Genomic DNA, 57,671 nt, shown 5'->3' on the forward strand with positions numbered 1-57,671 from the left:
TTCCCGCATTGTATAAATCTAGTTATCAGATAAATACGGCAAAAAGTGATTATGACATGATTCGTTTGCACTTACACGCTTGAATAGCATATTTTAGCTCAAACGAAGCTCGAATTTCTGTTTTGATAAGTAATCACAAGGTTTTGCAGGTGATTCTGATTCGATCCCTCGTTTTTACTAAACCTTGTACTTGAATGAGGTAAACCTTGTACATGGTTGGGGTAACTCTAGTACTAGGTTGGGGTCAAGTTAGTACTAGGTTTGGGTAACTCTAGTACTAGGTTCAGGCTACTTGAGTACTAGATTATTAATACCCAAGCGATAGGCTATTAACACATCAACCCTAGTCTATTAATATCTGAAAGCTTAACTAAAAACAAGCCAACTTCCTGATTCTATAAGACCAAGGAAACGAAAAAAAGAGCCTGATGTTTTTAAAAAAGATCAGGCTCTTTCAACCAAAAGATCAGGTTCTTTTTTGAAAAGATCTAGATCTTTTTTAGAAAGGAATTCGTATTACTTCATCTTATAAACCAACGTTCCTCCTGCTATAATATCTTCATGAGCAATCGTCTTCTTTGTATAAGGCACGCCATTGAGCGTAATGCTTTCTACATACTTATGCTCTTTGGACAGATTTTCAGCGATAACAGTGAATGTTTTTCCGTCCGCCAGATGCAAGACCATTTTCGGCAACTGAGGAGCACCGAATACATAGTCACCACTCACAGGATCTACAGGATAGAATCCCATGGCGCTAAGCATATACCACGCGGACATCTGTCCACAATCGTCATTTCCACAAAGCCCGTCCGGTTTGTTTTTATATTGAGTCTCAAATATCTCCCGAATCAACTCCTGCGTGCGTTCCGGACGCCCGGCCATTGCATACAGGTAGGCAACATGATGACTGGGCTCATTGCCATGGGCATATTGCCCGATCAGGCCCGTCACATCAGACAAAGCTTCTCCTTCGAGTTTGATGGTGAACAGAGAATCCAACTTCTGCAAGAAAGGCTTCTCCCCTCCCATCATCTGAATCAAACCCGGAATATCATGCTGCACATGCCATGTATATTGCCAGGCATTTCCTTCGGTATAATCTCCTCCGATACTTTCCGAATGGCCTAACACACTTGGGTTGAACGGAGTTTCCATGTTCCGTCAGCTTTACGCGGACGCATAAACTTGGTGCTGGGATCAAAAAGGTTCTTGTAGAAGTCGGCACGTTTTGCAAAGTAAGCCGCGTCTTCTGTCTTACCCATTCGGCGAGCCATGTCGGCAGCGGCGTAATCATCATAGACCGATTCCAGGGTGGAAGATACTGATTCGGCTTTTATCAAATCGGTAGGGAAATAACCATATTTCATATACGTTTCCCAGTCAGACTTCAAAGGATGGGAAACGGTCTGGGTACGCTTGATTATGTTGAAAGCGCGCTCGGCATCGAAGCCACGGAATCCTTTTCGGTAGGCCTCAGCAACAACCGACACTCCATGATTGCCAACCATGCAATAGTTGTCTTTTCCCCATAAAGCCCAAATGGGCAGAAATCCCTGTACCTCTCCTTGCTCTATCAAGGAGTTGACAAATCCGTCCACTCGTTCGGGAGTGATCAGGGTGTAGAATGGATGGGCCGCCCGATAGGTGTCCCACAAAGAGAATGTGGAATAGAACACTCCACTGCCGGCTTTCACAACTGAATCGGCTGCATTGCGATACATACCATCGACATCGGAAATCTGATTGGGCTGAATCAGCGCATGATAAAAGCAAGTATAGAAATTGGCCTTTTCATCATCGGTCCCTTCTATTTCAATACGGCTCAGGTAACTATTCCACTCTTGATAAGCGGCTTTTCTCACGCCTTCAAAATCCCACGCAGCAATCTCGGCTTCGAGGTTTTTCTTCGCACCGGCTATACCGGTAGTAGAAAGGGCGACTTTCATCATCAGTTCATCACCCGGCTTTAGGTCGAAACTTACTAGGATGCGTTTTCCTTTCTCGGTTTCGGCCATAGGCAGGTAGAGTGAGTCGACAACCGGACGGTTGAATTTCATCACAAAGAAATAGTCTTGGTCCACCCACACGGTGTTACTCACGTGGCCGGTCAAGGTTTGTGCATCTTCCCAATGTACTTCACAGCTAGTGACGTGCGAATGGTATTGTTCCTCTCTCCAAGCCGGACCATGCTGCAAATCGATCAGCAAAGATGCCGAATCAGCTTTATGGAATGTATAGCGATGTAGAGCGGCATGAATAGAAGCTGTCAGTTCGGCCTTTACCTGCGGCTCAGCGAGTTCGACGGTATAGTAGCCGGGGGTAGCCGCTTCCTGTTCTTTGGAGAAATGGCTCCGGTAAGCATCCCAGGAGCGAACACGTGTTCCGGTAACAGGCATCACTAAGATGTCGCCTAGGTCCATGCAACCGGTTCCATTTAAGTGGGTCTGAGAGAATCCCCAAATCAAGGAGTCTTGATAGGTGTATTCCGAACAGTATCGCCAACCCACCGCACCTGTTACCGGACTTGTTTGTATCATCCCAAAGGGATAACAAGCGCCGGGAAAGGTGTGCCCGTTGTCAGCGGCACCGATAAAAGTATTAACATATTTCGCGTAATCTTTCGGCTCCGCTTTATCTGTTAAAGTACAGGAAGCACATAGAAGCAGACTCGCCAAAATGGCGGTCATTAGAGGGGTCTTTTTTTTCATGATGGTACGATGTGTTAAGTTAATGCCTATTAGGGCGGTGACAAAGATAAACAGGTTTTTCTGGATAATCAACTAACAAATAGTCATTTTATATGTGATAAAACAAAAATTCATACGACTTATTGAATAAATATCAACTCAATTATTTATCTTTGTTAGCTTAATAGTAAGTTAGCCACAAAAAAAAGAAGTATAATGAAGGATTTCTTAAAATTTACGTTCGCTACAGTAACTGGCATTATCATATCCAGTGTCATTTTGTTTGTTCTCAGTATCGTAACATTATTCGGTATCTTATCGACCTCAGATACAGAAACTGTGGTGAAAAAGAATTCAGTGATGGTACTCGATTTAAACGGTACACTCGTGGAACGTACGCAGGAAGATGCTCTAGGTATATTATCTCAACTAGTCAACGATGACTCCAATACATACGGACTGGATGATATACTCTCTTCGATTAAAAAGGCGAAAGAGAATGAAGACATCAAAGGTATTTATCTGCAAGCAAGTTCACTGAGCTGCTCGTACGCCTCTTTACAGGAAATACGCAATGCATTGCTCGACTTTAAAGAAAGCGGCAAATTTATAATTGCCTATGGCGATGGATACACTCAGGGACTTTACTATCTATCCAGCGTAGCGGATAAGATTATGCTCAATCCGCAAGGTATGATCGAATGGCGTGGACTTGCTTCTTCGCCCATCTTCTATAAAGACTTACTCCAAAAACTTGGCGTAGAGATGCAGATCTTCAAAGTGGGGACTTACAAATCGGCCGTAGAACCGTTCACCTCAACCGAAATGAGTCCTGCCAACCGCGAACAGGTAACTGCTTTCATTCAGTCGATCTGGGGACAGATTACAACCGGAGTTTCGGCATCCCGTAACCTTACGGTAGACTCGCTCAATGCCTACGCCGATCGTATGCTGATGTTCTATCCGGCTGAAGCAAGTGTCAAAACCGGGCTGGCGGATACGTTGGTTTATCGCAATGATGTGCGCAACTACCTTAAAAAGTTAGTCAAGATAGGTGAAGACGACAAGCTTTCGATGTTGAGCTTGAACGATATGATCAACGTGAAAAAGAATACGCCGAAGGATAAAAGCGGTAATATCGTCGCTGTATATTATGCATCCGGAGAAATAACCGATCATCCGAGTTCGGCAGCTTCGGAAGACGGTATTGTGGGCACCAAAGTTATTCAAGACTTGCGTAAGCTGAAGGATGACGACGACATCAAGGCGGTTGTACTCCGTGTCAACTCTCCCGGAGGAAGTGCTTTTGCTTCCGAACAGATATGGCACGCCGTAAAAGAACTCAAAAGCAAGAAACCGGTAATTGTGTCCATGGGTGATTACGCCGCATCGGGTGGTTACTATATTTCTTGTATTGCCGATACGATTGTTGCCGAGCCAACAACACTAACGGGGTCTATCGGGATTTTCGGTATGGTTCCGAATCTTAAGGGGCTGACCGATAAAATAGGCCTAACCTACGATGTGGTAAAAACAAATAAGTTTGCCGACTTCGGAACGCTCATGCGTCCTTTCAACAATGATGAGAAAGTATTGTTGCAAATGATGATCGCCCAAGGGTACGACACGTTTGTCAGCCGTTGTGCCGAAGGTAGAGGTATGACCAAAGAGGGCATTGAGAAAATAGCCGAAGGACGTGTATGGACCGGAGAGGCTGCCAAAGAACTTGGCTTGGTGGATGTACTGGGCGGAATTGATAAAGCGCTGGAAATTGCCGTTGGAAAAGCGGGGATTGATAGTTACACGGTTATCCCTTATCCGCAAAAGAAAGATTTCTTATCTTCTTTGCTCGACACTCAACCCACAAATTATGTAGAATCTCAATTAATAAAAAGTAATCTGGCGAATATTATCAACAATTCGGCCTACTAAAAAATATAAAAGAACAATCAATGATTCAGGCACGTATACCGTTTGATCTGAACATGAAGTAAATAACGACACATGGACGAACACTTCTTTAAGGTAAATAAGTGGCTCTATCCTGTTTCATGGCTCTATGGAACAGGAGTCGCGATCAGAAACAAGCTCTTTGACTGGGGAATTCTCCGGTCGAAGAGTTTTGACGTTCCCGTCATCTGCATCGGTAACCTCGCTGTAGGGGGTACCGGAAAAACGCCGCACACTGAATATCTGATAGAGTTATTAAACAACAAATATCACGTAGCTGTATTGAGCCGAGGCTATAAAAGACGAACGAAAGGTTATGTGCTGGCTACTCCGGAAAGTACCGTGCAAACAATTGGCGACGAGCCTTACCAAATGCATACGAAGTTTCCTGCTATCACGTTGGCGGTAGACGAGAATCGTTGCCATGGTATAGGTAAGCTCCTCGCTATAAAAGAACCGGCAATAGACGTCGTTCTACTGGATGACGCTTTTCAACACCGATACGTGAAACCGGGACTGAGCATTCTGCTGACAGATTATCATCGCTTGTTTTGTGATGATGCGCTACTACCGGCGGGGCAGCTTCGGGAATGCATCGGTGGCAAGAACCGGGCGCAAATCGTTATTGTAACCAAATGTCCGGCGGATATTAAGCCTATCGACTTCAATATCATCGGCAAACGGTTGGATCTTTATCCGTATCAACAGCTATTCTTTTCATCGTTTCAATATGGAAATTTACAACCGCTTTTCCCGGAAACGTCTTCTGATCCTCAGGCCGTGGAGTCGGAGAAGCCTTTGTCTTTCCTGGAAGGGACAAGCATCTTGCTCATCACCGGAATAGCATCGCCTGCACCTATGGTTGAGAAGATTAAAGAATATAGCCAGCATATCGATCAGCTTTCATTCGATGATCATCACCAGTTCACGAACCGGAATATGCAGCTTATCAAAGAGCGTTTCAATAAATTGGAGGGTGAACATCGCTTGATTGTCACGACTGAGAAAGATGCCACTCGCATAGCCGGACATCCGCATCTGGATAATGATTTGAAACCTTTTATCTATACGCTCCCTATCGAAATTGAGATATTGCAAAATCAACAAAACAAATTTAACCAACATATTATTGACTATGTTAGAGAAGATACAAGAAACAGCAGCTTACCTAAGAGGAAAGATGCATACCAGTCCTGAAACAGCTATCATTCTAGGTACCGGACTTGGCAGTTTAGTTAATGAAATAACCGAGAAATATGAAATAAAGTATTCGGAGATCCCAAACTTTCCGGTATCAACAGTCGAAGGACATAGTGGCAAACTAATTTTCGGCAAATTGGGCAATAAAGATATCATGGCCATGCAGGGCCGCTTTCATTACTACGAAGGTTATTCAATGAAAGAGGTAACTTTCCCGGTACGTGTCATGCGCGAACTCGGCATCAAGACGCTGTTTGTGTCCAACGCCAGCGGAGCTACCAATGCCAGCTTCGAAATCGGAGATTTGATGATTATTACCGATCACATCAATTACTTCCCCGAACATCCGCTTCGTGGAAAGAATATTCCTTATGGCCCACGTTTCCCGGACATGAGCGAAGCATACGATAAGACACTTATTCGCAAAGCTGACGAAATAGCTCAAGAGAAAGGTATTAGCGTACAACATGGTATCTATATCGGTACGCAAGGCCCAACATTTGAAACTCCGGCCGAGTATAAGTTATTCCATATATTGGGTGCTGATGCGGTAGGTATGTCGACAGTTCCCGAAGTCATTGTAGCCAATCACTGCGGAATCAAGGTGTTCGGCATCTCTGTCATTACGGACTTAGGAGTCGAAGGTAAGATCGTAGAAGTTACTCATGAAGAAGTTCAGAAAGCTGCTGACGCTGCTCAACCGAAGATGACTACAATCATGCGTGAGCTTATCAACCGCGCTTAACATTAAAACCCTTTTATGAGAACAGAAATAGCATCTCTGGGTGAGTTTGGTCTGATAGATCGTCTCACCGAGAGTATCAAACTAACAAACGAATCCAGTACATACGGTGTAGGCGACGATGCTGCCGTCCTCTCCTATTCTTCAGAGAAACAGGTGTTGGTAACCACCGATCTGCTAATGGAAGGTGTACATTTCGACTTGACTTATGTACCTTTCAAGCATTTGGGCTACAAGGCTGCCATCGTCAACTTCTCTGATATTTATGCCATGAATGGCACACCGCGTCAGATAACAGTATCACTAGCTCTCTCAAAACGTTTCAGTGTTGAAGATGTAGATGCTCTTTATGACGGCATACGCCTGGCTTGCCAACAATATAATGTCGACATAGTCGGTGGGGACACCTCTTCGTCATTAACCGGACTTGCTATCAGCATTACCTGCATAGGAGATACCGAAAAGGCTGTCTACCGGCATGGAGCTAAAGATACGGACCTCATCTGCGTCAGCGGTGATTTGGGAGCCGCCTATATGGGACTGCAACTTTTGGAACGCGAGAAAAGCGTATTAAAAGATGAGAAAGACCTTCAACCGGACTTTTCCGGCAAAGAGTATCTATTGGAACGGCAACTGAAACCCGAAGCGCGTAAAGACATCATTGAGAAGCTTGCTGCGGCCAACATCGTTCCAACCTCGATGATCGATATTTCCGACGGACTCTCTTCTGAACTGTTACACATCTGCAAGCAAAGCAAGGCCGGCTGTCGGGTTTACGAGGAGCATATCCCGATTGATTACCAGACGGCTGTTATGGCGGAAGAGTTCAACATGAACCTTACGACCTGCGCATTGAACGGTGGCGAAGACTACGAGCTTCTTTTCACTGTTCCCATTGCTGACCACGAGAAAGTATCACAGATGGAAGGTATTCGCCTAATTGGCCATATCACCAAGTCCGAACTAGGATGTGCTTTGATCACCCGCGACGGTCAAGAGTTTGAACTCAAAGCCCAAGGTTGGAATCCATTAAAAGAAGAAAAATAATTTTCATACAATAGAACACTGATAATAAGAGCTATACCTTTTTATCAGTGTTTTTTATTTCCAAAACACTTGTGAGATTAAAAAGTTTCACTACCTTTGCAACCGCAAACAAGAAAGGTGCCATAGCTCAGTTGGTAGAGCAAAGGACTGAAAATCCTTGTGTCCCCGGTTCGATTCCTGGTGGCACCACTTTTAGAAATATCGATTCAGTGAAACCCGTTGAAATACAGTCATTTCAACGGGTTTTCTTTTATACCCGCCATGCCGGTTTACGCAGATTTGAGCATTTGGACATTTTCCATCCGGTGGTTTTTCCAAAGTCCCTCAAAAAAGCCACCAAAATCATCCTATTTCACTTATTTACAATTATTTGCGCTGTTCATTTTCAGGGACAAGAATATACTTTTGCCTACCTGCTTGAATGTCGAACGAAAGGATTTGAAAAACTGTAATGTGAACAAAAGAAGTTCTATTCCCTCCCTATTTGTCAGGGAATAGAACCGGAGACACAAAAAGGACTCTCCGGTGGTTTTTATGATTTGAAGTAGAAAAAAACCACCGAAATTCACAATTCTTCAAGAATTCCACCGACATCACTAGTTGACGAAATTAACCAGAATGTACAACATCTAAAAAAGAAAGTCATGAAACAAGGAACAATGAACATTCTATTTTTCGTTCTGAAAACGAAATTGTTGAAAAACGGTGAAGCACCGATTCTTATGCGCATAACCATCGACGGACAGTTTGATGAGATAAGAATTCAGCGAAGCACTCCCCTGAAATATTGGAATGCGGCCAAAGGATGCAGCAAAGGAAAGGACAGGGCATCCGCCGAATTGAACAGCTTTATAATGGCCCTGAATGTACGCGCCCTTGAAAAGCATAAGGAGTTAATGCTGGAACAGGCATTGATTACTCCCAGGCTGTTACTGAAACGGATATTCGGCAAAGATACGGAAATGCGTACTTTACTCGGGACCATGCGGCAGGAAATAGAAGATATGGAAAAAGTGGTGAATATCAACTACTCCCCCATTACCATCAACCGCTATAAGAACGTACTGAAGAAACTCGAAAACGCCATACCAGCCTTTTATGACAAGCAGGACATCACTTTCTACGAACTTACACCGGAATTTATCAAGGCGTTCGACCTGCACCTGAAAACAAAAGCCGGACTGTGCCGCAATACGATTGTCCGCTACATGAAATGCTTCAAGAAGATCACAAACATGGCTCTTGCCAAGGAATGGATGCGGAAAGATCCTTTCTATGGTTATAAGATGAAACAGGACGAAACAGATCCGGTATTCCTTACTTATGACGAGTTGCAAGCTATCATGAAGAAAGAATTCACCATCCCGCGCCTGGCTCTGGTGCGGGACATTTTTATCTTCGCTTCGTTCACCGGCCTGGCTTTCGCAGACGTATCCACGCTCCGCAAGGAAAATCTCATGCAGGACAACAGTGGCGACTGGTGGATAAGGAAAGGGAGGGTCAAGTTGGAGCACCACCGCAAGGCATCCTCCGTCAGCAACATTCCACTGCTGCCCGTGCCGCTTGCCATACTGCAAAAATACAAAGATGATCCTGTATGCATGAAAAAAGGATATTGTCTTCCCGTACCAAGCAACCAGAAGATGAACAGTTATCTGAAGGAAATCGCCGATTGCTGCGGGATTAAAAAGAACCTGAGCACCCACGCGGCCCGCCACACGTTTGGAACCACCATTACGCTCGCCAATAACGTACCGCTGCAAGATGTTTCAGCGATGCTCGGACATGCCTCCACGCGCATGACACAGCATTATGCACGCGTTATGAACACCAATCTGAAGGAGGCAATGAATCAAGTAAAAGAACGGCTGGCACAAAAATAACATTAAAAACCATTCATAAGAAGAAAAAGAGGATATGCGTTGATATCCTCTTTTCGTTATTCCCCCAAATTCTTCTTTCAGTCATTGAATTTGTGCGTTGATTTCATTTCTGAACTTCGTCGGGTCGGCAATAAACCTGAATGTGTTCGTTGCCCCGCCGGTAGTTACCACGATCGACCCAAAGCCGAATATACGTCCCAAAACAGGCTGGCTAATCCGTAATCCCTCACATTTATTCAGAACCAGTTCAAGAGCGTCACGGCTAAGAACCCCCGATTTCAGAACAACCCTTTTATTGGTGACGACATATTCAGTCCCTATTTTTAAAAGAATCCTCTTGACCAGCTGAAGCAGTCCTGCCAGTAACAGAATTAAACCGATATAGTATAAAAAGCCCGCCTGTGCCGAAGAAAAAAAGGCACCCAATAATAACAATACTGCCGGATATACGAAAATATACCAATGGATATCCGCCTTGTACCTGACCTCTTCACCTGCCTGCAGGTTATTCTGAATATAGCTCATACTTCTTGACTATTAACAGATTACTTATTTTTTCATCAAGGGACAAAAATACATATAATCAAGACATCACAAAATAAATCGAGGGGTTTTCTTTCAGTCCGATATTTGTAACCCTGAAACATTAAACAAACCGGATAGACAAGAGCCCGTTTTATCCCGTTTTGACCCGTTAATTTCTTAATACCATCAACAACAGTCATATTTCAACTTCTTACCTGCAAATATAGTCCCGTGCCTTTGGATTGAGCAAGGCAGCCCTACGGGCCGGTTGGCCAGGGAAAAATCATCCTCACTTCGTTGCGGTATTTTTCCCTGCCAAGCCTTGCACAATCCCGGCACGGAACAGTCCGGCAAGTAAGAAATCGAAATACCGGCTCCACGGGGCCGGACATGTCTAATTCTAAAAGTAAAAAAATGACTGAAATGACAACAATGAAGGTTCACGAAGAAAAAGTAAGGGACTTTACTGGCAATGCAGGAGAACAGACAGCTACTCCTCTGACGAAGGCAAACGCGCATCGCGCCAGTCTTATCCGGAGAAAAGGGACGGATGATGAAGCGATTCCTTTCCACTTCCGTAAGAAATGCACAGGAATGAATGTGTATGTCCATACTTATGGAAAGGATGAAGCGGAGCTCCGTCCGTCGGACTTCAAGGATTGGGATGTGGCGGAGTTCAAGCATCCCGGATATCTGGAAGATATGGAAGGTGCCGCATCTGACGCCTACCGTTGGAATTCATTTGAACCGGATGAACGGGGAAAAAGCGACATCATGCACTACGAGGCACAACTCCATGAGGATTTACAGCAGATACCGGCAGAAAAACAGGAGGATTATATCAGAACCTACAGATCCGGATTCACTGCGCTGACTGGATGCTTGTCCCGATGCGCAAGTCCAATGGTTACAGGACCGGCAGGATTCAATTGCCGCAGGAATGAGAAAGCCAATAACGCCTATCGGAATAAATACAATGCATTCCAGGAATGGCGCAACCGGATTCTGCTAACCGCCCGGCGGGCAGCAGAAAAGGCAAGGCCGGAAAAGGAAAGACAGGAAGAAGCATGGCTGGGACTCAAACGCCAGATCGTAAGCAGTGCAAACACTATCCGTGAAATTGATACCGGAAAAGCCAAAGGTTACGACCGGTCGTTGTTCGTAAGCAGTATCCTGAATAAGGTCGGCACTTTCGCCAGCCATGGCAATGTGGAAATCGTACAAAGAGCCGTGGATCTCATTATCGAATATAATTCCGGAGTGAAGAAACCTGTCATCACCGCACGTAGCAGATTCTTCCGGCTCCCCGAAGCGGCACAGCGCATGAAAGAGAAACTGCAAGCCGCAAGGCAACAGGATAACAAAATAATAGAATTTGAAGACGGGAAGCTTGTTTGGAACTACGAAGAAGAACGTTTGCAGATATGCTTCAACGATATACCCGGGGAAAACAAGCGCAAGGAATTGAAATCGTACGGTTTCCGCTGGTCTCCAAGGTTTAAGGCCTGGCAACGTCAACTGACCGGCAATGCCGTATATGCAGCGGGGAAAGTGCTGAACCTTCAAAATATGTGATCATGAATACTGAACAACTCCTGAAAATAAAATTTATGTGTACCGGTAATAAACTGTACTGGAAATCGGACCTCTACCCGGAAGGAAAGGTGGAGGTACGGGTTACATTGGCCACTTATGCCGACAACGACAATCTTTATGTTGGACTAAACCGTCCATGTACAAAGGAGGAAGGTCGTTGGGAACCCTTCACCGACCTGACCGTCAACCAACATTCCCTGCCCCCATTCCATGCGTACGTGGATAACCGGGATTATAACCGGGGGGCGTATGAGTTCCTGACTGGTTATGGAATCGCCCAACCGGTTGCGCTTCCCAGGCATAACGGATTCCGCCTGTTCAGATTCAATGCGGACAGGCTGAAGGAACTTGCACCGGAACATTACCCCATGATAGCCCGGAAACTGCCTCCCGGAAAGACGGCCATCGGGATGCAGGAGTACAACGGCTACAACTATCCAATCAGAACAATAAAGAATGTCTATGGATTGTATATGCTATCGACATTGGAATTTGAAAAAATCCTTCGTGAAGGGGAACAACAGGGCAATGCCGAAGCAGCCGAAATACTTGAAAGCATCTGTCATTTCTGTACGAAGGAAGACCTGAACGGATTGACTGATGAAGAAATGGTGGAAGATATAACCCGTGGAGCGATATGAAAACCGAAATCCCAACAAAATCATGGAAGAGCTACATTCCGAAATCGGTCAGCCTGTACTATGTGGACTATAATGAGAACCTGAATGGGCAGGAAGCGCTGCAGGAAGCATGTATCCGGCAGAACAGTCTCATACCCTTATATGAAAAAGTACAGGAATGGTATATGGAACAGGAAACAGACAATCTGGATGAAATACTTGGCCATATTAAGGAAAGTATGACAAAAGACCGCAGATTACGTACATACAGGAAACACGAAAATGAAATACGGGATATGTTGTACGAACGGAACGATACCGATCCGTCGGACGGGTTAATCCGCAATTCCTCCATTACCAACATGTTCTACTCCCTCGGAGTGGAAACAGACGGTTGCGATACATACGGCAATACGCGTACAGAGTCGGAAACAATGACCTGCCATAGAATCAGACGTGCACTGAGATTGAAAAAAGGACAGTATGACGACCGGATTCTTGAACTGACAGGAAACGCTTCGTATGGGGGTGAACTCCGGATCTATTTTAACGCCATGTTCAACAAACTGTTGACGGGCGATCCCGGAAATGATTTCAAGTCCATCCGTTTTCACGGTGATGTCGTAGTTGCCTTGGCAGACAGCCGCAACGGTTCCGGTTACGACATCACGTTGCCGATAGACGTCACGCTTCCATTCCGAAGGGACAACCTCTTTGTGGATTCACAGGTACATTATTCGTATGCAGATGAGGTTTGCGGAATGTGTAGCGACTGGTGCGGTTCCACCAAGTGGGAAACGGGCATGAAACCATTAAAAGGATCCATCCGTGCAAGCAGGATGGCCGGGCATCTGCAACAGGAAGCCGGATATGAAAAGACCTTCCGCGAAGGGAAATGCACATCCGGTGACATGAATTACAAACGCCATCGGGACACATTCTATATCAACAGTTTCCCCTGCGGCAACAGATGCCCCCATTGCGGAACATTCTGGATAGACTGAAAACTCAACGCTTATATTACTCATCAATTTAAAAATATCAGTATGAAAATCATGTGCGATCAAAAGTATTACGATAAAGTAATGCAGTATGCAACATCCATTCACGACATGTCCCTTCAGAATTGCCTGAACCGTCTCAAAGAGTGGGAAAAGAATCCCAACTACCCGTGTGAAATAGAACTTTACCATGACAGGGCTCCCTATTGTTTCGGATTCGTTCAAAGGTATCCCGACGATAAACAAGGCATCGCCGGCGGCCTGCTTTATCACGGTTCACCCGACGAATCGTTTGCCGTACAGCTTACTCCTTTCAAAGGATGGCAAATACATACTTAAAAAACGGGAACAAATGGAAGACTGGATGAAATATGCCAGGGATATGGCAAAAGCGGAAAAGGAGCTGGATATTGAAATGTGGGTCATCATATCCTTTTACCGCAGGACGGTGGAGAAGGAAAATATCCTGATTTTCCGCTATGATTTGCCGAAAAGGCTGGCAGACAAATACTGCTGGGTGATTGGTTGGAGAAAAGCCCGGCTTATCTGCCGATACCCCAGAGGGAACGTTTATCATACCTATTCCCTATACGACAAACATAGCGGAGAAGACTACTCGTTCGGTTCTGACCTGTCCAGACTGGCTGCTGCCAAAGCGCAGGTCACTAAAATGCAACGTTCCATACAAGACTATGTCAAGGTACAGAAGCAGGGCAACCTCTTTTTTGATGAAGACAAGGACGAAATGTTGCTAAAGGCCCGGAACAAACTAAAAATAAAGGAAAAGAATGTACAACAGGCAGAGAACAGATTACATGAGAAAGTTGAAAGCCACAGATGCGGATTTCGGGAATAAGCCGGAATCCGCATTCTCATTTCTTGCTGCAAAGATAGCCGTTTGCCCGATGATTGCGCAAGGCGGTCCTTCGGACTGGTTGGCGGAGAAAAATCATCCTCGCAAGCTGCGGTATTTTTTCTCGCCAAGCCTTGCCGCCAATCCCGGACAAACAGACAGCACATCCAACAAGAAATAAAAACGCCTATCCTACAAGGCGGATTGTCTAACTAAAAAACAATAACAGGTATGGAAACATTGGATTACAGAAATATGCTGCTTATCTCCCTGTGGCAGTACAACCATCACGAGCGTGAAGGATTAACCCCGCAACTCTTCCGGGAGACATTCGGAGAAATAGGCGGGAACCATTATTACGACAAATGGATACATTATTTCAATCATAACCTCTGGGACATGATTGCCTATTTAGGAAACGAAACTGAAAACGGACAGAAATTCTGTGACATGCTTGTTAGACAAGTCCGGTTGTACCGGCAAAACCGAAAGCCTTATGGAATTCAGTAACTTTTATACCGTCAAAACATTGCAACTGTTCAATGATACCACCGGATACGCCCATAAAACGGATGGCAGCGATACGGACAAGGTAAACCGGCTTATCGCGCTCATCCGGAAGGAAAGGGACATCCATGAAGCCCGATAGCCGGTGATATGATCGAATATACCTCCCGTAGCGGTGAGTATTACGGAAAAGCGCATCTACAGCGCATATATGACGACCATATGGAAATCTGCCTGAATCCCCATGTGCCGTTCTGCTACGAAATGGATAAATCCCCTTGTTACGACACCAGTGGAGGATCGTGGTTATGTCCCGAAAAAGTAGTGTTGGAGCCTGCCGGAACCGGAAGCAGAGAATTCAAGACATGGGGACATGCCGGAAGATGCGCCCATGGAGCCGTCCACTTCTGTACATCCGTCAGGAAGTGGAGATATACCGAACCCGCCCCGTTTTACGGAAAATATACGGGTAAAGACTGGGCAAGATATTTTATCAGCAAAAGGCCGGAACCGGAGAGACCGGGAGAATTCACCTACAAATGCGACGAGTTCACCCTCTATTCGGAGACGGAATTTAACCGACTGGTAAAATCCTGCACGGAGAAGTCTTTGACGGTTTCTACCGGGACTCACTCGTCCTTTGGGGATACCGTATGGACTGGCAATTCCTCACGGAAGAAGAATGGAAAAGGACAAAAGCCGATGTACATCTGTCCTTTCTGGGTATTTCTCCCGTAAAAATCAAAACCTACGACGATACGCACACAATAATCATCTACAAAAAGAGATAAACGATGCCAACATTCGATACACCTTACGCAATCCGTCCGCTGGAGAAACTGATAATGGATTTCTCGTATGCGAACGGATATGACCCGCTCAATGTCTTCAGGGATTTCCTGGCCTATATCATCCATGGCTTTTCTCCGGACGCACCTTCGCTGCACAACTGGAAATACAAACGCCAGCAAAATGTCATATTCATGAATATGGTTATTGAATGGACACAGCTCATGCAGCGTGAAATACAGGATGATACGGACTGGTACGATCCGTTCGGGGATTTGTATATGGCTCTCGCTTCCCGTGGCACGCAACAGTCGCAGGGGCAGTTCTTCACTCCGGTACACATCTGCGACCTGATGGTGATGTGTTCCGATACGGGAGAGAAAAAAACGGGCAGAGAATAGGCGACCCGACGTGCGGAAGCGGAAGGCTGCTGCTGGCCTACCATGTGCGGCACTTGGGAAACTACCTGGTAGCGGAAGACATCAACCAGACCTGCTGCCTGATGACCGTATGCAACATGCTCATACACGGATGTGTGGGGGAAGTAATCTGGCATGACAGCCTTGATCCCAGGAACTTCATGGAGGATGGAAGGTCAATCCGGTTCTTACTGCAACAGGTATCCCCACGGTCAGAAAAATGGGGATGGAAGAATATCAGGCAAGCCGGAACCTGCCTATATCCCCTTACCTGATACACAAGCCGTCACACGGCAGTAACGGCAGCCGTAAGCCACATAGTCCTTTGCCGTTATAAACAACTTTCAATATACAATCATAACTTTTAAAACACATATGTATGGAAAATCCGATTATCAAAAGAATCTGCAACTCATGCAGTTGCGATGAATGCGAAGCACAGGAATATCTGGACGATGAAATCAGAAACTTACGGGAATTAAAGGAGTTGAATGATCTCAGGTACAGCGACCTGGAACTGGCATGTACCAATCTTGGATTGGAAAATGATTATGTTCAATATTTCATCAACAGACTGTCAGTATAACATTTAATATCAACTTAAAAAAACAAAAATCATGGAAGTAACAGTAATGCCAAACGCTGCACCGGTACAATCAATGCAGCAGGGACTGAATCAGGTGGTCATCAACCGGGTGCAGCGAATGATTGAAGACAGGCAACAGGGCGTCATGGAGACCATCGCCCGTCTGCTCGAAGAAGGAAAAATAGCGCAGGATTTCATCGCGCCCATCGGAGTGAACCTGCGCAGCAAAGACCGCCAGCCGGTCATCTCGTTCCAGGCACAGGAGCGGGTGCAGATGAACATGCCGGAAGGTAACTTCAGCCTGCACGGAAATGCCATCAGCCAAATTTCCGAAAAAATGAACATTCCGGCAAAGTATCTCCGTGAACTCTCCGCCGGAGATGCATGGCAGAAACAGCTGTGCGCCACCATCCTCAACGAACATTCCGGCTGGACGGGGCGCACACGCGTACTTGTCCGTGCCGTAGGCATGGAAGTCAGGGGCGTATTGTCCGATTCATACCGCCGGCTCAACTCCGTGGATATACTGACCGCATTCATCCGGGAAGCAGGAAACCGCGGGGCGGTCGTATCGGACGCCTACATGAACGACACGAAAGTATGGTGCGAAACAATACTGCCTACTCCGGTCGAGATACCGACGCGCAAAAACGGCACGGTCATCATCTTCGCCGGAGCACGGTTCTCTACTTCCGACTATGGAAACGGTTCGGTGGACATGCGCTCCTTCCTGCTTAACGGAGCGTGCCTGAACGGAATGGTACGCGAATCCGTCATGCGGCAGGTACACCTGGGGGGACGCCTGCCGGATTCGCTTTCTCTCTCTCAACGAACCTATGAACTGGATACGAAGACGACCGTATCAGCAGTAACGGACCTGACACGGGGACTGTACAGCCGTGACACCATCATGCAGAAAGCCATCGAAATTCAGGGCGCATCGGAGATAGACGTGGACTTCGACAAGGAACTTAAAACCTTGGTACAGCACGGTTCATTACTGAAAAATGAAGGGCGCGAAGTGGAAAAACTATTGATGAACAACAATCCGGATGATGGGGTGACCGGTGGAGCGACGCTATGGAAACTGGCGCAAGGGATTACGGCTTTTGCACGGGTGCAGGAACCGGAACGTAGCCGCGAGCTGCACGAAATATCCGGGCAACTGATGAACCGGGTGAAAGCCAACTGACCTGTGAGATACTATATTTTATAATTGCAATAGCTTGAATGATCTTATATCGCTCACGGAATGTGGCAACGAAGGGAAAAGGAGAACCGTAAACGGAGTTTTAAATAATCCGTTTACGGTTCCTTTGATAGTTCAGGGAATATGCAGAAGCACAAATTCATGTTTTCTCCTTCTTTCAATGCTATGAACCACCTTCCCTTTATATTTCCGGTAGGATATGTATTCCCTGTAAATGTTCCTGTCCCCCTTTTCCAACTTCCGGATCAGATTGCTTTTCGGAACCTTTCCATATCCAAGCAACTTGGATTCACCCACATTATACGATAAGACTGCCAATAATAAGGCATCTTTCCCAAACCTGCGAAATGTAATCCACCTTTTCCGCAAGTCTGCCCTCAGAAGTGAATCTCCCTGTGCTTTCGTCAGGTTGGAATCCAGTTTTTCCCCAGGCAGTAATTTATGACCGTACCCTATGTACGGATGGTTTCGAGCGGTATGCCATCCTTCAAAATGTTTGACACAGGCAACAGCGCGTTCAAATAAGATACTTCGGGAAACCGGAGGTGCAGCTTTTAATGGAACCGGGCAGGAAATTAGCAGAGACAATAAACCTATCAAATAGAGAAGAGCCATTATTATTTCCCGGCTATTGAACTTTCTACCGGAATAGCCTCTTCTTCACTGGCCGTATCTTTCGCATTGAAATCAAAACTTAGTTTTTGTATTTCGCCCCAATTGTTTTCAAAATACAAATCAATGGTTTGTGCTTCACCGGCACTTTTCGAGGTATAATACAACCGGAACTTCATTTCACTGAGCAGGTACCGGTCATTCGGCTTCAATACCGTACCGTCCGACAGGCAAACTATCCCGGTCCCGTCCGGCTGGAAGTAACGAAGGGTGTAGACCGTCCCGGTAAAGTGACCCTCTTCTTTAATATCCAGGCGGATTTCCACCGTTTCATTACCGGCAATCTTGTCGGCAACCGGCAGGGCTTCTACCGTGAAAGCGTATTCCTGTTGAACATCCAGGTCACTGCTGCAAGAAGCAAAACAAAAAAAGGAGACTGCCATGCAGCAAAAAATCATCGTAAAATCAAGTATCTTTTTCATTGTGTTCTGAGTTTGGAGGGTTAAAGGACTAGTTTGATTCCCAGACCATACTGGGTGTGGAAGTGTCTGGCGGCACTGCCCCAAAGGACACGTTCCCGAAGCCGGAACAACAGCACCACTTTGTCCGAGAGATAAGTTTCGGTTTCCAGCGTGACGGCACCCCCATAAATAAAAGATTCCTGTTTCCGCAAGGCGGCTCCGTCATCCAACAATTTCCTTCCACCGTTCACCGATTCATAGCCTGCCAGGCGGAACCGCCGATATTCAGGAAGAACATCTTTTTCGGGTCGGAAAAGAAATTGTAATAATAACCGGCTTCTCCCGTATATTGTGCCAGAGGAATCCGCGTGCTCCGGTAGGGATAATAACGTTGCAGGATTTCCCCTCCGAATATCCATTGGTTACCGCCTTTTATGCAGGCAGATACGGAAAGCCCGAAAGCAAACCCGGCATCATTCCGGTTGAAATGATTGTAAAAGCCGTCTGTCATATCAGCCGTGAGCTGCACACCTTTCATCCCCGGCAGGCACCGCTGGGCATCTGCCCGCCCCATGGCAAGGGCAAGCAGTGCAAAGGTCATACATAAATACTTTCTCATCGTACTTTCAGTTCGTTAATGGTTTCAGCGAGCATCAGGTCATCGTTATCCACTTCAAAGCTTTGGTGGCGTCCGCCTTGTTTCTCACACATCTCCACGACCAGTTTCTTGTCGTCGGGAATGGTAAACTTGGGCAGTGCAAATACCGTACATCCGGAACTCTGGCCATTGATACGGGTGACATAGTTGAAGGCACGGAGCGGATAAATCACCTGCTCCTGCATGGCGGTACGCTTCACGACTTTCTTGTCAATGATTTTGTAGGTTACAAAATCCACGTCGAAAGGTACATTCGTCCGGTTCTTTACCTGCGTATGAAAATACAGCAGGTCATTGTGGGCATACAATCCTTTGAGAAGGAACTGTACACCGAAACGCTTGCTGCCGATATGCCTGATCTTTCGTTTGTCCTGCTTATAGACGGACTTCATAATCAGGCGTACCAGACGCGGGGATTCATTGTCCAAATCCTGCAAGTAGATTTCCATTGCATTGTTGGGCTGGTTTACCGTTTCCCCGTCATGGATAAAGTCGCACATCTCCACGTTCAGCAGCAGCGGTTCGTCCGCATATTTGACATTGAACGTGTAAAAATTACCGTCTTCGGTAATGACACTCATGTTCGTTTCCTGCCTGAAATGCTTTTTGGCAGCCTTCACACGGATGACATTCTCCGCACCGTCCGCTTTGCCTGCTATCAGGTTGGTGGAACCCAGGTCCACATACCTGACGGGAGCCGGGAAAATGACATGCACCGTCTTGTCATAAGTGATTTCGAGACCATGCGGAGCTATCATCTGGCTGAAACCGATCTTGCGGCTCAGGCCTTCATAATAATCTCCGCTGCTCTGCTGCGCACGGGCAGCTACCATGCCCGTCATCAGGCAAAAATCATCAGAATCTTCTTCATGTCCGATAAATGATTGATTGGTTGGTTCATAACTGTTTTTTCTTAATTGGTTTTCATTCTTTTTTTATCTCATTCCTCCGGTGAGTGGAGTAACAATTTGTGACCGGCTTTCAAGGTGATTTTTACGGTACGCATCTTCTTGGAAACATACTGCGAAACTCCCTGTATCACTCCTTTACCCAGGTCCGAAGCGATTTGCGCCCCGGCATCGGTGGAGATGTTGATGCTGCTCCCCATCGAGGTTCCCATATTCGCGGCTATCTCACGCACCGCATCATATTCCATCGAGTTCGGCACCAGAATGCCCTGCTGCCCGTCGGCGTCATACACTTCCAGTTCCACCGGAAGGACCGAGCCTTTAAACTCCACCGCGTTAATCACAATATCCAGCCGTTCACCTTCAATGCGTGTGCCGCCCGTCAGTACCGTTCCTTCAGGGATAAAATGGCCGTCCACTACCATCGGCTCCAACAGGCGGAGGCGCAATGCCTGCCCGTCCGATACGGTCTGCGTACCATGCACACAGGCCGGGATAGTGTTCCTTTCGGAGGTGAGCACTTTCCCGACAGGAGTCTGGAAATTCCGGTTCCTTTCACCGGCCAGTCCGGAGATGAATTCGTCATCGCTTACGGGCTGTGAGAGCGAAGAAACCACATGTTGCTGCACATTCTTTACCGGCTTGACTGCGGTACGTGCTTTCTTGTCTTTCACGGGAAGAACGGCCGGTGCCTGTTTGCTGTTATACCTGGAGGCAAGTTCGTAGGACTTTTCCATCAACGCCATCTTTTCTTCCATTGAATTGCCTTCCGGCTGCCGGTCGGTATCCTGCTTTTCCAGCTCTTCAATCCTTTTCCGCAGTTCTTCCCTTTCCGGGTCATTGGCCGGAATATAGAAATTATCCAGCGTACTGTTCATATTGCGGTAAGCGTCAGCGGAAGAGCGGACGGTACCGGCCGTAGGATAAGAATCGCGGTCCGTAACCGGATTGGCGACAGGTTCTGGGACTTGTACATCATCGTTCTGCTGCGGGTCGGAAGAAAACCATGCGCCCGCCTTGTCAAAGAGATCCTTACGCTGTTTCTGCTTTTCCGCCAGTTCGTCCTGTTCATAGGCATTTACTTTATTGCCTTCCATCTGCCGCTTTTCGGGAGAAGGCATCTCCGTATTGAATCCCTTGGCTTTATCCTCTGCCGCTTTCTCTTTTCCCGACGGGGAATAAATCAGCCAGAGTGAACCGGCAAAGAGCAGCCCCATAGCCGGATAGATGAAATACCTGGCACGCTTGCGCCTTTCTTCGGGTGACAACGGTTTGTCAGGATTCAATCCGAGCCGTGTCTTGATTTTCTGAATGTCCATCATCGTAATAGTCTTTAAAGTGATTGTTTTCGTGATTCACGGGAATACCGGGCTTTTCCGGTTCCAATGGCCGGATATGTTCTATTTCCAGACCGTCGCCGGAATGCCCGAAATCCGATAGGGAGGAAAAGACCGCATACAGGCAACCCAGCGCAAACAAGACGGATGCCGTGGCGACAAGAATGATCCGCTGCTTTTCCGGCAGTTTCCGGCAGAACATGCGTATACGCACATCCGTCCGTCTTACTAAATCGCGTTTTCTTTTCATCGTTCGGTACTTCTTATGTCTTTGTTCTCCAGAATGGTGAAATGCTCGATGATGAATCCGTTCGGATTGTCGTCCGAGCGTACCGTGTTCTGAAGGTCACAACCGGTCACAAGGCTGCGTTCCGTCACGTTGCTCTCGCGGATAATCAGCTGCCGGGCATACGTTTTCATACGGTACGGGTACCCCGTGAAATCACAGACTACGCTGTCCACTTGCAGCACCTGGTTGATATTACCCGAGATCAGGCGGTTATAATAGCCTTTCTCCGAGAAGTCCACATAGTAATTGTAGGCGCTTTTATCCGCCAGTTGCAGGGCACGTCCGATGTTGTGCTCGATGGCGTCCTTTTGCGGGGAGAGGCTGAAGAAGAGCTCGTGAAAACGCCTTACATGCTCCCTGGCCTCTGCCGGACGGTTCTGGGACAAATCCTGAGACAGGGCGAGCATCAGCGATTTACCTCCGTCCAGCACATAGATTTTCTGCCGTTGGGCTTCTGCAAAGCGATAGGAGTTCCACAGCGCATAGCCGGTGATGAGCGTACAGCAGCAGACAAAGGCGATAAGCATCAGCCGGATACGTCTGAAGCTGCCTTCAATGGTAGTTAATGATTTGAATTCCATGTTTTGTTTCATTTCAACTGGTTATTTCGTCCTTTTTCAGGACATGCACATGTTATTTTCCACGTATCCTTCCGGCTATATTACCCAATGCGGAGCCTGCCGCACCGGCTGCAAATCCCCCGCCTTTCGTTGCCGAACGGTTCAGGTTACGGGTATAGTTCCCGCCACCGCCCGCCTGTACGATCCATCCGGCCACCGTCGGTACGGTGAAGTACCCGATGATGCCTATGAGCATGAACACAATGTAAACACTGTTTGAATTGTCCAGCGAATAACCGGGATTGTTCTGCAATTCCAGGATGTCGTTCTGGAGCATCAGTACCTGCAGTTTGGCAAGCATGCAACTGAACAGGTCGCTGACCGGAAGCCACAGGTAAACGGAGATATACCTCGTGAACCACTGGCTGAGCGTGGACTGGAAACCGTCCCACACACTGATGGCAAAGGCAATCGGTCCGAGTATGGAAAGGACAATCAGGAAGAAGGTCCTCACCGTATCTATCAGCAGCGAAGCGGCCGCAAAAAGCAGTTCCAGCAGGCTGCGGAAGGCATCACGGATATTCTTCTCCAGATTATACATGCCCACTTCCACATACATCCCCAACCGGGTATCAATATCGGTTAATGACCAGCCGAGTTCGTCCAGTTGCCGGTCAAACTCCTCGTCGCTTACCAGATAGGCGGTTTCGGGATTACGCATCATGGCTTCCTTTTCCAGCTTGTCCTTCTGCTCGCGGTATTGTTTCATATCCAGCGTCTGTCCTTCCAGCATCTTATGCGTACCTTGTACGATGGGACTGAGGACGCTGTTCAGCGTGCCGAGCACCAAGGTCGGGAACAGCAGGATGCAAATGCCCAACGCAAAGGGGCGCAACAGCGGATAGACGTCTACCGGTTCGGCACGGGCCAGCGACTGCCAGACACGGACGGCGACATAGAACAGGGCACCCAGTCCGGCAAGACCTTTCGCCACGCCCAGCATGTCCTCACAAAGAGGCATCATCTTTTCGTACAAATCCGCCAGGATGGTATGGAGATTCGTAAAATCTATCGACATCAACAGCATAGGCTACCAGTATTTGGCGTTTTCATCACCGTACAGCTCATCACGCGATCCGTATCGTTCTTCTTCTTGGCACGCAGGTAGCTCACGGCAATGTTCTTGTTTGTATAATACCCCACCAGGTTCCGGTAGCGGCGCATCGTACGGTAGCACCCGTCCACCACATCCATACGGTCTTTGTCGGTCATACTCAGGGTGCTCACGTTGACGACCTGCTTCAGGTCCTGCAACACCCCGTTGCTTTCTTCCAAAAGCTTGGTATAGCCGAAGGCGATGGCGTCCAGTTCTTTGGCGGAGAAGTTCTCGTCACCCGTCATTTTACGGAAGTTGGTGACATAAATGTCCGACACATCTCCCACCATCAGGATGATTTCACGTACCTTACGGGCGTCCTTTACCAGGTTGTTCACGGATTTCAGCGCATCGTAATACTTCTTGTACTGCTCATAGATCTTGACCGTTTCGGCAAAACTTTTGGCCGTGCTCACCGCCGTTTTGGAAGTATGCGCGATGTTGTCCGACATGTTGATGATGCCTTGTGCCAGGTTGCCGGGGTCGGTAACCACCCACTGTGCCTTCGCCTGCATGCAGGTGAGGGTGAGGGCACTGTAAATAAGGATTGTCTTTATTCCCATGTTTTTTGTTTTTTGCGTTTGGTTTCCGCACGGACATAATCACCATTCGGAGAAAAGGTAAGCACGTCCGTCGCTTCGTTATACGATAGATCAATGCGGTAACCCGTATTGATAAAAAGGTTGCCGTTTTCCCGTACCAGCAGGTAGGTGGCAGGCTTCAACCTGCGGGAGATACCGCTACGCCCGGATACCGTCACCTTATAGGCTCCACCTTCCTTATAGATGAGCACGTCGGGCTTGCCTTCCACGCTTGTCCAGGAGCCGCAAAGATTGTTGCAGTTCGTAGCCTTACCTGTGCAGCCTTGCAGCACCAATGACGCCATGCCTATCAGGCAGGCAGCCAATTTTAGTAATTGCCTGTTTCTCATATTTTTTTTCATTCAGGGGTTGATGTTTGGTTTTGCTCTTCCCGTTTCTTTTCCGCCAGCCTGCGGATGGCGAGCTCCAGATTGCCGTCCAGTTCTTCCGCAAGTTTCCGGACTTCAAGTTTCTCCGATTCTTCCGTGGTGAACACCAGGTACTCTTCTTCGCTCACTTCTGTAGCATATACCGCCGAATGGGTACCGCCGAGTCCGATCCAGACTTCCCGGTAGAAGCGCCCGGAATGATTCGCCTGGTTGATGGAGAGGATTTGTCCTTTTTCCTTTTCCGTCAGCCCCAACAGTTTCTGGATATGCTCAAACTTGTTCATGTACTTGCGTTGGTCGAGCAGTATCTTGCAGTCACTGTTGTTGATGATGGCTTCCTTGACAACGGGCGAACTGATGATGTCATCCACTTCCTGCGTAACGACCACCGCTTCACCGAAATACTTCCGGACCGTCTTAAAAAGATACTTGATGTATTCACTCATATTGGCGGACATCAGGGCTTTCCAACACTCTTCGATCAGTATCATCTTGCGGATACCTTTGAGCTTCCGCATCTTGCTAATAAACGTTTCCATGATAATCAGTGTCACCACCGGAAGCAGCACTTTATTACCGCTGATGTTATCCAGTTCAAAGACGATGAACCGCTTGTTCGTCAAATCCAGCTCCTTGTCGGAATTCAGCAGGAAGTCATAGTCACCGCCCCGGTAGAAGGGCTCCAACACGTTCAGGAATCCGTCAATGTCGAAATCTTTCTCACGGACTTTCTTTTCTTCCATCATCCGGCGGTAGTCGTCACGGACAAACTCATAAAAGCCGTTGAAGTCGGGGGCAAGGCCTTTGTCTTCCGTAATCTTCCGGAGGTAGGCATTGACCGCACCGGACAGGGCCACTTCTTCCGAACGTTTCGGGGATTCGTCTTCCCGTTTCCAGAGTGTCAGGATAAGCGTCTTTATACTTTCACGTTTTTCCACGTCAAACTGCCCGCTGTCAGTATAGAAAGGGTTGAAGGCAATGGGATCGTCCTCCTCATACGTAATATAAATGCCGTCTTCCCCATTTGACCGGTCATGGATCATGCGGCACAGTCCCTGGTAGCTGTTACCCGTATCCACCAGCAGAACATGCGCACCCTGCTCGTAGTATTGCCTCACCAGATGGTTGGTGAAAAAGCTTTTCCCGCTGCCGCTTGGTCCCAGGATGAATTTGTTACGGTTGGTGATAATACCCCGTTTCATGGGAAGGTCGCTGATATCCAGATGAATGGGAATACCGCTCTGCCGGTCAGCCATGCGGATACCGAAAGGACTGGGTGAACTGCGGTAGTTCGTTTCCGCCGTGAACAGGCAGACAGCCTGTTCCAGGAAGGTATAGAACGATTCTTCCGCCGGGAAGTCGCCCGCATTGCCGGGGATGCCGGCCCAATAAAGGACCGGGGTGTCAATCGTGTTGTGGCGCGGGGTACATTCCATCATGGCGAGCTGGCTGCCCGTGTCGTTCTTTACCCTGCGGAATTCCTCTTCGTCTTCCGCCCATGCCATCACGTTGCAGTGGCAGCGGACGGGCAATACACCTTTGGTGTGCGCCTCATCGAGATACATTTCCGCCCATTCCTGATTGATGGCATTGCTGCGGCTGTATTTTGACAGTGAGAGCATATTACGGGAGGTTTTCTCCATATGTTGTAGTATCTCCTGCGCGTCGTCTATGAAAATGTACTGCGAATAGATGTGGTTACAGGAGAGCAATAATCCAACAGGGGCAGCGAACGACAGGCGGCAGTCGCTCCGGTCGGTGGACATCCGCTCATAGCGCATGTCCGTGTTCACCTTTCCGGGCAGGTCTTCCGCATCCGAAAGGGTATGCAGGCAAAGCCGCTTGTCACCGATACGCATCACGCCGGGCTCCAGGCAGATATCTTCCAGCACGGCGGCCGTCTCTTCCTGTGACAGGGAGAAGTATTTCTCCACCAGTCCGGGGCGGTCTTTGGTTCCGGTAATCTCGTCCGTCCCCAGGCGACGCAGTTTCACATAGCCCGAATCATTGACGATCCGTTCGAATTGTTCCACCGCTTCCAGGAATTTAGCGGCGGTGTCTTTGTCGCTAATCTCTTTAGGCAGCAGGAAGCCGCGGCAGAGTGTATTGAAGTCGCTTTTCCGGCGGCTGCGTTCTTTCGTGGTCTTCGTCAGGTACAGGTAGCATTTGTGGTTCAGGTACGGGCGTTCATTGAAATGGCGCTCGTAGCTCTTCGAGAGGAAACTCTGTTCGTCCGTTTTTAAATCCGGACAGTAGTTTTCCTTCGTGAACCAGTCCTGCTTGCAGACGACGGAATAATTCGGAAGCACTTTGATGGCTTTTATCCACGAAGAATGGATGGCCTCGTATTCAGCGGACGTGACGGTATAGAGTTCGGGCAGTTCCGCCTCGAAGGCTACGGTCAGGTCGGCATCCTTGCTCACGATGCATCCCTTTTCCACACACAGCAGGGGAAACTTCTGTTCCAGTGTTTCAGCTTTCAGTACGTTTCTCATAGGTTTCTTTTTAGGGTCAGTAACCGGAAGATTCTCACGCGACGGATCAGATAGCGCGGATGGCGTTTCTCCGCCAGCAACTTCATCAGCCCGTGTTCACCGTACCTGGCATTCAGACGGAAGGTCAGCCAAACGAGCAGACTGCCGGATACGGCTCCAAAAGGAATGCATATCCACTGGTCTACGCCTGCCACGAACAGGATGACAAACAGCAGGAACACCGCCGCCAGACCTCCCGCAAAGATGAAAAGGTATCGGGATTTGAGTCCCTTGAACTCCGTCGGCTTGCCCGCCCCTTTGTTAATCTGATACTCCATAGCCGTTAGAGAAAGAAGGAACGCAGAATGGTAGCCGCCACAATCAGGAAGATACAGGCAAAGAACCAGCTGGCCGCTGTCTTGCTCGTATCGGGGTCACCGCTTGAAAATTTGCTGTAGGTCTTGATACCTCCCACTAACCCCAATACCGCGCCAATGGCATAACACAGTTTGGTGGCCGGATCAAAGTAGGATGTCATCATGCTGGTGGCTTCATTAATGCCCGCAAGGCCCTGGCCTTGTGCAAAAGCGGTTGCCACGGCAAATACGCCCAAAGTTGAAAAAAGGATTCTTTTTCTCATTGTCGAATCGTTTAGGTGAGACATAAAATTGAATTCGACTGCAAATATATAGGCATTAATCAGCTGTGCAGCAAGTGTTTCATCAGGTGTCGCCAGATGTCATTAGATGTCCGGTGCGGACTGTTTCAGACAAAGGGAACTGATAGACAATAAAATAGTTCAATACGATTATAAGCAGATTCTGCAACGTATCGTTGCAGTTTTACCTCGGGAGGAAGCCTACTGCTATTAAGCAAATGCAAAGAACCGGCAAAAATAAAGACACATTTTGCCTTTTTCATTCTGGAATGTGTCTTTATCAAAGGAAGCGGGTAAATTACAGGTACTGTTTCCATTCATCCGACGGGAATGTGCCTGCCATCGTTTTTCTCACCGGCAGTGCATTCCCTTCCCCGTCCAGGTATTTACCCATCAGGTTCTCGATGACGTTCTTATTCTCAACCTGGGAAGAAAAGATCTCAAACAGGTCCGTTTCCCGGATGGCGTACAGGGTAAGGGCCGCACGGCGTGATTTCTCTTCATCCTGGTCCGCATGGTCCAATTTGAACAATACGTTGCCGGCATTGTCAAGGTCGGCAGGTGTCACGGCTCCCGATACTGGATCAACTTCAGGGGATGTCACGTCCAGATCTTCCTGTTCTTCCTTCAATATTTTCATCTCTTCCAACGGTAACTGACATTCCACATCCTCCTCCGGGATATCTTCGTCTTCACCGATATAGCCTGTATCCAAAGGCTGGCTCATATAAGGAGCCGCGGTTTTTCCGGCATTTTCGTCCAGATAGACAAAGCGGGTGCCGCCCATCACGCCGGATTCATCCGCCGCTTCCGGCAAAATGGTCTCCGATTCCTTCTTATCCGTCCGGACAGGAGGAGTCTTCACATACAACAAGTCACATATCTCACGCACCTTCTTTTTAGTTCCCCATACCTTATATAATATATAGAAAACACAGGCAAGGCGTACCGACAGATATACTATTTCTTCCATTGCACGGGTTTTTTAGTCGCTTTCCGGTTATACATTTCGTTAATCACATCCTGGTACCTCTCCAGATGATCCGACAATACATTGTTCACGAAAGTGGGCACGGACATATCCGGTGCGATGACCGGCAGCACTTCGGCGATGACCCGGTACAGGGAATCATGGATATAGGTCTGGCGCCTTGTCCCGGTAAGCTGTATCTTAAGGAACAGTTCCGCATATTCCTCATATCCTGAAACACGGAGTGCTTTTTTACCGGTAACCATTTTCTTATCTGTAGTTATCTCCTTCTCCCCTGTCTCCGGCGGTCCGGATTGTAGTTTCCCGTCTCCTTCCACCGGAGATTCTTCCTTTATCTTTTCCAAAGCCGAAGTATCCCCGGCTACCATCCGCTTGAGGGTATCCTCATCCACATTATAGACTGACCTGTTCCTGTTTGCCATATCCGTACGGGTTAAAGTCCGGTAATCTTTTCTATTTCACCGGCAAGTAAATCCAGGTTACTCCCTTTCAGTAAGGCGGCAGACGGGGAAAACAACGTACTGCGGAAAATCTGCCCGTTCTGCCCGGCATCCTTGTTGTAGCGTTCCGCACGCGGAAGGGTAGTATCCAACACTGGAAGGTTCAGGGAACGGAGAATGGTCATATAAGCATTATACAACTCTTTGGATACACGCTTGTCCATCTTGTTCCAGAACATATAGATGCCCTGTAAAGGAACTTCCTTATGGCAGTTGAGGTATTCACGGATGGCAAGGACAAAGGTCATGCTGCTTTGCATGACCATCCGTTCCTGTGTGACGGGGGTGAAAACATAGTCCATATTAATGATGGACTGGAAAACTCCCGTTGTATTGACGGTTCCCGGCAGGTCAACAAGGACCATGTCATATCCGATATCGGAACGGTCGATAAAATCGTAAGCCGCCTTTTTTGCCTGCTGCGGCGTGGATGACAGGATATTGTATGCTTTTCTTCCGGTATCCCCGAACTGTTCCACCAGCAAACCTTGCAAGCGTGCATTCTTTTCCACGTTTTTCACGTCCCATTCACGCATAATCCTGATGCTGTGTTGGGGATAGTCGCAATCTACTACAAGCACGTTCTTCCCGATGCAATAATGGAAATAACTGGCAAGCAACACGGTAAGGGTTGATTTGCCCACTCCGCCCTTCTGGTTACTCAGGGCGACAAATAAAGGTTCCTTCTTCATAACTTCATGAATTTAGGGGTTAATAACTTATTTTCTTCTCTCGTTTGTATGTTTACATCCGGTGACGCCATGCAGCGGTCCATATTCCACCATCTTGTATCAATACAAGACCGGTAATTTGGTATCCGGACATTACAGGTTACACGACTTTATTACATTCTTTGCCGCAAGGCTTCATGGCAATGCGTGTATGAATGCATTGATGCATATCCAGCCTTATTATGTTACATCTTTCAGAACCACAACGTACTCATACAATGCAACACGCTTGGCAACCGTGCAATGCCTCTGTCGGTGTATCATTTCAATACCTGCCGCCTTGCATCATGCCAAAAGTATAACGTGTTTCTGATACTGTCACCCAATCCAGGGCCACCTGACACCAGATGTCACCGGATGTCATTACGTGTCATATATACGTCTGTTTACCAGCCGTTCAGGCTGCGCTAACTTTGCAAAACCAGAATAAGGTAATGGAGGAAACCATGCTTCATCGGACCACAGCACGCCGTGAACGTCGCGCAGCAATCCGATGAAGGAGGATTCTCCATTCAAACGAATGGAGCAAGTTGTGTTTTCGTCCGACAGGAAGGCTCCTGTCCGACAAAAACCACCTTGCCCTCCCGATGGTCGGGGGATTTCCTCCAAAGTCGGAAATTCTGGCTGAGAAAGAGTATGAACCCAATACCTCAAAGTGTATGAAGGAGGAATCGAGAACAAGAACGGGCAGAAAGCCCAAGAACGATCCGGCGGACTACAAGTATAGTTTCCGTCTGAATGCCGAAGAGAACACACGTTTTGAAAGACTGGTTGCCGATGCGGATGCCAAAGACCGGACACTTTTTATCAAGAAGTCGATCTTTGGCGGGCAACTCAAGGTGGTGAAAATCGACAAGGCAACGATGGATTACTACATCCGCCTGACGGAATTCCACAAACAGTTTCAAGCAATCGGCAACAATTACAACCAGGTGGTACGTGCCATCAAGACCAATTTCGGGGAGAAACGTGCGATGTCGTTGCTCTATAAACTGGAAAAAATGACTGTCGAACTGATGCTGCTGACGAAAAAAATAAGAACGTTAACTGAAGAATACGAGAAAAAATGGTTGCAAAAATAAGCCATGGCAACAGTCTCTACGGGGCGCTTTTCTACAATCATGAGAAGGTAGGAAAAGGCATTGCTGAAATATTGTCCGGCAACCGGATGATTTCCGATCGCCTGGGACTGCCGGGAAAGGACATACGGCTTGCGCTGCTGTCCTTTGAAAACTACCTGCTGGCAAACAGGAATACGGAGAGCCCCGTCCTGCACATCGCACTCAGTCCGGCACCGGAGGACAAGCTTTCTGATGAACAGTTGGCGGATTTAGCAGGGAAATACATGCAAAAGATGGGCTATGGCGACCAGCCTTACATCGCCTATAAGCACAAGGATACACACAATACGCATGTCCATATCGTAAGTATCTGCGTGGATGAGGAAGGAAAGAAGATCAGCGACTCTTATGAACACCGCCGTTCCATGACCGCCTGCCGGGAACTGGAGATTGACTTCGGACTGCGCAACGGTGCGGACATGGAGGGACGGAATCTGAAAGCGGAACTGAAAAAGGTGGACGCTTCGGAAGGTGATATACGACACAGGATAGGGAATACCCTGAAAGCCGTGCTCGAAGGCTACCGTTTCCATACGTTCGGCGAATACAGCGCCCTGCTCTCCACGTTCAACATCGAAGCCCGACAGGTCAGGGGGGAATACAAGGGCACGCCTTATACCGGTATTGTCTACTCGGCGACCGATGACAATGGGAAAGTGGTCAGCCCGCCTTTCAAAAGTGCACGCTTCGGCAAACGTTTCGGGAACGAACGGCTGGAAAAGAGGATGCTCTCACACGCCAAAGACTTCAAGGAAGGCAAATGGACTCCGGGCATCAAGGGAACCGTTGTTTACGCCATGCAGCACGCACGTTCGCGTGAAGAGCTGACAGACCGCTTACGAAAGAACCACATTGACATCGTTTTCCGCCGGAATGAGCAGGGACGTATCTATGGTGTCACTTTCATAGACCATGACAACCGGGAAGTATTCAACGGCTCACGCATGGGTAAGGAATTCTCCGCCAATGTGTTCAACGAACTCTTCAGAGGATGGGACAGAATATCCGGAAATGACAAAGACGCGCATGCAGCGACGGAACTTTGGCAGCAGCATGTCCACAATGTGGAACACGGAAGCGCATTGGAGCAGGCGGCAGGCGTTTTCTCTATGGAAACCAACCCGGCGGATTACGAGGAAGAGAACTTCGCACGCCGTATGAAGAAAAAGAAGAAAACCGTAAAACGCAAATCACGCGGTATTTAAAATCAATTATGAACCCATTTATACACAACTTTTATGCAACAGGAAGACGATTTAAGGCTCTCGCCAAGATTATGGAGTTCGGACGGGCGGTGAGTATTTTTCTTTTGGTGGTACATGTTTATGTATTCTGTTATCCAAGCATTGTCGAATGGCACATCCGGATGGAAGTCATAGACAAAATTCTCAGGAGTTTCAACAATACGACCGGGATTTTCAGCCGTATCCTCTGGAGTAAACTGGCGGCGGTATTATTGCTGGCTATTTCGTGCCTGGGAACAAAAGGAGTCAAGGGAGAAAAGATTACCCGGCCCGGGATTTATGCCGCACTGTTCAGTGGCTTCATCCTTTTCTTCCTGAACTGGTGGATACTGGACCTGTCATTGCCATATGCCGTTATGACCGCCTTATATGTCTTTACGCTGGCATCGGGCTACCTTTGCCTGCTGATGGCGGGACTGTGGATGAGCCGCCTGTATAAACATAACCTCATGACCGACGTGTTCAACACAGAAAACGAATCTTTCCTGCAGGAAACACGTTTGATGGAGAACGAGTATTCGGTTAATCTGCCGACCAGGTTCCAGTATCAGGGGAAACAGAACGACGGGTGGATTAATGTAGTGAATCCTTTCCGTGCAACGATTGTACTGGGTACCCCCGGTTCGGGGAAATCATATGCAGTAGTGAATAACTACATCCGCCAGATGATATCCAAAGGATATAGTTGTTATATCTACGATTACAAGTTCGACGATCTGTCCATAATCGCCTATAACACGCTACTGCACAATATGGATAAATACAAAGTTAAGCCGAAATTCTATGTCATTAATTTCGATGACCCGAGAAGATCACACCGCTGTAACCCCATCAATCCGGAATTCATGACAGATATCTCGGATGCGTATGAGGCAAGCTATACGATCATGTTAAATCTCAACAAAACATGGATCGAGAAGCAGGGGGATTTCTTTGTGGAATCACCAATTATCCTGCTGGCGGCTATCATCTGGTACCTCAAAATCTACAAGAACGGAATCTATTGTACTTTTCCCCATGCGGTGGAACTGCTCAACAAGCCTTACTCGGATTTATTCACCATCCTGACCTCTTACCCGGAGTTGGAGAATTACCTTTCCCCCTTCATGGATGCCTGGAAATCCGGAGCCCAGGACCAGTTGCAAGGACAGATAGCAAGCGCCAAAATCCCGCTTACCCGTATGATTTCACCACAACTTTATTGGGTAATGACGGGTAACGATTTTTCATTAGACATAAATAATCCAAACGAACCGAAGCTGTTATGTGTCGGCAATAATCCGGATCGGCAGAATATCTATTCGGCGGCACTCGGATTGTATAATTCACGTATCGTAAAGCTGATCAACAAGAAGGGAATGCTCAAAAGTACGGTCATCATTGACGAATTGCCAACCATCTATTTCCGCGGGCTGGATAACCTGATCGCCACTGCCCGGAGCAACAAAGTGGCGGTCTGCCTGGGGTTTCAGGATTTCAGCCAGCTAAACCGCGACTACGGTGAAAAAGAATCGAAAGTGGTGCAAAACACGGTAGGCAATATTTTTAGCGGCCAGGTAGTGGGAGAAACAGCCAAAACGCTTTCGGAACGTTTCGGAAAGGTACTCCAGCAACGGCAGTCCGTCTCCATCAACCGGCAGGATGTATCCACTTCCATCAACACGCAGCTCGATTCACTCATTCCGGCTTCCAAGATTTCCAACCTCTCGCAGGGAACATTCGTAGGAGCCGTATCGGATAACTTCGGTGAAAAGATAGACCAGAAAATTTTCCATGCGGAAATTATTGTAGACCATGCAAAGGTGGATGCCGAAACAAAAGCCTATAGGAAGATTCCCATTATCAATGAATTCAAGGACCAGAACGGAAATGATGTCATGATGCAGCAGATCGGGCGGAACTACGACCAGATTAAGGCGGATGCACAAGCGATTATCAATATGGAGATGGATCGCATTAAAAGCGACCCCGAACTGTGCAAACGGCTTGGATTGGAGGATAAGACAGGGAAGGAGGGCAAGAAAAAGAAATAATCAGGAATGCCCGATTGGCTATTCGTCAATTATAGCTATATTTGAACATTAAAATAGAATATAGCGGTGGATTAGAGAATTTTATCTGCCTGTTATACATAAGTCGCAAGACGTCTCGAACGGAAATCTGGTAAATTTCAAATGACAGGGACTATTGCGTGAGGCTTGTGCTGTATCTTATAGCGTGAGTCCATGCATGTTTCTGTTATTGGGCTTACCAGAGCCCCCGTTCGGAACAGCGTGGATTTCACGCTTCTTCATTCTAAAGGACAGAGGTATGGCAAAAGTAAAAGTAGTAATGGCAGTAACGCTGGACGGTTTTCTCCCGAAAGAAAACGAACATTTGATGCAATGGCTAAAAAACGACAACAGAGGATTTCCCCGTTGGCGTGACGGGTGCACATATCCCTTATTCCCCCATTACCCGTTATTGGACTTGATTTGTCAGAAGAACCGTGAAAGCGATTCCTTTATTTATCTTGCGGAGATTCTCGATGAAGAAACCGCGGAACTCCTGCGCGGGCTTTCCTTATACAAGCTTGTAGATGAAATGATCGTATACCAGGTACCCGTATCATATGGAACAGGCTTCAACTTGAAAAACCATTTTCAACCGGATAACTGGATGTTATGCAAAATCAAGTCTTTCCGTAACAATATCTGTTGTATGAGATATAAAAGAGTACCGGATGGAAAAACTCTATGAAATATAAGCTTATTTTTTTCCGGTACTCTTGTTCGGGTACAACTCCGTTATGCCGTATTTTTTCAATTTGGCATACAACGTAACACGGCTGACGCCAAGCAATCGGGCGGCTTCTGTCAGGTTACCCTTTGCCTTTTCCACTGCCAGCCGTATCCGCCCGATCTCTTGCGTATCATCTCTTAAAGACAGGGCCGGACTTTCTTTCTTCTCCTCATACAGAGTATCCTTTACGGAAGTCATTTCGAAGTGTATATCCATGTCTTCTCCCGACAATAAGGGATGCTCCGATACCAGCACCGCCCGCTTCACCTTGTTCCGCAGCTCCCTGATGTTGCCCGGCCACGGATATGAGAGTAACAACCGCTTTGCCCCATCACTGAATCCTGCCGTTTCCCGCCTCAGTTCTTTGGAAAAACGTTCCCGGAAGAATTCGGCAAGCGGCAGGATGTCTTCCTTACATTCGGCAAGGGAAGGCTGGCGGATTTCAAATTCGTTCAGGCGGTGATACAAATCCTCACGGAAACGTCCTTCCCTGACGGCTTTAGACAGGTCTTCGTTTGTGGCGGAGATAATGCGTACATCCGCCCTCTTTTCCCGGTTGCCTCCCACAGGCATATATGTATTTTCCTGCAAAACGCGCAGCAACATGGATTGTACCTCGAAAGACAACGTGCCGATTTCATCCAGAAACAGTGTGCCGCCTTCCGTCCTGCCGAAATAACCTTCCCTGTTGGTATCGGCTCCGGTGAACGCACCTTTTACATGCCCGAAGAACATGGACGGGGCAAGTTCCCTTGGTATCACGGCACAGTTCACGGCTACAAAAGGCATCTGGCACCGCTCGCTGTATCCGTGTATACTTTGCGCCACCGATTCCTTTCCGGTACCGTTCGCACCAAGTATCAGGACTGATATATCCGTGGGACCAACCAGCCGTGCCATCTTGTCCACATAAAGCGCCTGGCAACTGATGCGTTTAAATAGCGATTTTCCCCGGTTGCGCACGGCAGACGGAAGCTTCAACAAGTCATGTGCCAATTCCAGCAATCGCTCCCTGTACACGGGCTTGGGCAGGTAATCCGCCGCTCCCAATTTGATAGCACGCACCGCATCGGGATAAGAAGCGTAATCCGTCATGATGATAAACGGAATGCGTATCCTTTCTTTTACGATCCATTCCAGAAAAGAAATCCCGTCGCCTTCCGGCAGACGGACATCCGAGAAGATAAGATCAAAAGATCCTTTCCGTATATGCCCGCGGCGACCGGCTCACCCATGGCAGTCACCACTTCATATCCATCCATCTCCAGCCACTCTTTCTCCAACATGGAAAGGGAAATATTATCTTCCACTATCAGTATTTTCCCGTTCATCGTCTATCCTCTGTATTTCCGCTACGGCTTCATCCGCTAGCATCCTTAGATGGGAGACAACTTTTGCTGTCTGCTCCCATAAAATATTTCTATTTTTTCCTGTATGCAGCAAAGCCCGGTAATCGAACAGGGGTTCTTCGGCCTTCACCATTTCCAGCACAGGCAGCATCCGGTGTATGATTTCCCGCATCTTTCCCACATTCCCGGCTTCCATGGCTTGTTCCAGTTCCGCTATATTATTTGCAGACTCCCGGACAAACGTTTCAAGCATTTTACGTTTATCCCTTACATCCGTTGTCAATGCGGAAAAGTCCGCCATCATCGTTTTTTCTTCAAATGTCTGCATAGTAGATGAAAGCAAAACGAGCAGTTCGTTCATGGAAAAGGGTTTATAAATGCAGGCAGTAAAACCGACCTGGAGGAACGATCCCTTTTCTTTGTCACCACGTGCTGTCATCGCAACCACAGGGATCGTCCGGGAATTGCCGATAGTGGAGCCGCGCAGTAGCTTCAGCAGGTCGAAACCGTTTGTACCTGCCATCTGTATGTCGGTAAGCAACAGGTCAAAATCCGTCGTCCGCATCTCCCTGACCACTTCCTGCACATTGCCGCATGCCCGGCAGGATATTCCGCTCCGCTCCAGCATCTCCTTGACGATTTCAAGCTGCATCGGATCATCGTCAATGAGAATGACCCGTCCCGGAGGCCGCAACGGACAATTGGGGGTAGCAGGCTCTTCTTCCCCCGCTTCCGCTGTTTCCGGAAGAGGGAGACTGACTAGAAATGTACTGCCTTGTCCCTTACGGCTTGTCACCGAAATCGTCCCATCCAGCAGACTGACCAAGCCCCGGGTAATGGCAAGCCCCAGGCCGAAGCTTCCGCATGCGCAGCATCGTTCCCCCGTTCGAACGGATTGAATATCCTGTCCAGCTGCTCCCCGCCCATACCGATTCCCGTATCACTGATTTCCAGCAACAGCATCCCGCCTTTGTAGGTAGCGGTAAAACGTATGGTGCCCGTATCGGTAAACTTTACGGCATTGACCAGCAGATTGTCCACTATCTGTTCGATACGGTCGGTATCTCCCGATACAACCACATCCGCACCGCTAAATTCATGTGCAAATAAAAGTCCCTTGTCGTTGACAGGCTGGCTGTGGATCGAAGCGATGCGCTCCAACAATTCGGACAAATGGAAAGGCACGTCATTCCTTATTTCTTTTGCTTCGTTCAGCCGGTAAACGTCAAGCAGGTTATTGAGGAGGTGGAGGATATGCCTGCACAGGATGCGGATATTATTCAGGTGGGCATTGCGCTTTTTCCTGTCGCGTGTGTCCATAGACAGTTCAGCATTGCCGGAAATGGCATTCAGCGGCCCGCGGATATCATGGGAGAGCGTAAGGATAATTTTCTTTCTCATCTCCAGCATTTCCCTGTTTTTCCTGATCAGCCCTTCACGCCGCCGGATATCACGCCGTATAATAAGAAAAAAAACAAACAACGACATGATTGCTGCGGCAATAACACCCGATAAGAGATAAAATGACTCTTCCTCCATCTCCTCCACTTGCTCTTCTTTGTGCAGCAGAATGGTTTCCGACTGTTTGTCCAACCGGTTGATTACTCCCATGAGCTGGCTGTTCAGTATCCTGTTTTTTTGCCTCAGGCTGTCCGTTAAAGTCCCCAGGCTTCGTGCACGGTTCCGCTGCATCCCGATAAGTTGGCTGTTCAGCGCATATAACGGGCCGGGAGAGGCGAACACATGCACGGTCTTCTTTCCTCCGAGCCATCCGGCAATCCCTTTCTTTTTTCTGACAACCGCTTTAGGACAGGTTGCCTGACGCGTCAGAACCGGAAGACGGTGCACCAACAAGTTGTCTGCCGTCTCTTGTTCCTGCAGCGTTTCCACAATATGTTGCAGATATTTCTCTTTGTCGGAGAGCAAACAGCGTAGCGTATCCAATTGTCCCGGGAGGATAAGACAGTCGCCGTAACGGCCTAATGCAGCCAGCAGGCTGTCCGTGTGCAGGCGAAGGCTAGTGTATTCTTTATAGTCCAGACTATCCCAACTGATGACAGATTCACCGTACATGGCAAGTTCCGCAATAGAACGATGCACTTGCTGCATCCCTCTCCGGATAGCTACAAGACCGTCACTGCCTGCCTCTATCTCCTTTATCCGATGCCGTTCACGCAACAGGATCACCGACATGCAGCCAATGACTGCAAAGACGATAACGTAACCTGCCAATATCTTCAGTTGCAATATCCTGTTATTGGTTAACATTTTTCTCTTTTACATATTTAGTCGTCCGTGCAGTGCTGTATACAACTAGCTTCCCAGTTATCATCTTCCAGTTACCAAGTCAAGCTCCTCTACAATCCGTTACAAATTCTCCAGGAACTCAATCTCAACAATTCTCAACTCATTGTTCGCCTTATCACCATCTTTCGCCTTAAAGAGATCTAGTTCGCCCGCTGCAGGAGCTGCAACTTCCACAATACCACTGAAGGAATCTTCTTCTTTATTAGCATCTGTCAAGCGGACAGTTACGAAGCGTCCTTTGGTTGCAGCAAAAGGAATACAGATGTAACCCAAACTTTTGGAAGTTTCTCCTTCATAAACCACCCTATCATCCACCAAGATCTGAATTGGATACGAACGCATCCTCCAGCCGGTAAGTTTCATTTCCACTTGATCGATTGTGGCATCATGAGCCAGTTCAAACTTTATCCAGCCTGTAGAGAGTCGGCCGTCATTCCGCCATTCGGAAAGTTCGTTATCATCAAAGGCATTATATACTTTGTCTTCATTCGCCCCTGCCGTCGCACCTACTATCTTCACAGCTTTTCTCAAGACTTTAAACGATTCACCTTTCGGAGTCTCCCCCCGCATAAGATTCACCGGCTGATGTTCCCCCGAAATATAAGTAGAGAAACCGGTTTTAGTCTTGAAAGGGACAGTTTGCAAATTAATTGTAGCTGTGGACAGGCTATCGGAAGTTGCAGTCAACCTAATCTTGCCTGCTTTTCCGGTAGAACGAATCAAAACACGATTCACACCACATTCCACAGGTAAATCCTTTGAAAGGACATAATTCCCCTCATCGCCTTTCGCCAGTCCTCCAAGCCATTCCGCTTCACCCTGCAATTCAAAGTGAATTTTATTGTTTGCCAGCGGGCAACACCTGCCTTCCTTATCCGTTACTTCTATTTCTATCAAAGCCATATCCGCACCGTCCGCCTTAAATCCATCAGGAGCAGTTATCGCCCTCATCTTTATAGAATATGGCTCACCGACTGTCTCCTTCTCTGCCCGGCTTAAGACGGTCCCCGTATTATCATAACTAACTGCCTCAATTACACCTTTCTCCCATTTTATATTCGGAAAAGTAAAAAGGAAATGGCTACTTCTTTCGCCCAATCCCAAAGACTTCCCATTAACAAAAAGTTCCACTTTCTCACCCGTGGATACAACATAGATATCCTTCTTAACCGAAGAATCATAATTCCAATGTCCGCAAATATATGTACTCTCTTGCTCCGTATCCACCCAACCGTTCCACATCACTTGGTGAGCATAGAAAGCATCTTTGGGTATACGCATCGCGTCCACAACACCACTACGACGGTAATTTTCCGCACCACGAAAATGTGTATTCGAATCGTGAAAATGAATTTTCAGACCACCGGAACTCACACGGGTTCCCGTTCCGGGACGTACACGGTAATAATCCCACCAGCGTGTAATCAACTCTTTAAAAAATGAATCCTGATTCCGGTTGTAGGCAGAAGCATCGGCAAGAGGTTTGGCCGTATTGGTAATCGTAGAGCGATAATATTTTGACCCCTCCCCATCCTTATGGAAAGGATAAGAATAATCGTCCCAATATTTACGCAGCGCTTCATCACGACAATACTCAGTAGCAAACATCGGAATGTGTGCGCTTTTATTAATGTAAAGCATCTCACCACCATATTCGGCTATCTTGCTATCCAGCATTTCACGCGAACCTATAGCACGTCCGCCATAAGGATCGTATTGATCACGAATAATTTTCATCTCAGCCATGTGCTCTTCACTGATATTATCATTTCCACATTCATAGAAAATAACAGACGGGTTATTCCGATTGTAAATAATGGCATCACGCATCAATTCAACTCGTTGCTCCCAACGTCTGCCTGTAACATCTTTTTCTGCATCTCCGGCAGGCATCAATTGCATCAATCCAACCCGGTCACAACTTTCCACATCCTGCTTCCAAGGTGTAACATGCATCCAACGCACCGTATTGGCATTGCCCTCCACCATCATCTTGTTGCTGAAATCGCTGAGCCAAGCAGGTACGGATAACCCCACGGCCGGCCATTCATTACTTGTACGCTCTGCATAACCTTTTATCTGGATCACACGGTCATTCAACCAAATCTGACCATCGGCAAAACGGGTCTTACGGAATCCTGTACGAGTTTTGACGACATCTACCGGATTACCATCAATTTTTAGAATTGTATATACGTTATAAAGGTAGCCATATCCCCAACTCCAGAAATGCAGATTTCCTACACGGTCACTAACCTTTATATTTTTCGTTTCTCCCGCCGCAATCGTGACTGGTTTGCTCTCTGCCGTTTTTATAACTTTTCCATCTAAATCTTCCAGCTGCATTTCCAAAGTAAATGTCTTACCGACTTTAAACTCGTTACGCACTTCCGTATTGGCAAAAATCAATGCGTTTTTCTTTGTTATGTCAATCTCACGGGCATAAATATACGTCCCGGTCGTTTTCAGGTTACTATAAAGAGGCAAGGTCTGATAGAGTTTCGATGTAACATGCAAATAGACATTTTTCGGAATACCTCCATAATTGGCATTAAAATTCATATCGTTCCACTGATAACCTGAACCGGTGGCACGTTCCTTGTATTTCCACGAATTATCAATACGTACGGCTATGACATTTTCCTTATCAAAATTTACAAAATCGGTAATATCAAAGCCAAAAGCCATGACCCCGTTTTCGTGTATACCTACTGACTTTCCATTTACATAAAATTCTCCACCAAAACGGATTCCTTCAAACTCAATGAAGATTTTTTTTCCAACAGCAGCTTTCGGTAAGCGGAAATGCTTGCGATACCAAACAATCGTATCTGTATGCTCATAGATGGATACACGAAAGGCTTCATCCTCATTAAATGCATGAGGCAGAGTCACCATTTTCCATGCTTTATCGTTGAAATTTACGCTTTGCGCATTTTTCACATCGCTGATTTGCAATAGCCAATCAGAGTTAAAGTTATATTTCACACGCTCGTTACTTTTAAAAGTCGGTTGTGCCCAAAGATTTGCAAGCAAAAAGATGCTAAAGCAAAAAGATAAGATGATTTTTTTGTTTTTCATATTTAATTTTTTTGATTATTATTATTATATAATACTCCTACTTGCTGTTATCATTAATTTCAACTAAATTTTCAGTATTCTTCACTCTTTTAAAATAGTGAAGTACTTTTCCTATCTTTACATTGTTAATTTCAACATTACTAATTGGCAAACGGGCATCCCCTTTCAGTTCGTAAACAACATTAGTACTATCGCAGGTTACATTTTTCAAAACGATATTATTAATACGCGTAATACGCGTTTCATATGTGGGTACAAGATCTTTCCATTGGTAGAGCACATCGGTGTCAATCTCAAACAAGCATTTTGTAGTACCGGAATGTACATTTTCCATATAAATATTTTCGATGAACCCGCCGCGACGATGGTTTGTTTTTATAAAAAAGAATCGATTCACATTATTCGGCGCCGTACAGTCGTGCATATAAACATTGCGTATGCCACCCGAGATTTCACTACCCACAGCCAACAACGCGTGTCCCTTAAGAATAGTACAATTACGCACGACTATATTTTCAGTCGGAGTATTAAGTCTCCAAGCATCACGGTTACGCCCGGCCTTGATAACAACTGCATCATCACCTTGATCGAAAGTACAGTTTTCTACTAAGAAGTCCTTAGTCATTTCAAGGTCAATTCCATCATTGTTATGTCCGTGTGCACGGACATCCAAATTACGGGCAACTCCATTCTCACACATATAAATATGAATTGTCCAAAACGGACTTTCCCTGATTTTGAAACTGTCAAGCAAAACATTCCTGCACCGGTTGAAATGAATCAGATGCGGGCGGAGATTATTTTCATCCTTTGCCATTTGCCGTTTTTCAACAGGTACATCAAAAGATGCCATATCATACAGTTTTTTCAAAGCGTCAAGATGTGGTTGTGGTCGTTTAAACCAGGTTCTCCACGTTTCCATTTTCGGTTTTAACATACCCCTACCGGTAATGGCAATGTTTTCGCAATTAAAAGCATAGAGCAAAGGCGAATAGTTATAACATTCCATACCCTCCCACGAAGTCATTACGGCAGGCAAATAATCGGACGGATTATCCGAAAACAGTAACACCGCCCCTTCCTCCAGATACAAATTGACATTGCTGAGGAAATGAATAGGTCCGGTCAGCCATTCACCTGCAGGCACAACCACACGCCCCCCACCCGCCTTATTACATTCTAAAATGGCTTTAGCAAAAACTTTCGTATTATCAAATTTACCTCCCGATTGAGCTCCGTATTTTGTTATAGGAAAATCTTTTTGAGGAAAACGGAAAACACGAATCAATGGCATCGAAAAAGGGGCATCAACAGCCAATAAGTCGTAAGGCAAGAGTTCCTTTTCAAGAGGAAGTTTAAGTTCTCTGATGCCATCTACAGCTAACTGTGCAATAAATGTCGCACCAGAAGCGTTCAAGTGCGTATCATCTTGTTTCCCTTTTGGAAAACGTTTATGTACCCCAGCATCAAACCAAACAAAGAGCTTTTTTGAAGTAGAGTCGCCAAGTTCTTGTATTTTCACCCGTGATTTAGCCTCCATATCTATAAGTGGAACGTTTAATTCCTTTGCCAAAGAACGTACTACACCCGGATATTCCCCATGGTATCTAGAAGAACGCCTTTATCATCAAACTTTCGACGAACAATGGAAGTCATCAGTATAGGATTGGCACCTTTTTCTTTTGTTTCACGCATAAAACGAGTTAGATTCTCCCGATATGCACCCTGAGGATCAGCATATACAGAAGGCTTCTCTTTTTTTCATCATTGTGTCCAAATTGGATGAAAACATAATCGCCCGGTTTCAGCCGTTCAACAACTCTCTGCCAACTCCCCTCATCTATAAAGCTTTTTGTACTTCGTCCATTTTGTGCATGATTTTCAAACTTGACATTTGCCGTATCAAAAAACAGAGGGAATGCCATCGCCCAACCTCTTTCCGGATTATCAGTCGTATCTTTGGGTGCCATCGTTGAATCACCAATAGTAAAAACTGTTATTTTACTTTTTGTTGTAAAAGAAAGGCAAATAAAAGCGAATGCAAAAAGGGCTGTAACAGATATTTTTTTTAGCATAATCATTTCCTTTAAATGTAAAATCACTATTGGAGTATTTCAGTTTCCATCCGGTTTCTCAATTTCATACAATGGAGCTAAATCCCAGTGAAAGGTGTTAAATTCGTCCGGTTTGGCAGGATCGATTTTTTTGTATTCGGGCAAAATATGTTTTAACAAAGGAATTTTACTATCTCTGATTCCACGTAAAACACATTGAGCGACTTCATAAGCGCCAAAAGCACTGAAATGTGTATTGTCGGCCAGAGCCTTTGTCTGTCCGGGAAAAGTATTTGCAGGATAATGAACGAATGCTTTCTTGGAATTCTCCGTGCCAAACGCCTCGTAGAGCACGGCTGTCATTTGCGTAAGGTCAATCAGCGAAATATTTTCTTTCTTTGCCAGCCAGCGCACCGCATCATCGTATTCACCGTGAGTATCTTTAATTCTTCCATTGTCATCAAACTGACGTCGGGAAGTAGGTGTCACCAATACGAGATTGGCTCCTTTATTTCTTGCTTCGTCAATGATTGTTTTCAGGTTTGTCACAAAAGAAAAATACGCACCCTTACCTGCACCACTTTCTTTTTGGTCATTATGGCCAAATTCAATGAATACATAGTCACCTGCTTTCATTTTCGAAACTGCTTGCCGCAACCGCCCTCTACCAATAAAAGAGCCTGCTGTTTCTCCACTTTCAGCGTAATTGGCAATTGCAATGCCCGTGTCAAAAAAGAGGGGAATCATCTGTCCCCAACTTGCCCAAGGCTCACGGCTTTGATCAACCACCGTACTGTTACCGCAAAGATATACAGTGACGACACTGTCGGCTGCCGGTCGGATACGGATACTTTGGCACAGGGGTGTATCTCCATTAAATTCGAGTGTAAGACGGTCATCCCAAGTCATATAATCTTTTTCACGATCTTTTATTTTCACCGAGTCCCCGTCAGAGATACGTGGCGTACGCTTGTTGACGACAAAGGACTGTTCCACGAATTGACCTTTTTTCGTAACCAGACGTTGGACGAACAGACGGCGGTTTTCAGCGCGGACGGTAGTTACCCCCGCCTGTTTCTTGCCACCGAGCGTTACGGTAACAAGATAATTCCCGTCAGGCACTTTCACCGAATAAAAAAAAGGTTTCTTACCGCCTTTTAGCGGAGTGGGCACAAAATCATATCCATATCCTCTTACATCGGAATAACGGGCAGTGTCCGTTAGATGATAAATTTCATCCGTTTTCTGCGCCCGCAAACATACTGCCACAACCAACAACAAACTCAAAAACAAAACTTTCATTTCTTCATGCTTTAAATTATTCTATTTATTTATTACCTCTACATCAATTTTGCCACCAAAAGGATCAAAGTCAAAAAGTGCCTTATCTTGAAGTATTCTCACTTTTAATTTTTTCTTCCCTTGACGGACTGCAACTTTCTTTATACCCTTCCGTCCAATGACAGCGGTTAAAGGTTCGGTGAAAAGGTTTTTATCCAATGCCAACCGTGGAACGACGCTAAAGCCTTTATCCGTTTTTGCCACATCACAAGTTACCGCTTTTTGTTCCTTTACATAAGCGGCAACTTCGCGGAAAGTTCCCACCCATATCCTGTCTTCCAGTGTCTTCACCTTTTTCAGATACTCCCAAAAGATACCCGCATCACTGAAATGGTCATAGCCGTATGTTATCCCGTGGGTCATAGTCACTCCCCAACCTTTGTTCCCGAGTAGGTCAGCCAAACGCCTGTCCAGATTCTCCCTGGTACTTTTTCCCCCGACCGAAAATTGCAGGGTGCGTGTTCCGATCCGGTTTTTCTCTGCAAAAGCAATGGTTTCGTTGTTTTTGGCATTTCCGGGATAGCAGAAAGTGCGGGGGAAAACACCCGTATTCTGAAAAATAACAGTATCGTTGTGCTCTAATTCATGGTGCAATTCCTCCGGAGAAAGTTTTGTCACATTGCGGTGAGCCCAGCCATGACTGGAAATTTCGTGTCCCTTGTCCGCCATTTTCTTCATCTGGGACCACGTCATACGTGCAAATCCCCGCTGATAAGTTGTGTCGGCTATTGTCCGACCATTCACCCAAAATGTACCTCTGAAACCGAGTTTCTCCATTGCAGGAGCAACCAACGAATAATGTTCCGCCAATCCGTCATCAAAGGTGAAGCTGATAGCGCAGGCCTTGTCATCCTTGTATCTGGCGACGCGAAAACCTGAGCCATTCAGTATTAATATTTTATCTAAAGTCTTATAGACTTTCTTTCCCAAATATTCCGCCGATTTTTCATTAAAATGTGTCCGGTCCTTTTGTAATTCCTGTGCGGACATATCAATGAGATAAGCATTAGGATCTTCATTGGCTATACGTTTCATGGCAGCATCAATTTCAGGCTTGTAATGACGGTTCGACTCGGGAATAGAGCCAAAAACAAAGGGTAGTTTTGAATAATCCTTTCCCGTTTTTTCGGTCAGATGATTACGCACATAAGCAATCACTGCTTTCAGGTTATCGTAATATTTTCCGGCATACCGGTCATCACTCTCTCCCTGATGCCACAGAAATGCATCTATCTGATAACCTCCTTCAAGTTTAGACAATGTAGAATCAATCGCCGCATCAATAGCATCGGTAAACGAGAGCAAGAGTGACTTTCCCTTCTTTTCAAAAGAAACGGTTTTCTCAAGCCATTCCGTATTTGCCGACCAGTACCGGCCTTTAGCAGTGTCGTTGGGATATTGTATGGAAGTTCCTCCAACCACATACTTCACGACATAAAAATTTTCCTGTAGGACTTGTTCCAGAAGATAATAGGTTACCGCGTCATACGTCCAGAAGCCTTCTGAAATCCGGCCTTTGGGAAAATAGGGTATAAAATGCCCATCATTACGATTCTGAGAGATTTTACAATATTTATACGCACCATCCTTAAAATAGACAGTGTCTATTGCCAATTTTTTTATATACTCCGGTAGAAGTTTATTGCTTACCCGACCATCGGTATTTGACTGTCCTGCCGTAATAAACACATGAGTATTTTTTTTCTGTGCTGAAACCAGAAAAACAAAAAACAGACAAAAGATTATAAATAAAGAATTCTTTTTATTCATTTTATTGGTATGAGCCCACTTGAAAAAGTACATTTTGGCACTTTTACCCCCTTTAAGAAGCGCTCGTAGGGCGTTAATTTATAACAAAAAAGACTTTTTCAAGTGGACTCTTGGTATTTATTCTTCAAATTATTATTAATTACTGAGCTTTATATTCAAACCAATCATAAGAAGCTTCATTTTTTGATGGCTTACCGTTACTTGTAGCATAAACTCCAATGCCCGGACCATTGAATTTATTGAATTTGTTATCTGAAATAACTTCTAAGCTTTGTATTACACCGATATTTATCATTTTTTCAGACGTTTCCCCAAAACTGAAATTCACATCCAAGCCCTTTGCCTCCACTTTCAGATAAACATCTTGCTTGTTATAAGGAACCTGTTTAGTCATTTCCTTCTTTCCAATTATCACTAGAGCAAAGAGAGGATTAATAAAAAAAATCTCGTATTCACTTTTATTTATTTCGTTTCTAAATTCATTTCCACATTTTTCAATCCTGCCACACTCGCTTTAATCTTCACTTTACCAGCGGATTGTGCAGAACGGAGAACTGCCATGGCAAAACCATTGTGCAACTGTCTCTTATTGCCCGCAAACAATTCATTGCTTTTATGGTCGCCGTTGTCCACTGCAATCAGGCGGGCTGGGCCCGATACATCAAAAACAACTTCTCGCGTAACAGTAGGGACTTTACGACCTTTGTTGTCTACTGCACATACCTTTATATACTGCAAATCCATACCATCCGCTACCCAATTATTGTTTTCCGGTTCAAGACGCAAAGCGACAGCTTTTCCGGTTGTTTCCAATTGATGGCGGGCTACTTCTTTGCCATCAATACGGGCAATGGCGGTTATCTTTCCTTCCACGTATGGAATATTCTGCCAGAGAATTTGATTACGTTTACTAACATCTTTAAAATCATTCTTCTTTATACCAAAGGACTTCCCGTTCACCAAAAGTTCTACTTTATCGGCATTGGTAAAAGTAAAAACATTATATAGTTTTCCCTCTTCCCGATTCCAATGGTCAGATATATTCAATGTTCCAATAGTTTGCTCATTCCATTCCATACTCTCAGAGGCCTTGTCTACGATACCTATATATACCATAGACTCATCGTTAAAAGCACTCTTTATCAGGTATGCCTGAGGAAAAGGATTTAGCGCATGGTCAAAATAAGAAAAACTCCAACCTTTGTTGGGCCAACCTCTTGATTCCCCCCAATATTCTATTGCCCCCCAATAAGCAAGTCCTACCATTTTTTCCCTATCCATCCCAAAATATGGTGCAAGTCGTTCATTCGTAGTAGCCTCGCTTTGGTAAATAATCATATCGGGAGCATGTTTTAGATATTCCGAATAATTCATCCAACGGTAATTGAAACTTGCTATATCGGTGACGGTAGCAAGTTCGGGCGGAAGTATTTTTGTATTAAAGTCCAAATCGTTCTTAGAAATGCCACCCGCACGGGAAGGATACATCGCTACTGTAGTCTTGCGGGTAGGATCATACCGTTTTACCAGTATGTCAAGCATCCGGTAGGTGGTTACTCCCCAGTCGCCTGTAGGGAAACCTGCTAAGTCTTCACGCATCTGTAGTTCATTGCCGAGGCTCCACATAATGACGGAAGGATGATTCCTGTCGCGCTTTATCCACTCAGGTATATTTCTAAAAACAATATCAGTCCAAGGTACACGTCCCGCCCAATAATCTTTATTACTCCATTTATCGTAAAGTTCATCAGTAATCAAAATACCATATTTATCGGCAAGGCGCAAAAACGATTCGGAATATGGATTATGGGAAGTACGTATGTGGTTGTATCCAAACTCTTTCAGCTTCTTGAACATACGCTCAATAGCAAATTCGTGGGCAGCCGCTCCAACCGCCCCCAAATCGTGATGGTTGGCAACGCCTTTGAGGAAAACCTTTTTCCCATTCAATCTGAATCCGTATTCTTTTGAAAATTCGATAGAGCGAATGCCGAATTTCTCCGTTACGTTATCTATAATTTTTCCGTCCAGCGACAAAGAAATTTCAGCGGTGTAAAGATTCGGATGCTCGCAATCCCAAAGTTGTGGATCAGCAACATTCACCACGGGTAATGGTACTTCATCCGTTTGCTTTTTTGACCTTTTAGGAGCTATGGTTTTAGTTTCACCTACCAGCCTCCCACCAGGAGAAAAGATCTTAACCGAGATTTCCATATCCGCACTTTTCCCCCGAAAGCCCTCAATTTCCACCTGTAGATTTACTTTAGCATTTTCGGCTGAAATCTCCGGGGTGGTGATAAAAACCCCATGCCGTGCAACGGAAATAGAATCCTTTACAATTAAATGTACATCCCTGAACAATCCGCCACCGGTATACCAACGTGAGTTTCCACGAGTACTGGCATATACAGCTACAGCATTGTCGCCATCGTAATTAATACGCTTGGTGATGTCTGCTTCAAAGCCGAGGTAACCGTAATCGGTACCACCCACTTTTTCTCCATTCAGATATACGTCTCCATTGAGCATAATACCTTCAATATCAAGCAAGACGCGCTTTCCTTTCCACTTAGGATCGGCTTTGAACGTTTTACGGTACCAGCTTCTCCCATTGCCTTGTATCCGCGCTGACTATTTCCCGATTTCTCCCAAGGCATTTCAATTTGAAAATCGTGTGGTAAATCAATGCTACGCCAACTATTGTCATCGAAATCAATAGCCGGTGCATTTTCCACGTGGCCCAAATTAAATTTCCAATTGAAATTGAAATTAAATTCCTTTCTGGATACATTCTGTGAAAAAATACATACAGAAACGAATGTATAAAAAACAAGAAAACATATTGCCTTCATAATCATTACATAAATTTGAGAACTTAAAAAGAAGGAGAGAGTTTTGGTAACTACTCAGGTCCTTTAAAATAGAAAATAGTATTGTAATTGGTGTTGGTGTTGATATCCGGTTGATAATCTATCGGTCATTTTTTCTTCTTTGTTTGTATTGGTCTTTACCTTTGCACTGTGGAAGAACAATTGAATGATATCCCCTTTATCCTCTCTACTTTATATGAGGAGTTGACTTCCCTTCGCAACCAGTTTTCCAGTGTTGCAAAGGAGAAAAAGACTCTTCTCAAAGAGTTGGCTTCCAAAGATCGTCTTCTTGGTTTGAAGGATCAAGAGATAAAACGACTCACCAGTGAGAACCTCAAGCTGCAAAAGAAACTATCCTCTTTTGAGCTTCCTGTGAAGAACAGCTGCAATAGCAGTATCCCAGCCTCAAAGAATCCGATTGCAAGGGCACAGATATTGCGCACCCGTTCGCTCCGCCGGAAATCGGATCTGCCCACCGGAGGGCAGCCCGGGCATGAGGGTCACACTTTGGAGTATTGTCCTGATCCTGATGTTATTCAAACCCACGTGTGCGAGTATTGCAGGCATTGCGGCGGTTCTTTGTCAGGGGTTCCATCCAGGGTGGAAGGTACACGTCAGGTCATTGATCTTCCTACCATAGCTCCCTTGGTAACCGAACATCGGATTTGTAGCAGAGAATGCACTTGTGGACACATCAATAAAGCGGATTTTCCTGTGGATGTTCGTTCCAGAATATCTTACGGCCCCCGCATACAAGCGTTTATCTCTTACACTAACACCGTTCAATGCATTCCTTAAATCCTATAAAGCTAATGGAGATGATGCCATTTTTAGGCACATTGTGCAGAGTGAATTTTCCGTCCAGATCGGTAATGATACCATTAGTTGTACCTTTCAACAAAATACTGGCACCTATAATCGGCTCACCGACATTATCCGTTACAGTTCCGGATATTGATTTTCCCTGAGCAAATAATACGCAGGGGCTATACAATAAAGCAATGAATACCAATTTTAAACAATTCGTCCCTATGACAAATATCTTTCGTCTTTTCTTCATGTTTTCCATGTGAATTTAAGAGTTAATAAATAAAAGATTAACTAAAACTAAATGAGCTCTATTTAGTTACGAGACAAAAGTATAAAGGAAATGCTGGCTTGGCAATACCTGATACTGCCATATAGGTGGAGATATGTACGTCTTCGTGGAAAGTCGTACACCCTTTTTTTAAGTTGTACGATAATACAGGCTTTTGAACGGCACTATTCTTTCGTAGGTTCTTTATCTCCCCGAAGATAGGTGGATGGAGATACACCGAATAGTTCTTTAAAATAGCGACTGAAATAATGCGGATCTTTCATTCCAACTTTATACGTAATCTCACTTACGTTATAATGCCCGTCTTGCAACAGTTCTACAGCCTTCTTCATACGAAAGATACGCATATAGTCATTGGGAGTATATCCGGTAACTCCTTTCACCTTACGGTAAAAAGCGGTACGCCCCATCTTCAGCTCAGTAGAGAAGTCGTCTATTGAAAAGTCAGGATTTTCCAGATGCTGTTCCATAACGGATTTAAGTTTGTCGGCAAATTTCTGATCCAACTCCGCTGTCGAAAGAATAGGATTTATCAAAGTCGGGTCTTTAGTGTATTTTTCACGCAACTTGTCGCGCTGGTCAATAAGTTGTGAAACACGTGCCAATAAAAGCTTCGGACTGAAAGGCTTGGTGATATAAGCATCAGCACCGCTCTTGGTCCCTTCCAGCTGATTCTCCGCCGTACTCATAGCGGTCAGCAGGATAATTGGAATATGGCTGGTATCAAAATTACTTTTCAAACGGCGAGTCACATCAAAACCGTTCATTCCCGGCATCAACACGTCGCAAATAATCAGGTCGCCATCAAATGTTTGTGCGGACTGCAATCCGGAAAGTCCATCGAATGCCGTGGTCACTTCAAAATAAGGATCCAACTCCGTAACAAGGAATCGGCTTACATCGCTATCATCTTCTATGATGAGAATTTTCCGCCTGTTCACAGACGGTAGTTGCTGCAATGGAACAGGAGTTTCAGTTCTAACGTCGCTTCCTTGGCTTGCATTTAAATTCTCACCTAAAGCACTACGATTCCCAAGCGGGGATACTGCAGTTTGCTGCTCAGGAAACTGCACCTGCTCCAATGGCAGGCTGACAGTGAATACGGAACCGCCTCCCTTCCTTTCCTTGTATGTGATGCGTCCTCCGTGTACATTGACCAATTCATATGTCAGGTGCAGGCCGACTCCCATACTGTCATGCGAGAAGCTGCTTTGCATAAAACGTGAAAAAAGCTCACGTTGCTTCTCTTTGGGAATGCCAATGCCCGTATCACTCACTGAAAATACCAATTGGTGATCTGCTTCTTCCACATTGACAGCAAACGTAATACTACCCCCATCAGGCGTATATTTACAAGCGTTGGAAAGAAGGTTATACACGATTTTATCCAACTTCTCCCTATCTACATACATCTGATAATGAGGTTCGGACGGCTCAAACGCATAACTGATTCTTTTGTCGCCGGCAGTCTCTTCAAAGCTGAGCCAGATTTCCCGGAGGAACGGAATCACATCCGTTTGTTCCGGCATCAATGTCAGTTTATTACTTTGCATTTTACGAAATTCCAGCAGTTGATTAATGAGCCTTAGCATCCGCTCAGTGCTCTTGTGCATCAAGCGTACCGGATAAGTCATTTCCTCCGATACGGGTCCTAGATCTTCGATCTTTTCCAACGCCCCTCTTATTAAAGTAAGCGGAGTGCGAAATTCATGAGAAATATTTGTAAAGAACATGAGCTTATAATCAGTAAGCTGCTTTTCAACCTCAATACGATTGCGCAAGGTATTGAATTTCCTCACAATACGGAAAGTCACATACAGTACCGTACAAATAATCACAAAGTAGAGCATATAGGCTATGGAAGATCTCCAGAATGGCGGTTTAATTGTTATCTCAAGTATAGTCTCAGTCTCACTCCATATACCGGCAGAATTACATGCTTTTACATGTAGACGGTAAGTGCCGGGAGCCATCTTTTTATAAACAGCGAAATTCAAAGAAGAAGGCTCGCTCCAGTCCGTATCAAAAGGTTCCAGTTTATATGTGTATTGAGATCCGTTGGCCACCGAATAATCAAATGTCGAAAATTCAACGACAAATGAATTTTGATAATGCATTAGTTCAATCTTATCCGTATAAGCCAGAGCGTGCATCAAAGGGGAATCTCCCTCGCCAGGATGCATAGACACACCATTCACTTTAAAATTAGTCAATACGACATGCGTAATAGTTTGCGGCGAAACGATTTTCTCAGGATCAATAATGACCATTCCATAATTGGTACCAAAAAGTAACCGCCCATCAGAAAGTTTGGCTACCGTACTCTCACTGTATACATTTCCTTGAACTGCATTGGAAAAAAAGAAGTTTTCAAATGTCCGGGTCACCGGCAAAAAACGTGAAATACCATATTCCGTAGCAATCCAAAGTCTTCCTTCGTCATCTTCCGCTATAGACTGGACGACATCATCTACCAATCCGTCTCCCTTCGTGAAATGAGTAAAAGAAAGATTCCCATACCCCTGATTCGGCTTACAATAACTCAAACCTCCGCCCTGTGTGCCAACCCATACCTGGCCCTTGCTATCACGCATAACATACTTTACCTGATTTGCAAGTAATTTTCTATTCCCGTAACTGTAATGGAAATAACGATGAGGACGTGCAATTAGTGTATCGGGGTGAAATACGTAAAGCCCATCGGATGTTCCGACCCACATATAGCCTTTCTCATCACCCATAATGCACCTGATGTTTTTTGCGTCTACACTATGTGTTAGAAAACGGCGAAAGACATATTTATCACCATCCGGCAAGGTGAGGTTTAATCCACCCCCCATAGTTCCTACCCACATCCGCCCTTTATAGTCACGGAATATCTCAAAAACTTTTTCTCCCGAGAGGGACTGCCAGTCACCGGCTGGTTATTATACCAATGGCCATCAATGCAAACGCCATGCCAACGGGTACCCAACCATATTTTCCTTTTATCATCTTCGTACATGCAGCAAATACTTGAAGGAAAATGCTGGGTTTGCATTTTTTTTCGAGGCGTCCGTCATATTGAAATAAATCACCGTTACGGTTTCCTATCCAAACGTCACCATCACGAGTACAATATATCAGACGAATAGCATTCGTATTGTTGATGACACCCTTATCTTCGGGATAAAGACGCATCGTCCGTTCGTTCTGCACAGTAAGGTGAACAATACCCGCCGATTCAGAGGTAATCCAGATGTCTCCCGAACGATCTTCCATAACAGAAGCCAGGGAATTGGAGCATATTTGATTAAAACTCCCTACCGTATATTTGAAGTGAGTGGTGGTATCCTTAACTGGGTCATACACATAAAGCCCATCTCCGAAAGTTGCCATCCAAAGCCATCCTCTCGAATCCTGCATGGCCCGAAGCCATTCCGATGTCACTAGGTCACCAATAGCAACATGAAAATCTTTTATTTTCCCAGTGGTAACATTGAAGTACCGAATCAGTCCTCTGTCATTATAAATCCACAAGTTACCCTGTTTGTCACAAATACTCCGGCCATTAGGAATGTCCAATTTCCCCGATTCTTTCTGTCTCTCATCATGTAAGCCGAAAACGTATCCTCCCGAGGAAGTCAGGAGAACCCAATCGTCATGTTGCATAAAACTGGCTGTAACCGTTTTTCCGTGATTTCCAGTTCTCAACTGCCCAACCAACCTTAGCTCTTTTCCATCCGGTTTTACTTTATATATATGTAAATCACAAGAAAGCAGGAAAACATCATTCCGGTAAAACATTACATCGGTAAAGTCTATACCTGTAGCTATGACACGGGATTCTTCACCCACAATACATACTAAACCTTTGTCCGTACAAATCCAGATTCTCCCATCGGCATCTTCTTTCAACTGTTTCACCCAGTTCGAAGGCATCTTTCCGTTCTCCTTATTAAATACCACTGATTCAAACCGTCCATTCTTAAAAGAGACTTTTCGTGCGCCAGTCCTGTGATACCACAGCCAAGTGTTTCCATGGGTCGTTTCCGTTCGAAAGGCATATTTATCCTCATGTGCCCCACACCCTGTATAATCAACAAAACATTCGCGGCTCAAATCATAACAGCTGAAATACTCAGGAGCAACCTTGATCCATAAAAAATGATTTTTATCTTCACTGACTTCCCTGACATGACGACCTGCTAATGAAATTTGATCCCCTTTCTTCGGGCGAAATGTAGCAAAAGAATAACCATCATAACGAGTAAGCCCATTCAACGTACTCATCCATAGAAAGCCTTTACTATCTTGGAAAATATGACGTACAAAATTATTCCCCAACCCATCGCTAGAAGTCAGAAAAGCAGATCGTACATCAACAGAGGCACGGACCATTCCTATTATAGGATTAAAAAGAATAAGCCAAAATAAGATGAGGTTTTTCATATGATATTAGCTGATTTCAACGCCAAAATTACACAAATTATGATTTATCAACGCGAATAGATAATGAAAAAGAAAGAAACAAGCACAATAACTACCAAAAATATCAAAACAAATAGTCCTAAAATAACCATCGTCAATAGTATAATAAGTATTTCCACAATGATTTACCGAGGTTCTATAATGGTATAACTCATTTTCTTTAATGATTATCCAAAACCATTTTGGTTACAAGCTAACTCAATTTGGTTACATACAATTTGGGTTTAAATTACACTCCCACTTTAAAAAAATCATTGCAGTCTATCTTTATATTTTGCATAACAATGTTCATAACCCTCGAAGGCAGGTTGGGAATATCCTTTAAGATCATAGAATAGCTTCCAGGAAGTGATTGATATAAGCGATCCAATATCTCCCACGACATCTTCTACCCGCAGACATTCGTAATTCTGATGCGTATCTGGACGCATTTCAAACAGCAGAAATCCCCTTGCCCCGTCAATTTCTATTCTTCTGAAAATTACATTTCGATTATGAATAGATTCACTACCACAAGTCAACGCACTATGACAAAACCCGAACTTACAGTCTTCAATGATGACATTGCTGTTTGGTCCGTTATTTTCGTCTTTTCTGGCAATGGAACTTTTGGCTACTATCAGCTATATAGCCAACCTTAAGTTCAGAATTTAGAATATTTCTTATATTCACCTCATTATAAATTGTTTATATATTTCACAACAGCTTTACTTACTTGTCCTAAATGGTGATGCCGGAAGCCCTTCTTTATTGATCAAATTGGGCATAGCTATTTCGTCCCATCCAAACCGAATTTCTACTGGTACATTCTTATTGTTTCCTCTTAAGATTACAATCTTATCATTTTCAATAGTGGCATTTACTTTAACAAAGACCCCTTTCTCATTTTTCATATAAAACCAATCTGGATCTTTACCGTTATTTGTAGTGAGTCCTGATCCCGTATAATCAAATTCAAGTATAACTTTATCCTCACTTATTGTCATCGTCTTATAAATTGGGCCACAATAAACCAGATTTCTCCAGCCATAGTCTTTGACTAAAGCCCAACGCGCAAGTCTATCTGCAATTATCCATTTATATGAAGGGTGAATATCTCTTGGATTATCAACCAGATCGGTTGTCACTACCATACCTGTACGAGAAATACTCATGCATGAAGTTTGTGCTTCCCAGACATTTGGTAAAGCATCCCATGTTTTAGGCAGTAAATCTCTTTGTTGTGAATATGCAAATGGAGCTAATTGAACATAATAGAATGGCAGATTATTGTCATTCCATGCAGAACGCCAACTCTCAATAAATAACTTTTTCTTATCCGCATAGTTTCCACGATCTCCTTCTATCACGTTTGTTTCACCTTGATACCAAAGAAAACCTCTTAGCGAATAAGGAACCATGGGCCTTACCATCTTATGAAATCTCTCGCCAATAACTACATTATTCAATTTATTATCAACCACCTTACTTCTAAAAACAGCAGAGTTCTGATAAGCTTCTTCGGGTGTCCATGTTTCTATTGGTGTACCACCCCAGGAAGTAGAAATAAAGCCAACTGGAACATTCAAACTATCCACCAATGTTTTTGCGAAAAAATATCCTATAGCTGAAACAGGTTTCAGCGTTTCTTCGTCTATCATTTGCCAGCCTTTGGACGGTAGTGTATCAGTATTTAAGTTTTTCTCGACATACAAAACTCTTATAGTCGGTTCTTTAGCACTTTTATATTTTTTATAAAGATAATCAGGATCACCTTTCTTGGGCTTAGCGAACTGTGGATGATTGTTCATGGAATATTCCATATTTGATTGACCTGACACCAACCAAACTTCACCAATCAAAATATTCTTCAATAATATCTTATTGTTTTTACCTTGAACTATTAATTGCTGAGGTTTATTAGTCGCATTAAGTTCGTCAAGTTGAACTGACCAATTCCCATTTTCATCTGCTTTTGTTTTCTTGTTTTGTTTTTGAAATTTGACCACGACATTTTCAGCCGGAGCAGCATTTCCCCAAATAGTCACTTTCTTTCCCTGTTGGAGTACCATATTGTCTCCAAGCACTTTCGGGAGACTTACTTGTGAAAATACTGTTAAAGGAACAATGATTATAAATAGAATGACCGATAAATATAAAATCTTTTTCATCACAAAATTTAGTGTTTAATGAATTAGTGTTTAACATAAACAAAGATATCAAATAATGGAAAAATTAGAGATATTTCTCCCACTTCGTTGAGATAAAAGCCTATTGAATGA

The 57,671-nt window shown here is 45.5% G+C and carries 45 protein-coding genes, 1 tRNA gene and 10 pseudogenes (1 of these 56 running past the window's edge); 23 read left to right on the forward strand and 33 right to left on the reverse strand.

The genetic code is table 11. From position 1 onward, the window contains the following. Window positions 1-516 precede the first annotated feature (516 nt). Window positions 517-2,711: pseudogene (locus JCM10512_RS12905) on the reverse strand (GH92 family glycosyl hydrolase). 195 nt (window positions 2,712-2,906) lie between these two features. On the opposite strand from JCM10512_RS12905, the pseudogene sppA reads away from it, so the two are divergent. From sppA to JCM10512_RS12935, 6 genes and pseudogenes are all read left to right on the forward strand, one after another. After that, window positions 2,907-4,684 (forward strand): annotated as a pseudogene (sppA, locus tag JCM10512_RS12910) (signal peptide peptidase SppA). 10 nt (window positions 4,685-4,694) lie between these two features. Continuing rightward, complete coding sequence (gene lpxK / locus JCM10512_RS12915; protein WP_044163649.1) at window positions 4,695-5,837, forward strand: tetraacyldisaccharide 4'-kinase; 1,143 nt, start codon at window positions 4,695-4,697, stop codon at window positions 5,835-5,837. Further along, the gene (locus JCM10512_RS12920) at window positions 5,776-6,585 is read left to right on the forward strand and encodes a purine-nucleoside phosphorylase (RefSeq protein ID WP_044163651.1); all 810 of its coding nucleotides are present in this window, start codon (window positions 5,776-5,778) and stop codon (window positions 6,583-6,585) included. The genes lpxK and JCM10512_RS12920 overlap by 62 nt, the downstream gene beginning before the upstream one ends. A 15-nt stretch (window positions 6,586-6,600) precedes the next feature. Continuing rightward, complete coding sequence (gene thiL, locus JCM10512_RS12925; RefSeq protein ID WP_044163654.1) at window positions 6,601-7,629, forward strand: thiamine-phosphate kinase; 1,029 nt, start codon at window positions 6,601-6,603, stop codon at window positions 7,627-7,629. A gap of 116 nt (window positions 7,630-7,745) precedes the next feature. After that, window positions 7,746-7,818 (forward strand) — tRNA-Phe (locus JCM10512_RS12930). Between the two features lie 455 nt (window positions 7,819-8,273). After that, window positions 8,274-9,512, forward strand: a complete 1,239-nt coding sequence (locus JCM10512_RS12935; protein WP_044163655.1) for a site-specific integrase — start codon at window positions 8,274-8,276, stop codon at window positions 9,510-9,512. A gap of 81 nt (window positions 9,513-9,593) precedes the next feature. Here the strand turns inward: JCM10512_RS12935 and JCM10512_RS12940 are convergent, their stop codons facing one another. Continuing rightward, window positions 9,594-10,037, reverse strand: coding sequence for a PH domain-containing protein (locus JCM10512_RS12940; RefSeq protein WP_044163657.1), 444 nt, complete (start codon window positions 10,035-10,037; stop codon window positions 9,594-9,596). Window positions 10,038-10,451: 414 nt separating this feature from the next. On the opposite strand from JCM10512_RS12940, the gene JCM10512_RS12945 reads away from it, so the two are divergent. From JCM10512_RS12945 to JCM10512_RS12995, 12 genes and pseudogenes are all read left to right on the forward strand, one after another. Next, window positions 10,452-11,612, forward strand: coding sequence for a hypothetical protein (locus JCM10512_RS12945; RefSeq protein ID WP_052517200.1), 1,161 nt, complete (start codon window positions 10,452-10,454; stop codon window positions 11,610-11,612). A 2-nt stretch (window positions 11,613-11,614) separates the two neighbouring features. Beyond that, the gene (locus JCM10512_RS12950; protein ID WP_052517201.1) at window positions 11,615-12,274 is read left to right on the forward strand and encodes a DUF4313 domain-containing protein; all 660 of its coding nucleotides are present in this window, start codon (window positions 11,615-11,617) and stop codon (window positions 12,272-12,274) included. After that, window positions 12,271-13,257, forward strand: coding sequence for a hypothetical protein (locus JCM10512_RS12955; protein WP_044163661.1), 987 nt, complete (start codon window positions 12,271-12,273; stop codon window positions 13,255-13,257). The genes JCM10512_RS12950 and JCM10512_RS12955 overlap by 4 nt, the downstream gene beginning before the upstream one ends. A 42-nt stretch (window positions 13,258-13,299) precedes the next feature. After that, window positions 13,300-13,593, forward strand: coding sequence for a DUF4120 family protein (locus JCM10512_RS12960; RefSeq protein ID WP_044163663.1), 294 nt, complete (start codon window positions 13,300-13,302; stop codon window positions 13,591-13,593). A 13-nt stretch (window positions 13,594-13,606) separates the two neighbouring features. After that, window positions 13,607-14,110, forward strand: a complete 504-nt coding sequence (locus JCM10512_RS12965) for a hypothetical protein (protein ID WP_044163664.1) — start codon at window positions 13,607-13,609, stop codon at window positions 14,108-14,110. After that, window positions 14,070-14,288: a hypothetical protein gene (locus JCM10512_RS12970; RefSeq protein WP_044163671.1), complete on the forward strand. Its 219-nt coding sequence runs from the start codon at window positions 14,070-14,072 to the stop codon at window positions 14,286-14,288. The genes JCM10512_RS12965 and JCM10512_RS12970 overlap by 41 nt, the downstream gene beginning before the upstream one ends. Before the next feature lie 50 nt (window positions 14,289-14,338). Beyond that, window positions 14,339-14,617 (forward strand): hypothetical protein, encoded by a 279-nt coding sequence (locus JCM10512_RS12975; protein ID WP_044163673.1) that lies wholly within the window; start codon window positions 14,339-14,341, stop codon window positions 14,615-14,617. Beyond that, window positions 14,604-14,756, forward strand: a complete 153-nt coding sequence (locus JCM10512_RS24620; protein ID WP_262482607.1) for a DUF4121 family protein — start codon at window positions 14,604-14,606, stop codon at window positions 14,754-14,756. The genes JCM10512_RS12975 and JCM10512_RS24620 overlap by 14 nt, the downstream gene beginning before the upstream one ends. 8 nt (window positions 14,757-14,764) lie before the next feature. Further along, a pseudogene (locus tag JCM10512_RS12980) lies at window positions 14,765-15,405 on the forward strand (DUF4121 family protein). Window positions 15,406-15,408: 3 nt separating this feature from the next. Next, window positions 15,409-16,159, forward strand: a pseudogene (locus JCM10512_RS12985) (N-6 DNA methylase). A gap of 42 nt (window positions 16,160-16,201) precedes the next feature. Then, complete coding sequence (locus tag JCM10512_RS12990; protein ID WP_044163675.1) at window positions 16,202-16,408, forward strand: hypothetical protein; 207 nt, start codon at window positions 16,202-16,204, stop codon at window positions 16,406-16,408. Window positions 16,409-16,439: 31 nt separating this feature from the next. Continuing rightward, window positions 16,440-17,600, forward strand: a complete 1,161-nt coding sequence (locus JCM10512_RS12995) for a hypothetical protein (protein WP_044163677.1) — start codon at window positions 16,440-16,442, stop codon at window positions 17,598-17,600. Window positions 17,601-17,732: 132 nt separating this feature from the next. Here the strand turns inward: JCM10512_RS12995 and JCM10512_RS13000 are convergent, their stop codons facing one another. The 16 genes and pseudogenes from JCM10512_RS13000 to JCM10512_RS13075 all read right to left on the reverse strand — a co-directional run bounded on the left by JCM10512_RS13000 (window position 17,733) and on the right by JCM10512_RS13075 (window position 29,884). Beyond that, complete coding sequence (locus JCM10512_RS13000) at window positions 17,733-18,233, reverse strand: glycoside hydrolase family protein (protein WP_081741302.1); 501 nt, start codon at window positions 18,231-18,233, stop codon at window positions 17,733-17,735. Between the two features lie 2 nt (window positions 18,234-18,235). Then, window positions 18,236-18,712: a DUF3872 domain-containing protein gene (locus JCM10512_RS13005; RefSeq protein ID WP_044163680.1), complete on the reverse strand. Its 477-nt coding sequence runs from the start codon at window positions 18,710-18,712 to the stop codon at window positions 18,236-18,238. Between the two features lie 20 nt (window positions 18,713-18,732). Then, window positions 18,733-19,310, reverse strand: a pseudogene (locus JCM10512_RS13010) (conjugal transfer protein TraO). Beyond that, window positions 19,307-20,191, reverse strand: a complete 885-nt coding sequence (gene traN / locus JCM10512_RS13015; protein ID WP_081741303.1) for a conjugative transposon protein TraN — start codon at window positions 20,189-20,191, stop codon at window positions 19,307-19,309. Before traN ends, JCM10512_RS13010 begins: the two are co-directional and overlap by 4 nt. A gap of 98 nt (window positions 20,192-20,289) precedes the next feature. After that, window positions 20,290-21,576: a conjugative transposon protein TraM gene (gene traM, locus JCM10512_RS13020; RefSeq protein ID WP_044163682.1), complete on the reverse strand. Its 1,287-nt coding sequence runs from the start codon at window positions 21,574-21,576 to the stop codon at window positions 20,290-20,292. Next, a complete protein-coding gene (locus tag JCM10512_RS13025) occupies window positions 21,533-21,844 on the reverse strand; it encodes a TraL conjugative transposon family protein (RefSeq protein WP_044163685.1) in 312 nt (103 codons plus the stop codon). Before JCM10512_RS13025 ends, traM begins: the two co-directional genes overlap by 44 nt. After that, entirely contained in the window at window positions 21,841-22,464 is a 624-nt protein-coding gene (traK, locus tag JCM10512_RS13030) for a conjugative transposon protein TraK (protein ID WP_044163773.1), read from the reverse strand. Before traK ends, JCM10512_RS13025 begins: the two co-directional genes overlap by 4 nt. Before the next feature lie 52 nt (window positions 22,465-22,516). Further along, window positions 22,517-23,530 (reverse strand): conjugative transposon protein TraJ, encoded by a 1,014-nt coding sequence (gene traJ, locus JCM10512_RS13035; protein WP_044163688.1) that lies wholly within the window; start codon window positions 23,528-23,530, stop codon window positions 22,517-22,519. 3 nt (window positions 23,531-23,533) lie between these two features. Further along, window positions 23,534-24,162, reverse strand: a pseudogene (locus JCM10512_RS13040) (DUF4141 domain-containing protein). Further along, on the reverse strand, window positions 24,153-24,530 hold the full coding sequence (locus JCM10512_RS13045; protein WP_044163776.1) for a DUF3876 domain-containing protein: 378 nt from the start codon (window positions 24,528-24,530) through the stop codon (window positions 24,153-24,155). The pseudogene JCM10512_RS13040 and the gene JCM10512_RS13045 overlap by 10 nt, the downstream one beginning before the upstream one ends. A gap of 8 nt (window positions 24,531-24,538) precedes the next feature. Further along, window positions 24,539-27,064: a TraG family conjugative transposon ATPase gene (locus tag JCM10512_RS13050; RefSeq protein ID WP_044163691.1), complete on the reverse strand. Its 2,526-nt coding sequence runs from the start codon at window positions 27,062-27,064 to the stop codon at window positions 24,539-24,541. Further along, window positions 27,061-27,381: a DUF4133 domain-containing protein gene (locus JCM10512_RS13055; protein WP_044163693.1), complete on the reverse strand. Its 321-nt coding sequence runs from the start codon at window positions 27,379-27,381 to the stop codon at window positions 27,061-27,063. Before JCM10512_RS13055 ends, JCM10512_RS13050 begins: the two co-directional genes overlap by 4 nt. A gap of 5 nt (window positions 27,382-27,386) precedes the next feature. After that, window positions 27,387-27,707 (reverse strand): DUF4134 domain-containing protein, encoded by a 321-nt coding sequence (locus tag JCM10512_RS13060; RefSeq protein ID WP_317168573.1) that lies wholly within the window; start codon window positions 27,705-27,707, stop codon window positions 27,387-27,389. Window positions 27,708-27,999: 292 nt separating this feature from the next. After that, entirely contained in the window at window positions 28,000-28,674 is a 675-nt protein-coding gene (locus tag JCM10512_RS13065) for a DUF4122 family protein (protein WP_044163697.1), read from the reverse strand. Next, window positions 28,662-29,114 carry a DUF3408 domain-containing protein gene (locus JCM10512_RS13070; RefSeq protein ID WP_044163700.1) on the reverse strand — a complete coding sequence of 151 codons (453 nt, stop codon included), beginning with the start codon at window positions 29,112-29,114 and terminating at the stop codon, window positions 28,662-28,664. Before JCM10512_RS13070 ends, JCM10512_RS13065 begins: the two co-directional genes overlap by 13 nt. Window positions 29,115-29,125: 11 nt before the next feature. After that, window positions 29,126-29,884 (reverse strand): ParA family protein, encoded by a 759-nt coding sequence (locus tag JCM10512_RS13075; protein ID WP_044163701.1) that lies wholly within the window; start codon window positions 29,882-29,884, stop codon window positions 29,126-29,128. 698 nt (window positions 29,885-30,582) lie between these two features. On the opposite strand from JCM10512_RS13075, the gene mobA reads away from it, so the two are divergent. From mobA to JCM10512_RS13095, 4 genes and pseudogenes are all read left to right on the forward strand, one after another. Next, on the forward strand, window positions 30,583-31,005 hold the full coding sequence (gene mobA / locus JCM10512_RS13080) for a conjugal transfer protein MobA (RefSeq protein ID WP_044163777.1): 423 nt from the start codon (window positions 30,583-30,585) through the stop codon (window positions 31,003-31,005). Then, window positions 30,990-32,249, forward strand: a complete 1,260-nt coding sequence (gene mobB, locus JCM10512_RS13085; protein WP_044163703.1) for a conjugal transfer protein MobB — start codon at window positions 30,990-30,992, stop codon at window positions 32,247-32,249. The genes mobA and mobB overlap by 16 nt, the downstream gene beginning before the upstream one ends. 33 nt (window positions 32,250-32,282) lie before the next feature. After that, window positions 32,283-34,321, forward strand: a pseudogene (gene mobC, locus JCM10512_RS13090) (conjugal transfer protein MobC). Between the two features lie 277 nt (window positions 34,322-34,598). After that, on the forward strand, window positions 34,599-35,027 hold the full coding sequence (locus JCM10512_RS13095; RefSeq protein ID WP_044163705.1) for a hypothetical protein: 429 nt from the start codon (window positions 34,599-34,601) through the stop codon (window positions 35,025-35,027). Window positions 35,028-35,036: 9 nt separating this feature from the next. Here JCM10512_RS13095 and JCM10512_RS13100 read toward each other — a convergent pair. The 11 genes and pseudogenes from JCM10512_RS13100 to JCM10512_RS25100 form a co-directional block, all read right to left on the reverse strand. After that, window positions 35,037-36,400 (reverse strand): annotated as a pseudogene (locus JCM10512_RS13100) (sigma-54-dependent transcriptional regulator). Beyond that, on the reverse strand, window positions 36,369-37,214 hold the full coding sequence (locus tag JCM10512_RS24025) for a response regulator (protein ID WP_244437203.1): 846 nt from the start codon (window positions 37,212-37,214) through the stop codon (window positions 36,369-36,371). Before JCM10512_RS24025 ends, JCM10512_RS13100 begins: the two are co-directional and overlap by 32 nt. Window positions 37,215-37,220: 6 nt before the next feature. Beyond that, window positions 37,221-38,686 (reverse strand): annotated as a pseudogene (locus tag JCM10512_RS24625) (sensor histidine kinase); the annotation flags it as partial. Window positions 38,687-38,785: 99 nt separating this feature from the next. Continuing rightward, window positions 38,786-41,806, reverse strand: coding sequence for a glycoside hydrolase family 2 protein (locus tag JCM10512_RS13110; RefSeq protein ID WP_044163707.1), 3,021 nt, complete (start codon window positions 41,804-41,806; stop codon window positions 38,786-38,788). A 37-nt stretch (window positions 41,807-41,843) separates the two neighbouring features. Beyond that, entirely contained in the window at window positions 41,844-43,379 is a 1,536-nt protein-coding gene (locus JCM10512_RS13115; protein WP_369346476.1) for an alpha-d-galacturonidase, read from the reverse strand. A 130-nt stretch (window positions 43,380-43,509) separates the two neighbouring features. Beyond that, entirely contained in the window at window positions 43,510-43,881 is a 372-nt protein-coding gene (locus JCM10512_RS23085) for an SGNH/GDSL hydrolase family protein (RefSeq protein WP_200869102.1), read from the reverse strand. A 39-nt stretch (window positions 43,882-43,920) separates the two neighbouring features. Beyond that, complete coding sequence (locus JCM10512_RS13125; protein ID WP_044163709.1) at window positions 43,921-45,162, reverse strand: rhamnogalacturonan acetylesterase; 1,242 nt, start codon at window positions 45,160-45,162, stop codon at window positions 43,921-43,923. Window positions 45,163-45,183: 21 nt separating this feature from the next. Beyond that, complete coding sequence (locus JCM10512_RS13130; protein WP_439644377.1) at window positions 45,184-47,004, reverse strand: polysaccharide deacetylase family protein; 1,821 nt, start codon at window positions 47,002-47,004, stop codon at window positions 45,184-45,186. A gap of 106 nt (window positions 47,005-47,110) precedes the next feature. Beyond that, window positions 47,111-47,365, reverse strand: coding sequence for a beta-xylosidase family glycoside hydrolase (locus JCM10512_RS13135; protein WP_044163711.1), 255 nt, complete (start codon window positions 47,363-47,365; stop codon window positions 47,111-47,113). A gap of 68 nt (window positions 47,366-47,433) precedes the next feature. Then, window positions 47,434-49,593, reverse strand: a complete 2,160-nt coding sequence (locus JCM10512_RS13140; RefSeq protein ID WP_439644379.1) for a glycoside hydrolase family 2 TIM barrel-domain containing protein — start codon at window positions 49,591-49,593, stop codon at window positions 47,434-47,436. After that, complete coding sequence (locus JCM10512_RS25100; protein WP_439644378.1) at window positions 49,476-49,715, reverse strand: hypothetical protein; 240 nt, start codon at window positions 49,713-49,715, stop codon at window positions 49,476-49,478. The genes JCM10512_RS13140 and JCM10512_RS25100 overlap by 118 nt, the downstream gene beginning before the upstream one ends. 276 nt (window positions 49,716-49,991) lie before the next feature. Between JCM10512_RS25100 and JCM10512_RS13145 the strand changes: the two genes are divergently transcribed. Continuing rightward, on the forward strand, window positions 49,992-50,639 hold the full coding sequence (locus JCM10512_RS13145) for a hypothetical protein (RefSeq protein ID WP_148298394.1): 648 nt from the start codon (window positions 49,992-49,994) through the stop codon (window positions 50,637-50,639). Here the strand turns inward: JCM10512_RS13145 and JCM10512_RS13150 are convergent. The 4 genes and pseudogenes from JCM10512_RS13150 to JCM10512_RS13170 all read right to left on the reverse strand — a co-directional run. Next, the gene (locus JCM10512_RS13150; RefSeq protein WP_148298395.1) at window positions 50,614-50,901 is read right to left on the reverse strand and encodes a carboxypeptidase-like regulatory domain-containing protein; all 288 of its coding nucleotides are present in this window, start codon (window positions 50,899-50,901) and stop codon (window positions 50,614-50,616) included. The two genes, JCM10512_RS13145 and JCM10512_RS13150, sit on opposite strands and share 26 nt — an antisense overlap. A 203-nt stretch (window positions 50,902-51,104) precedes the next feature. Next, window positions 51,105-55,371, reverse strand: a pseudogene (locus tag JCM10512_RS25105) (hybrid sensor histidine kinase/response regulator transcription factor). A 746-nt stretch (window positions 55,372-56,117) separates the two neighbouring features. Beyond that, window positions 56,118-57,560, reverse strand: a complete 1,443-nt coding sequence (locus JCM10512_RS13165; RefSeq protein WP_044163717.1) for a sialate O-acetylesterase — start codon at window positions 57,558-57,560, stop codon at window positions 56,118-56,120. A 100-nt stretch (window positions 57,561-57,660) separates the two neighbouring features. Further along, a protein-coding gene (locus JCM10512_RS13170; protein WP_044163718.1) for an alpha-L-rhamnosidase-related protein crosses the window boundary here: on the reverse strand, window positions 57,661-57,671 show its 3' portion. The gene runs 1,777 nt beyond the window's last position; only the last 11 of its 1,788 coding nucleotides appear in the window; the start codon falls outside the window, past its right edge; it ends in the stop codon at window positions 57,661-57,663.

The sequence above is a fragment of the Bacteroides reticulotermitis JCM 10512 genome, from assembly GCF_000517545.1.
In the GTDB taxonomy this organism is placed as follows: domain Bacteria; phylum Bacteroidota; class Bacteroidia; order Bacteroidales; family Bacteroidaceae; genus Bacteroides; species Bacteroides reticulotermitis.

Bases quoted from the DNA above. Each gene is read 5' to 3' on its own strand.
- lpxK (WP_044163649.1), top strand. From the start codon at position 4,695: ATGGACGAACACTTCTTTAAGGTAAATAAGTGGCTCTATCCTGTTTCA.
- JCM10512_RS12920 (WP_044163651.1), top strand. From the start codon at position 5,776: ATGTTAGAGAAGATACAAGAAACAGCAGCTTACCTAAGAGGAAAGATG.
- thiL (WP_044163654.1), top strand. From the start codon at position 6,601: ATGAGAACAGAAATAGCATCTCTGGGTGAGTTTGGTCTGATAGATCGT.
- JCM10512_RS12935 (WP_044163655.1), top strand. From the start codon at position 8,274: ATGAAACAAGGAACAATGAACATTCTATTTTTCGTTCTGAAAACGAAA.
- JCM10512_RS12940 (WP_044163657.1), bottom strand. From the start codon at position 10,037: ATGAGCTATATTCAGAATAACCTGCAGGCAGGTGAAGAGGTCAGGTAC.
- JCM10512_RS12945 (WP_052517200.1), top strand. From the start codon at position 10,452: ATGACTGAAATGACAACAATGAAGGTTCACGAAGAAAAAGTAAGGGAC.
- JCM10512_RS12950 (WP_052517201.1), top strand. From the start codon at position 11,615: ATGAATACTGAACAACTCCTGAAAATAAAATTTATGTGTACCGGTAAT.
- JCM10512_RS12955 (WP_044163661.1), top strand. From the start codon at position 12,271: ATGAAAACCGAAATCCCAACAAAATCATGGAAGAGCTACATTCCGAAA.
- JCM10512_RS12960 (WP_044163663.1), top strand. From the start codon at position 13,300: ATGAAAATCATGTGCGATCAAAAGTATTACGATAAAGTAATGCAGTAT.
- JCM10512_RS12965 (WP_044163664.1), top strand. From the start codon at position 13,607: ATGGAAGACTGGATGAAATATGCCAGGGATATGGCAAAAGCGGAAAAG.
- JCM10512_RS12970 (WP_044163671.1), top strand. From the start codon at position 14,070: ATGAGAAAGTTGAAAGCCACAGATGCGGATTTCGGGAATAAGCCGGAA.
- JCM10512_RS12975 (WP_044163673.1), top strand. From the start codon at position 14,339: ATGGAAACATTGGATTACAGAAATATGCTGCTTATCTCCCTGTGGCAG.
- JCM10512_RS24620 (WP_262482607.1), top strand. From the start codon at position 14,604: ATGGAATTCAGTAACTTTTATACCGTCAAAACATTGCAACTGTTCAAT.
- JCM10512_RS12990 (WP_044163675.1), top strand. From the start codon at position 16,202: ATGGAAAATCCGATTATCAAAAGAATCTGCAACTCATGCAGTTGCGAT.
- JCM10512_RS12995 (WP_044163677.1), top strand. From the start codon at position 16,440: ATGGAAGTAACAGTAATGCCAAACGCTGCACCGGTACAATCAATGCAG.
- JCM10512_RS13000 (WP_081741302.1), bottom strand. From the start codon at position 18,233: ATGGCTCTTCTCTATTTGATAGGTTTATTGTCTCTGCTAATTTCCTGC.
- JCM10512_RS13005 (WP_044163680.1), bottom strand. From the start codon at position 18,712: ATGAAAAAGATACTTGATTTTACGATGATTTTTTGCTGCATGGCAGTC.
- traN (WP_081741303.1), bottom strand. From the start codon at position 20,191: ATGACGGGCATGGTAGCTGCCCGTGCGCAGCAGAGCAGCGGAGATTAT.
- traM (WP_044163682.1), bottom strand. From the start codon at position 21,576: ATGGACATTCAGAAAATCAAGACACGGCTCGGATTGAATCCTGACAAA.
- JCM10512_RS13025 (WP_044163685.1), bottom strand. From the start codon at position 21,844: ATGAAAAGAAAACGCGATTTAGTAAGACGGACGGATGTGCGTATACGC.
- traK (WP_044163773.1), bottom strand. From the start codon at position 22,464: ATGGAATTCAAATCATTAACTACCATTGAAGGCAGCTTCAGACGTATC.
- traJ (WP_044163688.1), bottom strand. From the start codon at position 23,530: ATGCTGTTGATGTCGATAGATTTTACGAATCTCCATACCATCCTGGCG.
- JCM10512_RS13045 (WP_044163776.1), bottom strand. From the start codon at position 24,530: ATGAGAAACAGGCAATTACTAAAATTGGCTGCCTGCCTGATAGGCATG.
- JCM10512_RS13050 (WP_044163691.1), bottom strand. From the start codon at position 27,064: ATGAGAAACGTACTGAAAGCTGAAACACTGGAACAGAAGTTTCCCCTG.
- JCM10512_RS13055 (WP_044163693.1), bottom strand. From the start codon at position 27,381: ATGGAGTATCAGATTAACAAAGGGGCGGGCAAGCCGACGGAGTTCAAG.
- JCM10512_RS13060 (WP_317168573.1), bottom strand. From the start codon at position 27,707: ATGTCTCACCTAAACGATTCGACAATGAGAAAAAGAATCCTTTTTTCA.
- JCM10512_RS13065 (WP_044163697.1), bottom strand. From the start codon at position 28,674: ATGGAAGAAATAGTATATCTGTCGGTACGCCTTGCCTGTGTTTTCTAT.
- JCM10512_RS13070 (WP_044163700.1), bottom strand. From the start codon at position 29,114: ATGGCAAACAGGAACAGGTCAGTCTATAATGTGGATGAGGATACCCTC.
- JCM10512_RS13075 (WP_044163701.1), bottom strand. From the start codon at position 29,884: ATGAAGAAGGAACCTTTATTTGTCGCCCTGAGTAACCAGAAGGGCGGA.
- mobA (WP_044163777.1), top strand. From the start codon at position 30,583: ATGAAGGAGGAATCGAGAACAAGAACGGGCAGAAAGCCCAAGAACGAT.
- mobB (WP_044163703.1), top strand. From the start codon at position 30,990: ATGGTTGCAAAAATAAGCCATGGCAACAGTCTCTACGGGGCGCTTTTC.
- JCM10512_RS13095 (WP_044163705.1), top strand. From the start codon at position 34,599: ATGGCAAAAGTAAAAGTAGTAATGGCAGTAACGCTGGACGGTTTTCTC.
- JCM10512_RS13110 (WP_044163707.1), bottom strand. From the start codon at position 41,806: ATGAAAAACAAAAAAATCATCTTATCTTTTTGCTTTAGCATCTTTTTG.
- JCM10512_RS23085 (WP_200869102.1), bottom strand. From the start codon at position 43,881: ATGCTAAAAAAAATATCTGTTACAGCCCTTTTTGCATTCGCTTTTATT.
- JCM10512_RS13125 (WP_044163709.1), bottom strand. From the start codon at position 45,162: ATGAAAGTTTTGTTTTTGAGTTTGTTGTTGGTTGTGGCAGTATGTTTG.
- JCM10512_RS13130 (WP_439644377.1), bottom strand. From the start codon at position 47,004: ATGTACTTTTTCAAGTGGGCTCATACCAATAAAATGAATAAAAAGAAT.
- JCM10512_RS13135 (WP_044163711.1), bottom strand. From the start codon at position 47,365: ATGACTAAACAGGTTCCTTATAACAAGCAAGATGTTTATCTGAAAGTG.
- JCM10512_RS13150 (WP_148298395.1), bottom strand. From the start codon at position 50,901: ATGAAGAAAAGACGAAAGATATTTGTCATAGGGACGAATTGTTTAAAA.
- JCM10512_RS13165 (WP_044163717.1), bottom strand. From the start codon at position 57,560: ATGAAAAAGATTTTATATTTATCGGTCATTCTATTTATAATCATTGTT.